This is a genomic window from Brachybacterium timonense, assembly GCF_900258505.1.
GTDB lineage: Bacteria > Actinomycetota > Actinomycetes > Actinomycetales > Dermabacteraceae > Brachybacterium > Brachybacterium timonense.
On record NZ_LT984895.1, the window covers coordinates 230,686 to 288,356 of the forward strand.

A 57,671-nucleotide genomic window follows, 5' to 3' on the forward strand; every position below is an offset into this window, starting at 1 on the left:
CGAACTCAATACCGGCTGGGGCCTTCGCCTTCCCGGCGTCACCCACCGCGAAGGTCAACGACGAGGGCGAGACCCAGGTCGGGGGAGCAGAACGGTCATCCTTGATGGAGCCGACGAGCTTTCCGCCCTGGAGCTGAGCACCGAAGTCGAAGTGGCCATTGCTGATGCCCGACGCACCCGGACCGACCCTGAAGGTCAGTGTCGAGTTCGCGGAAGCGGTGTCGCCGTTCGTGGTCTTCACACTCTGGCGGATGGTCACCCGGTAGGTGCCGGGCGCTGAGAACACCCAGTTCGGGTGGACGTGGGTGGACTTCGGCACGGTGTAGGAGCCGCTCACCTTATGGGCGCCTCCGCCACCGCCGCCGCTCTCGGTGTTTCCACCGTTCAGGGCGGCGGAGAGCTCCTCAGCGCTGGCTGCACGGACCTCCTCGACGGGGCGGCAGACAGCCTCGGAGGGGCCCGGAAGCGAGCCACCCAGGCTCACGGAACCGTCGCCCGAACCGTCGGCGCTACCAGCCAAGTCGGAGCCGTCGGCCCCTGCACCGTTGTCCTCATCCGCGCCACCGGTGCTGTTATCGCCGGAGTCGGACCCGCCGGAGCCCTCGGTGCCTGCGCCAGAACCGTCGGTGGTGTCGTCGGCCTTGCCGCGGAAGGCATCGCCCACGGTGAAGGTGTAGGTCTGCGGCTCGGTAGCCACCTGTGTCCCGTTCTTGGTGCCCGTGGCGCGGGCCGTCACGGTGTACACACCGGGCTTGGTGAACGCCCAGTTCGCGTGGGTGTGCGCCGGGTAGGCCTGACGACGCACCGCACCGGCCGTCAGGTGGGTCGCACCCTTCTCGAGGACGGGCTCCATCGCACCGAAGGAATCGGTGCCGAAGAGGTGGATCTCGCCTGGCCCCTTCACGTCGGTGATCTCGATATCGATCGACGGATCGATGCCGCCGCCACGGGCCTCCAGGGTGTTCCAACCGGGCCAGAGAACATCCGGGTTCTGGCTCTGCGGGAGGTACCAGGCCTCACCGGCGGCCGGCCAGCCCTCCGGGATCTGGGTACGAGCAGCATCCTTGACGTGCAACTCGACATCCTTGGGCTGGTGATGCACGTGCTCACCGGTGACGTCCTCCGTGAGGTCGAGCGTCAGCGCACCGTCCTGCTGGCCGACGTTGAAGACGTCGGTGTGGCCCTGGTCCAGGATCAGACGCTCGCTGGCGGGAGCCTCGCCGTCCGCACCCGGGTTGGGGTTCTCGGGAGCCGGGTCAGCAGGAGCGGGCTGCTCAGGGGCAGGGTCCTCCGGTGTCGCGATCTCGCCCGTCCCGTTGCAGGATGCCTTCGCGGCTTCGTCACCGACAGCGAAGCGCGCCTCGAAGCTGCCGTAGCGGCTGCCGCCGTTCTTGCCCTGTGCATGGAAGGTGAAGGTCACGGTGTACTCGCCGGGCTGGCTGAAGAACATCGCGCGGTGGGTGTGGGTCGGATCCTTCAGGACGATCGACTTCTCTGCGCCATCCTTGCTCGACAGATCCACGGAGAACGCAGAGGAGCGCGAGTCGTAGTGGCCCACGGCCACCTGGCCGTTCTTCGGGCCGACGACGTCGTCCATCGTGATCGCGACGGACTCGAGCTCGGAGTAGTCGAGCTTCTCGGTGGAGAAGCCCGGCCAGGGAAGGTACTCATCCTGAGCCTCGGGCAACTGGTACGCGAGAGCAGAGCCCAGCGCATCGTGCAGCGCCGTGGTCGCGCCGGTGTCAGCGATGTCGGTCCGCGCAGCGTCAGGAACCAGCAGCGTCGGCTGGCCGCTGGTGAGGCGCAGCTTCTCCCCGTCCGGAGAGTCCCAGGTCATGTGGGTGTCCAGCACGCCATTGCTGGCGAGCGCGGCACCGATGTCGAGGTGGCCGGCCGCGATGGGGCGGCACTCGCCGTCCGCAGGAGCGGGCTCTTCAGGAGCGGGCTCTTCAGGAGCGGGTTCTTCAGGGGCCGGCTGCTCAGGGGCCGGCTGCTCGGGAGCGGGCTGCTCAGGAGCCTCATCGCCATTCCAGCCCTCCGGCAGATCCGCCACCGGCTCGGTCATGTTCACGTGCGGGTAGGTGCCGCGGGGCAGACCCACCTGCTCATCGGTGCCCACGAGCCAGGAGACGGTGCGCTCGGGGGAGACCAGCTCCTCGCCGTCGACCGTGGTGGCGTGCACCTTCCACCGGGTGTCGTACGTACCGGCTTCGGTAAAGGCCCACGCGTAGTGGCCATGAGCGCCTGCGTACAGCTCGGTGGTGCGCAGCTTCGGGTCAGTGGAGGACAGCGTGCGCACAACGCCCTCAAGCTCGTTGCGGTAGACCTCCATGTTTCCGGGGCCGTCGACCCCGGTCAGCTCGAGGCGGATCGAATCCTGCTTGATGTTCTTGGGGAACTCGCCGGCGCCGAGTCCGGCCCACACCGGCGGCCATCCCCAGTACAGGTCCTGCGGCGCGCTCCAGACCACCGAGCCGGGCTCACCGATGAAGGAGTGCGCTTCGTCGACGATCATGCGCGAGACCTCGCGGCCTTCGTCGTCGGCATCGGGCGCGAGACGGATCGCGACCTCGTCAGCGGGGCGCGTCTCCTGGCCGTCGACGACGAGCAGATCGGGGTGGCCGTCGACCCACCCCGCATGGGCGGCGTCGACGTGCTTGCGGAAGAGAAGCTCCTTGCTGCCATCGGGTGTGGTGACCGCTGCGGCCGGAGCGATGGGCAGAGCCATGCCGGCCAGGGCGATCACTGCCGCGAGCAGCAGTGGGAGCACCCGTGCGCGGTACGGCGCGCGGGCACGGAGAGAGGACTGCATCGGATCCCTTTCCAGGGTCGAGGGGTGGATGGCACGCAGACTCAGCAACGCGCATGAGAACAACTATCATGAACAGGGGCGAATGAGACCCGTTCCCTGTAACGATCGGATTGCGGATCACATCGCCGCGGAGGTGCCGGGCGCGCTGACCTGGATGTGTCGGCCGCGTTGACGCGGGTGTGCCGGGTGCCTGACGCGGGTGCTCGCGCTCTTGGCCTCAGTGCCCACCGCCCCGTCGGCCCCTCGATATGCTCGAACCGTGCAGCCTCAGCCCAGTGCCCCGCCCATCTCCCTGATTGCCCCCGAGATCGATGACGCCGCCGTGGTGCGTCTCGGATCGCGTGAGGCCACCGCGCCGATCGTGCTTCTGCTGCACGGCCTCGGCTCCCATGAGCGTGACCTCGCTGGCCTCATCCCCTACCTGCCGCCCGGCTTCGCCTACGCCTCGCTGCGAGCGATCCACGCCTGGGTGCAGGGATACGCCTGGCTCGAAGCCGACATCGACCCCGCGCACCCGGAGGCGCTGCAGCGCTCCGCCGCCGCGGTCGAGGCCTGGATCGCTCAGCAGAGCGCTCCCGTGGTGGGCGCCATCGGCTTCTCCCAGGGCGGCATGCTCGGCCTGCAGCTGCTGCGCCGTGATGCGCAGGCGCTCGACTGGCTGGTTCAACTCTCCGGGGCGCCGTTCCCCGCGCCCATGCCCGGAGATGCGCAGCTCGCACAGGTACGTCCGCCAGCCCTCTGGGGCCATGGCGGCCTGGACCCCCTGTTCGATGAGGAACGCGAGACACTGGTGCGCGACTTCATGCGCGAGCACACTGATATGACAGAGGTGCGGCGCGATATGCTGGGCCACGGCATCGACGAGGCAGAGCTCGCCCAGATCGCGTCCTTCGTCCAGCTGCGCTGGGACGAGCACGCCGCGAGCTAGGTCGAGCACGCCGCCGGCTGAGTCGAGGCTGGTCAGGCGATGCGATCACAGTGAGGAGTCAGCGTGCCTTCGAGAAGAATCGCCCTAGCGATTGCCGTCGTGGTTGGCGGGATCGGAATACTGATTGCATCGTTGATGTGGGCGTCTGCACGCTTTGACGCCTTAGATGCAGGCGCACCGGATTCACCCACCGACATCCTCGCCGTCGGCGCGGTTGCCGCTGGGCTCATTGCCGTCACTGTTGGCCTCATTCTTCTGGTGCAAGGAGTCGCTGCGGCGGGATCACGCCGACGTCCCCGCTGACCTCAGGGAGCTCGACGCGCACCCCCGAGCATCCCACCCCACCGGCGCGCCACCCCCAACTCGCATGAACCCCTCGGGCGGCACTCATGAGCAGTGCGTTGCGCGTTCTCGCCCAGGACCCCGGCATCGGCCTATCCTGGACACGAGCACATCGTCGTGTCCGGCTTGCGCCGGGACCCCTGGGAGGTCCTGTGGTCTGTCCGCTACCTATCCCCCCGCCGCTTCCGCGCGCCCAGGCGGCCCCTGAAGCATCACCCGAATCGCCAGCACCCGCCCCGTCGGCCGATGCCCAGGCCGTGCCGGTCTACTTCCTGTCTGACTCCACCGGCATCACCGTCGAGACCATGGGCAGTGCCCTGCTCAGCCAGTTCCACGGCATCCGCTTCGAGCGCCACATGATGCCGTTCCTGCGCACCGCCGAGGACGCCCGTGCTGCCCGCGACCGGCTCGACGCCGCGATGAATACGCCCGTGACCCCGATCGTGTTCCTCACCGTCGTCGACCCCACGGTGCGCGAGATCCTTCTGGGCACCCGCGCCCCCGTGATCGATTTCGTCGGCAGCCACATGGCGCAGATCGAGCGGCAGCTCGGCATCAGTGGCGACCATGCACCGCGACGCATGCACTCGGTGCGCGACCAGAACCGGTACAACCGCCGCATGGCCGCCGTCGAGTTCGCCATCGAACACGATGACGGTCAATCGATCCGCGCCCTCGAAAGAGCCGACGTGATCATCGTGGCGCCCTCCCGATGCGGCAAGACACCCACCAGCATGTACCTGGCGCTGCTGCACGGCGTGTTCGTGGCGAACTACCCGCTGGTCGACGAAGACTTCGACGCCGCCATGCTGCCCATGAGCATCCGCCACCTGGCCGATCGCTGCTTCGGCCTGCTCACCTCGCCGCAGCGACTGGCCGACGTGCGCGAGGAGCGCCGCCCCCGCTCCCGCTACGCATCACTGGATCAGACCCGATGGGAGCTCTCCCGCGCCCGGCGTCTGTACGACACTCACTCGATTCCCTTCGTCGACTCCTCGACGAAATCCGTCGAGGAGATGTCCACCCTCATCCTGCAGGCCATGAAGATCTCTCCCACCACCGCGTGAGCACCCCATCCACCAGCGACCAGCCCCGTGCATCGACCGCAACCCATCCGCCCCTGACTACTCCACCATTTCGCGACCGGCGATGACGCCCGAAGGAGACACCGTGAGCACGAACATCCAGTGGTACTCGAAGCTCGGCATGGCCGACCTGGACCAGGTGGGCGGGAAGAACGCCTCCCTGGGCGAGCTGATCTCCCAGCTCACAGACCTCGGTGTGCGCGTGCCCGACGGCTTCGCCACCACCGCCGACGCCTACCGCCGGTTCCTCGCGGAGACCGGCCTAGCCGAGCGAATCGATGAGCAGCTGCGCGACCTGGACACCGACGACACCGTGGCCCTCGCCCAGGTGGGCACCAGCATCCGCGAACTGGTGACCGCACAGCCCTTCCCGGCCGACCTCGAGGCGGACATCCGCGCCGCCTACGACGAGCTCGCCGCCGGTTCTGGTGAGGAAGCCTCCTTCGCGGTGCGCTCCTCGGCCACCGCCGAGGACCTGCCCGACGCATCCTTCGCCGGCCAACAGGAGACGTTCCTGAACGTGCGCGGCATCGACGCGGTGCTGCAGGCCATTCGCGAAGTGTTCGCCTCCCTGTACAACGACCGTGCCATCGCCTACCGCGTCCACCACGGCTTCGAGCACGCCGACGTCGCCCTATCCGCTGGCGTGCAGAAGATGGTGCGCTCCGACATCGGCTCCTCCGGCGTCATGTTCACCGTCGACACCGAGTCCGGATTCCCTGACGTCGTCTTCATCACCAGCGCCTACGGCCTGGGCGAGGGTGTCGTGCAGGGCGCCGTGAACCCCGATGAGTTCTACGTCCACAAGCCAACGCTGCGTGCAGGACGCCCCGCCATCCTCACGCGCGGCGTCGGCTCCAAGGCCATGAAGATGGAGTACACGAACGACACCGCCGTGGGTCGCACCACCGCGTTCGTCGACGTCGACCCCGGCCAGAGGCGTCGCCTGTCGCTCACTGACGAGCAGGTTGAGCAGCTCGCCCGCCAAGCACTCACCATCGAGGAGCACTACGGGCGGCCGATGGACATCGAGTGGGGACTCGATGGGGCCGACGGCCAGCTGTACATCCTGCAGGCTCGCCCGGAGACCGTGCAGTCCCGTGCCGGCTCCACCGTCGAGAAGCACCATCTGACCCAGCGCGGCACCGTGCGCATCGAAGGCCGCGCGATCGGCGCGAAGATCGGTGCCGGGCCCGTGCGGGTGCTCAGCTCGATCGAGCAGATGCATGACTTCCAGCCCGGTGAGGTGCTGGTGGCGGACATGACCGACCCCGACTGGGAACCGATCATGAAGCGCGCCGCCGCGATCGTCACCAACCGCGGTGGCCGCACCTGCCATGCGGCGATCATCGCCCGCGAGCTCGGTATCCCCGCCGTCGTCGGCACCGGCACCGCAACCACCACACTCGCCGACGGCGAAGAGGTCACCGTCTCCGCTGCCGAAGGCGACACCGGCTACGTGTATGACGGCGTGCTCGACTTCTCCGTGACCGCCTCCGAGGTCGACGCCATGCCCACGATCCCCACGTCGATCATGATGAACGTGGGCAACCCCGATCAGGCTTTCGCCTTCTCCCGCATCCCGAACGCCGGGGTGGGGCTGGCGCGGCTGGAGTTCATCATCAACCGCCAGATCGGCATCCACCCCAAGGCACTGCTCGAGCTTGATGCCCTGGAGGCGGCAGACCCTGAACTCGGTACGCAGATCCGCGAGCGCATCGCCGCCTATGACGGGCCGCGGGAGTTCTTCGTGCAGCGCGTGGCGGAGGGTGTGTCCACCATCGCCGCGGCCTTCGCACCGAACCCGGTGATCGTGCGCATGAGCGACTTCAAGTCCAACGAGTACGCGAACCTGCTGGCCGGTGAACGGTACGAGCCGGAGGAGGAGAACCCGATGCTCGGCTACCGGGGCGCCTCCCGGTACCTCTCGCCGGACTTCGCGGAGTGCTTCGCGATGGAGTGCGAGGCGCTGCGGTACGTGCGCGAGACCATGGGGCTTTCCAACGTGACCATCATGATCCCCTTCGTGCGCACCCCGCAGGAGGGCAAGGCCGTGGTGGATCTGCTGGCCTCGCACGGGCTGGTGCGCGGTGAGAACGGCCTGCAGGTGGTCATGATGTGCGAGGTCCCGTCCAATGCCGTGATCCCCGAGCAGTTCCTCGAGCACTTCGACGGGTTCTCCATCGGCTCCAATGACATGACCCAGCTGACCCTGGGCCTGGACCGTGACTCCTCGCTGGTGGCCGACCGTTTCGACGAACGTGATCCGGCGGTGAAGTTCATGCTCTCCCGGGCGATCGAGGCCTGCCGTCGCGAGGGCAAGTACGTCGGCATCTGCGGCCAGGGCCCCTCAGACCACCCGGACCTGGCGGAATGGCTGGTGGAGCAGGGCATTGCCTCCATGTCGCTGAATCCGGACACGGTGGTGGATACCTGGCTGAGGATCGGCCGCCAGGGTGGGGCGGCCTGAGCCTCTGTCGGCCCCGGTGCAGCACGAACCCGGCAGGTTCGTGACGGAGGTGACGTTCCGACGGGTCGTTGTGACCGCGGGATCGAATCTGGCTCTTGCACGCTACCGGTAGCCCTCGGTCGATGCGGTTCGCGACGGTCGTCGGAGCCCGCTGTGCCGGTCGATGCGCAGAATGACTGTATGACATCGACGCTCCCTGATAATCCGCCAGCGCCGGTGCAGCACGAACCGGGCCCGCCCGTGCCGGGGGTGACGCTTCGACTGGCCGCCGTGACCGCAGGATTGATCCTCGCGGTGACCGTGCTCCTCTTCGGTTCCGTGCTCGTGCTGGGGCTGACCGTGCCGGCAGTGCGTTCTCACATTGTGACTGTCTTGGCCATCACGGCCTTCGTTCACGCGGCGCTCGTTCTCGCGGTGGAAGTCATCGTTCTGGGCAGGCGCCGCGAGCTCTGGCAGGACATAGGCATCACGCGGCCCTCACGGCGACTGTTGCATCTGCTGTGGCAGATCCCGGTGGCAGTCGTGATTCTGCTGGTCGTTCAGGGAGTCGCTCTGCTCCTCATGGGTGACAACGGTTCTGCCACCGATGGGGTAAGCGAATTCGGTTTGGGGCCCGCGCCCGCGATTCTGCTGTTCATCGGCGCGGCAGTGCTCACGCCGCTGTGGGAAGAAATCTTCTTCCGCGGGGTTCTTTTTGCCGCCGTCGGTCGGAAGTGGGGGATGGCCTGGGCGGTTATCGGGTCTGCCGTGATCTTCTGCGCCGTGCACGGGGTTCCCATTCTGCTTCCCTACCTGTTCACGATGGGAGTGATCCTGGCTCTGCTGCGCCTGTTCCACCGCAACATTTGGGGAGGCCTGGCGCTGCACATGACCATCAACGTGATCGCGTCCTCGGCAGTGCTCGTCGCGCTTGTGTGACGAGTTCGGCCGACGGCCGGGACGGGTTTGAGCACGTCCGGTCAGTCTGCTTCGGCGCCTGATCCCTTGCCGTCGTCGGCGACGGGGGTCGAGTCGCCGTCGGCGTCCGTACTCGGTTCTGCTGTGGGCCCGGTGGGGCCGTGATGTGCACTGTGCTGGCGGGCCGCCACAATGCGGGCGGGCTCCAGTGCTTCGCGTTCGGTGATGCCGAGCGCGCTCGCCGCCGCAGCGACGTCGCGGAACTCCGGCTCGCGACGGATAACCTGGCCGGAATCGTCCCGGGAGACCTTCACCCGAACAAGCTGGCCGCCCAGGGTGATCTNGCCGTCGGCGTCCGTACTCGGTTCTGCTGTGGGCCCGGTGGGGCCGTGATGTGCACTGTGCTGGCGGGCCGCCACAATGCGGGCGGTCTCCAGTGCTTCGCGTTCGGTGATGCCGAGCGCGCTCGCCGCCGCAGCGACGTCGCGGAACTCCGGCTCGCGACGGATAACCTGGCCGGAATCGTCCCGGGAGACCTTCACCCGAACAAGCTGGCCGCCCAGGGTGATCTCCTCGAACTCACGGGTGCGGATCGCGCGCTGAACAGGGTGGCGACGAACGCCAAGGCTGCCGGTCAGGCGCATGATCTGCTCCGACAGTGCCTCGGCCTGCTCTGTGCGGACCAATGCATGCACGGTGAGTGCCGGGCGACCGTGTTTCATGATGATCGGCGTCAGCCAGGCATCCAGGGCGCCAGCATCCAGCAGCGCCTGGACCACACCGGGCCACAGCCGCGGGTCCCGGTGCCCGCCCGCGAGGCTGTCTCCAGTCCGGCGTAGCCGTCAGCGCGGTAGCGGGCGTGCCAGCGCTCCAGGATCCGTAGCCCGACGTCGGTCTCGCGAGCTAAGCGCGCGACGGGTACCTGGTCCTCGACGTGGAGCCTGTGGATTCCCCACCGCGCTCGAGCGTCCACGATGCACCTACTGCAAGGCGTTCTCGCGCCCGCGCTCGGCGCGCTGAAGGGCGCGGTAGAGCGTGGAGCGGCCCACGCTGAACAGCCCTGCCAGCTCGCCCACGGTGGGCTCGTCGGCGGCATGTAGCTGGACGAGGTGAGCTTCTTGCCGGGGGTGAGCTTCGGTGACTTCCCGCGCAGCCGGCCCTTGGCGTTGGCGACCTTCATCCCCTCGCGGGTGCGGATACGGATGAGGTCTGCTTCGAACTCGGCGACCATTGCCAGCACGTTGAACAACGGTTTCCCCATCGGGTCGGTCGGGTCATACACCGATCCGGCGATGCTCAGCTTCACTTCCCGCGCCGCGAGGTCGTCGGCGATCTGGTGGGCATCACGGACCGAACGCGCCAGCCGATCGAGCTTGGTGACCACGAACGTATCGCCGTCCCGACAGGCAGCCAGGCGTGCCGTCGTTCCTCTCGATGAGTAACGGTGGTGTCCGGTGAGGGATCCCCGTGCGGGCATGCGGTCTGGCCTGGCGCCTGCGCGAGAGTGTTCAGCGCCTGCTGTATAGTTCAGTCCATGCTGACTATTGCTTCGCGTCTCGACGTGATGAACCGCCTGGGTCGCGCACTGGCCGACCCCACTCGATCCCGGATCATCCTGACCCTGCTCGACCATCCCGCTTACCCGGCGGAACTGGCCCGAGATCTGGACCTGACACGCCCGAACGTGTCCAACCATCTGGCATGCCTGCGCGATTGCGGGATCGTCGTCTCCGAGCCCGAGGGTCGTCGGACACGGTATGAGATCGCCGATTCGCACCTGGCGCAGGCGCTGACGGCACTGGTCGATGCCACCCTGGCAGTGGACGAAGACGCCCCGTGCATCGATCCCGCCTGCTCGCTTCCCGGATGCGACGCAGCTGGGGAGGGCGCATGATCCTCACCTCGGTCGTGCAGGCGATGGGCCTGTTCGCAGCGACCAACATCGACGACATCATCGTGCTCTCCCTCTTCTTCGCTCGAGGGGCCGGCCAGCGCGGCACCACCGCCCGTATTCTGGCCGGGCAGTACCTCGGATTCGCTGGCATCCTCGGTGCCGCGGTCCTGGTGACCATCGGCGCCGGAGCCTTCCTGCCCTCGGCAGCCATCCCGTACTTCGGTCTCATCCCTCTGGGCCTTGGCCTCTGGGCCGCATGGCAGGCCTGGCGCGGAGACGACGACGATGACGACGAGGCCAAGGTTGCCGGCAAGAAGGTCGGCGTGTGGACAGTCGCAGGCGTCACCCTTGCCAACGGCGGCGACAACATCGGCGTCTACACCCCTGTCTTCCTCAGCGTGGAACCTCTCGCAGTAGTCGCCTACTGCATCGTCTTCCTCGCGCTCGTCGCGGCCCTGGTGGCCCTGGCACAGTTCGTCGCCACCCGCCCCCCGATCGCGGAAGTGCTCGAACGCTGGGAGCACATCCTCTTTCCCATCGTTCTCATCGGCCTCGGCATCGTGATCCTCGTCAGCGGCGGAGCCTTCGGGCTCTGACGTAGCGGCAGCGATCCAAACGGCCCCGATCGGGCGCACCCCTCTCGGTTCAGACCCCAACAACTACCCGCAGCCAGTCCTGTGTGATCGCAGCAAAAAGACCGCCACGGAGCGCTGCAAAAATCCCGCCGCCAAGCGAACGACGACACACGTTCGGCTGCTGCCCTCGAGGTGAAGCCGTCACCGGGGGACACCGCCTGCCCCAACGAGGCCCTCCGCTACCGCTCCCGCGACGGTCGAGACGACCGATGCTCACGACCAGGACTCCGCGTCCGTTACGCCCTGGACTCGGAACACGAACCATGACGCTTCAGGTCGAGCTGCCGTCGGCGTCCGTACTCGGTTCTGCTGTGGGCCCGGTGGGGCCGTGATGTGCACTGTGCTGGCGGGCCGCCACAATGCGGGCGGTCTCCAGTGCTTCGCGTTCGGTGATGCCGAGCGCGCTCGCCGCCGCAGCGACGTCGCGGAACTCCGGCTCGCGACGGATAACCTGGCCGGAATCGTCCCGGGAGACCTTCACCCGAACAAGCTGGCCGCCCAGGGTGATCTCCTCGAACTCACGGGTGCGGATCGCGCGCTGAACAGGGTGGCGACGAACGCCAAGGCTGCCGGTCAGGCGCATGATCTGCTCCGACAGTGCCTCGGCCTGCTCTGTGCGGACCAATGCATGCACGGTGAGTGCCGGGCGACCGTGTTTCATGATGATCGGCGTCAGCCAGGCATCCAGGGCGCCAGCATCCAGCAGCGCCTGGACCACACCGGGCCACAGCCGCGGGTCCAGATCATCGACATTCGCGTCGAGCTGCACCGCGTGGCGGGGAGTGTCATGCGCATCAGCGGCCGCGGAGCCGGCCGGGTGAGCGGCGACGCTGCCCTCGTGGCGCGTGGTGGTTGGGGTGGCGTCGGACGCTGGCGCCTCGCGGGGGCTCGCTGCGCTGTTGCTGGGGCCGACGGGTGCTGGGGCGCCGATGAGCACGCGCACCACATTGGGCCTGCCGGGAGTGTCCTTCGTGCCGGCACCGATGCCCATCGCCTGGGTGATGATCGGGGGCTGCGGGCCGGAGGCCTGGCACAGCGCGCGGATCAAGGCCACGCCCGTGGGTGTGGCCAGCTCGCCGATTCCGGGCGCGACCCCAGGCGGGACGGGGCGATCCGGGTGGGCGTGCGGCCCGCCCACCGTGTGTGCAGGCGGGTTCGCCTCGTGATCGTGGGGATCGTGGGGGTGGTCGTGCGAGTCCGTCTGGGGGTGCGCGTCGTGGTGGTTGTGAGCGTGGGGGTGGCTGTGATGCCGGGGGCGGCCATCATCGTGGGAATGCGCGTGCTCGTGCCCGTGGTGGTGCGTGTGGTCGTGACCGTGTCCGTGCGCATGCCCGTGGCCGCGCGGTGGCAGCAGCTCGCCAGAGACCGTCGGCCACCCGATCGCGAGCCGCGCGACCGCCGGAACAGGCACCGGAATATCGCCATGCGCAGCACGGATACGACCAGAGCCGACGGCGATCACGCTGCCGATACCGGACTCAATGCCGAGCTGGCGCCACGCCTCGCAGCAGCCCACCACATCCGCGATCGAGTCAAGCGCCCCGACTTCGTGGAAATGGATCTGCTCGGCCGGGATGCCGTGCGCGGCAGCCTCCGCATCAGCCAGGCGTGAGAACGCGTCCAGGGCCAGCTCGCAGGTGCGCGCCGGCACGGCCCCGCTCTGCTGTGCAGTGGTGAGCATGTCCCGGATCGAGGACCATGTGCGGTGCGGCGGATCCTCGACCAGCACGTCAACATCGACCTTCGTGCTTGCCTGCCCACAGCGGTCCACGCGCTCAGCACGCAGTCGCACCGAGCCGGGGATCAGTGCATCCAGCACCGCCTGCACGCCCTTGAGACTCGCGCCAGCATCCACCAGGGCGCCCAGCAGCATGTCCCCGGCAACCCCGGCGGTCGCGTCGATCCACGCGAGGGCCGGTGCGGCCTCGACCGGGGGTGATGGCGTGGCCGAAGCGGATGACGGGGTCGGAATGGTCGCCGCGCGCGAGGTGCTCTGCATGTACTCGATGCTACGTGGCGGCCCCGCGTAGCGTCTGGCGAAGCCGACGGCACTGCGCAGGGCCGGGGGTCGATGGCGGTGCGCGGTGACGGGCACGCCGAGGGCAGGTGTTGACTCCCGGTGTGCGCCGCCCCGGGCGGGCTGACGCGAGGTGATGGGGAGTTCTGCCCATGTGCAACCCTCTGGCCTGCACATACGCTGCGAAGTGCGACCCGACGGCCGCATCGTTTCGGCCCTGCGGGATGCTCGACGACATTGACGAACCCACCGAGCAGGAGACGCCGTGACCGCCCACCTCGACCAGGCCCCGCGCCTGGCATCACTGCCGGGACCGTCCCGTCTGGTGCGCATCTCCGAGCCCAGCTGGACCTGGCTACGGCAGGCCGCCCTCGGCGTCGACGTCGGCGAGCCGACGCCGCAGCAACGTACCGAGCTGGTCACCGCCGGGCTTCTCATGGCCGGTGACGCACAGGCCGATGAGACGGCGTCGGACCCGACAGACGAGAGCGCCGTCGAACTGGAGCCGCACTGGCAGCACGCCATCGCGACCGGACTCGATAGCCCCGTCGGCGTCGAACTGGTCTGCCTCGATGGCACGGACGCCTGGACGACGCGCCTGCGCGTTACTGGCCGCACCGCACTTCTTGTTGACCAGGTGCACGCGCCCGAGGCTGACGGGGAGACGGTCCGTCTGTCCCATCGCAGCAGTGCCGTGACCCTCGGCATCGCTTCGGTGGACCACATCGCGCAGCTGCTGGAAGCCGTTGTGCCGCAGCGCCCTGCCTTCACTGACGCCGAGCCCGCGCCGGTCCCCGAGCACCTCGTCGACGCGCCGGCGGTTGCCGAGGTGCAGGCACTCGTGGTCGCAAGCCCCACACCCGAGACCACGGTGGCTGGCGGCGGCTCGTTCTACGCCGTCGGCGAGCAGGGCGAGCATCTGATCGTCCTGGAGAAACAGGCCGACGGCGCGCAGGCCACGGCTCTCGCCCCCCGCGCTCTGACCACGATCATCACCCACGACCTCATCGCCGCGATCAACCACGTCGCGGCTGTTGCCGCTCAGGGGAAGGACCAGGCATGAGCTTCTACGGCATGGACACTGCGCAGGTCCAGGATCACGCAAGCACCGTCGACGAGGCGGCACGCCGACTCGAAGACATCCTCGGTCAGCTCAGCAGCACTGTTGGTGGCGTCGGCTGGATCGGTCCGGACGCCGACGCGTTCCAGAACAGCTTCAGCCAGGTGCGCGGCAGGGCTGCGTCGGCAGCGGACGACCTCCGGTCCCGCGCCGACGTGCTGCGCGACGATGTCGACGAGCAGGATCGTGCCTCAGCCGACGGCGGGTTCTTCGACGGCCTCTTGGATTGGCTGGGCGATATGGCGCGCGGCATCACCGATGCCATCGCCCGTGGAATCGAATGGCTCGGGAACACCGTCAGCGACGGTATCGAGTGGGCTGGTGATCGGGTTCGCGATGGCGCCGAAGCGATCGGCGGCGCGATCGAGAGCGGCATCGACTGGGCCGGGGACCGGATCAGCGACGGACTGGGGTGGGTTGGCGACAGGCTCCGCGATGGTGCCAGCTGGGTGGGGGACCGCATCAGTGATGGCCTGGACTGGGTTGGTGACCGGGTCGAGGACGGCAAGCGCCTGCTGGAGAACGCCGTGGAGGCCGTGAAGGACCGCGCGTGGTCCTTGCTTAGGCCGGAGAACATCGACGGCTTGTCCGAGACTGTGCGCGGTATTGGGGACTTCATTGACAGCGAATTCGGTACGGACCTGAATTGGGTCCAGGATGGCGCCGGCTACGCGGATCCGCCGCAGCGCGTGACGGCGGAGGAGTCTGGCTACGTCGCGCCCTCGGACCTCAGTGACATCATCCAGAACACCCAAAACGCCTACGGCGATAAAGAGACGGGGAACGTGTCGATGACCGTGGTCCGCGATGCGCAGGGCAACCCGCAGGGCGTCATCGCGAACATCCCGGGCACCGAGCAGTGGAGCCCGTCGGCCGGAGACAACCCTTTCGACCTCACAGGCAACGCGGAGCTCGCCGGGTCGTCGGGCACCTCCGCGGGTACCCAGGCCACGGCCGATGCCATCCGCCAGCTGTACGAAGACGCTGGCATCCCACCGGGGACCCCGCTGATGCTCAACGGGCATTCGCAGGGCGGCATGGTTGCGGCGAGCCTCGCCGGTGATTCCTCATTCACCAGTGAGTTCAATGTTACTAATGTGATGACCGTCGGATCGCCGGTGGATAACCTGCCAGCCGCCCCGGGTGTCAACCAGATCAATATTCAGCACGATAAGGACGTCGTCCCGCACCTGGATGGTGACGGCAGAGGTGCTGGTGGCAAGCCAGTCAGCAGCGCGACCGGCGAGACCGTCACGCTGGACAGCCCCTACGGGCGCTCGAATCCTCTGGGGAACCATGAGGCGCAGGAGTACCAGAACTCCGTCGCCGAGCAGCTGCAGGACCCGAACTCCGCCTTGTCGAAATACCAGTCGGACTCGAGCATGGACCCGTTCTTGACGAACAACCCCAGTCAGGTCGAGCACTACGAGTCACAGGTGCACAGGCGGCAAACCGACTCATCCCCGCGTAATGAGCGGCTGTGGCCTGATAGCACGGTGTGAACACGGCGCGAGTGGACGGAGCGCCTTCTCTGCCTCTGCACATGTGCTGGTCGCAGTGTGATCACAGCACGAGCAGTGTGATCACAGCACGAGTGAGCCGAGCAGTGGCCGGGATCGGCACGCTTCCCGACAGTGCAGGATGATGTTGTGATGACCAGAGGATGGACCAGGCGAGGAGTCGGCATGGGTGTGATCACGATGCTGCTGGCTGCCTGCACGGGCGGCGGCCGCGCAGACGCCGACGCCGTGCAGCGGGCGCTGCAGGATGCGGCCGAGGACGGCCCGGAACTCGCCGAGGGCACCATCCACTTCCAGGACAGAGCCAAGACCGGTACGTCGATCTCGGGCGTCCTGGCGGTGAACGCCGCCGGGGATGAGGCTCCGGCCGCCTTCGAAGCGATCCTGGAGAGAATCTCGCATGCGTACCGTGAGCAGCCGCGCACCCGCACCGCATCGGTGCTGCTCGAGGCGCATCCCGCCGACGACGTCGATCAGCGCATCCGCATCACCGACATCCTTGCGCCGTCCTCCGGTGCCACGGTGACCAGCGACGATCTGGCCGCACACTTCGGACTCTGAGGCCACGGGCAGGCGCCATCACGGGCGTCAGGCTGGTGACGGCGTTTGTTGGCGGGCTGATGGTGGTGCGCGGTGGTGCGGGTGCCCGGGTGTGGCGGCGCGTGTTGGCGGGCTGATGGTGGTGCGCGATGGTGCGGGAGCCCGGGTGGTGACGGCGTGGATGCCTGGTCGGTGCCGGCGGCTGGCGGTAGGTGAACGGTTCTGGCAGGAGCGGGCGGTGCCCCCAGGCGTACGCGGACACTGCACCGGTGAGCCTCCCCGCGTCAGCCTTCGCTGAAGGTCCCCGGCGGGGTGGCGTGGTCAGCGGTGGCGTTATTCGTGAAGCCATGTCGAATAGGGACTTGGCTCCAGCTATACGTCCACGGATTGACGTTGCATCGCGCGACTCCCGGCCGGTGCGATGGTGGCGGTGCCGCAGGCTGGCCGCCGGTGGTCGCAGGTTAGCTGGCCGGGCCGGGGTGGTGCCTCGCGAGTCCCGGCAGGGACCAGTACCTGTGGTGGCGGTACCACAGGTCAGCCGTCCGCCGCCGCTGGCCAGCCGGTCGCCTCCTGGCCCCGCGCCCCCGCTCGCGTCTACGCGTCGCTGTCCAACCGGTGCCCCGGCGTCCCGGGCCGGGTGCGGATCATCGAGGCACCCACAGCATCAGGGAAGGCGCTGCGGTACCGCTGCTCCCATGCGGCCGCGAAGTCGTCGGCCCCGTCGGCCTGCACGAGCGCCCACACGCTGCCGCCCCAGCCTGCGCCGAATGACGACGACGACACGGCGCCCAGGTCACGGGCCATGTCCACCAGGCCGACCGTCTCCGGAACCTGGTTCTCCAGATGCGTGGCAGCCAGGGCCTGCGAGCGCTCCACCAGCTGGGCGAACGCGTCCAGGTCTCCGCGACCCAGCGCCTCACGGGCCGACGGCACGAGCAGGCATGACTCTTGCAGGAACTGCTCCAGGCGCCGCGCCTCGGCCGCGCCGCTCGCCGCCCGCCGCAGCGGCTCCAGGCGCTCATCGGCCGGGTCGACCGGACGGGTCAGGTCCTCACGGTCCGCGACCAGCAGCGAGCGCACCGCCGCCTGCACCGTGGCGTCTGACCGTCCCGTCTGCGTGTTCCAGCGATCCAGCACCGCCTGCAGCAGCGCAGGTCCACGGTTGTACGCCTCCTGGGCGGCGCCGGTCTTCTCCGCGAGCACGCCACTGACGCCCACGACGAAGCACAGCTCCGGCGGCAGCGCGACGCGGTCGATGATCTGCATCGGGTCGAACTGCGCGTAGGAGACCATGCCCTCCTCGCTGGTGAGCATCCCCGTGTGGTCTAGTGACCCGCCCGAGGTGCCCACACCCGGACGGCCCGGCAGATTGCCGAACGTCTTCCCGTTCTCGATCGACGCCGCGTAGCCCGCCAGAGCCAGCCGGTCCGGCAGCTCGGCGCGCCACAGGTCGCTCTGCGGCAGCCCGCTCAGATCCGCGAGGGCGAGCGCCACCGCACAGATCACCGCCGACGAGCTCGACATCCCCGACGCCGGCGGCAACGTGCTCGTCATGCTGATCCGCGCCGGACGCAGCTCACCGAAATTGCTGGTCAGCCGCTCCATGACGGTCTGAACGTAGCGCGCCCAGTGCCCGGACGGCAGACCCGGGTCCGTGCCCACCTCGAGCCGCACCGTGCCATCGAACGCCTCCGTGGAGGCCTCCACCACGCCGGCGCGGGCCGGCCCCGCCACGGCATCCGGCAGCGCCTGCGCCGTGACGGTGACACCGCGGTCCACAGCACACACAAGCACCCTGCCGCCGCCGTAATCGGTGTGCTTGCCCAGCACCTCGATGCGGCCCGGCATGAACCAGCGGGCCTGGTCAACGCCGCTCACAGGCGCACCTGCACGCTTGCCAGGCGCTGCTCGACCGCGGCCACGTCCTCGCGGCGCGACAGGTCCAGCACGCCGCCGGCGAACGGCACCACGTGCATCTGCTCCAGCTCGCGCACCGCGTCGACGATCTCGTACTCGCCACGGGCCGACGGTTCGATTCGGGCGCACGCCTCGAAGATCTCCGGGGTGAACGCGAAGCAGTTCATGCTCACCAGTGCATGCTCGCCCGCCGCCGCCACCGTGGCCGCATCCGGTTTCTCCAGAATGTCCACGAGCAGCCCGTCGCGCTCATCCACCAGCGCGAACGCGGCGATCCTGTCGGCGGGGATGTTCGACTGCTCGACCAGTGCGGTGCGGTCGAAGCCCAGCAGCGCGTTCCCGTCCTGCTGCAGCAGCGCCGCGATGCCTGCGCCAGGGTAGAGGTTGTCACCGTTGACCATGATGAACGGCTCCTCGCCCACAGCTTCCTTCGCCGACGCGACGGCGTCGGCAGTGCCCTTGGGCTCGGCCTGCACGGCGAAGGCGATCTCCAGCCGCTCGGGAGCGACCGCACGGAAATGCTCGGCGAACTCCTCGTGATCGGGTGCCACGACGAGCACTGCCCGGCGGATACCGGCGTCGGCCAGGGCGCTCAGCGAGTAGTCGATCAGGCGATGCTCGCCGATCGGCATGAGGGCCTTGTGTCCGCTGGCTGCGGCCTTCGCCTGTTCCTCGGTGAGCGTGGAAGCGTCGGCGGCCTTACGCATCCGGGTGCCCAGGCCGCGGGCGAGCAGAACGGCAGTGGTGATCATCAGGTCTCCCAGTCGTCGTGGCACTCATCGCCCGCACCGGCTCCGGCATCCGTGGCGCGTCGAGCAGCGGCCGAGCTCCGGGAAGAATCCTACTGGTCAGCAGGGCCGTGGCAGGGGACCGCCGGAGGTGTGGCCCGCTCGCTGGGCTGTCGGATTCTCACCGCCGCCGCAGTCGATGCAGGACGAGGCCCGCTCCCGCGTAGGCGGCGGTCGTGATGACCCCGACGACGGGCGAGAGCAGCCACTGCCCGGTCGAGGAGTAGCGGATGCCGCTGTCGATCACGGGCGGATTCACGACCGAGTCCTCCACAGCATGCATGGTGACGCACGGCCAGATCGAACGGGTCAAGGCGTAGACCTCGGTGAACAGGACGGTCCAGCCGAGCATCACGCCGACGGCGACGAGCGCGAACACCGGCCGGTCCACATCCAGCACTTGCCGCATCTGCTCGTGCGGCAGGAACAGCAGGTAGTAGGGCGCATGCCAGGCGCCCCAGACCAGCCCCGTGATGAGCGTGAGAGACCGCCGGGTCACACCCTCCTGCAGCAGTTCCTCCGTGAGGTATCCACGCCACGCGGTCTCCTCGAGGATGTTCTTGACCACAGCGGGCACGAGAGCCGCAGCCATGGCGGCGCCGACGCCGGAGAGGTTGGCATTGGATGTATCGGCGAGTCCGAGCGCATGAGCCGCCAGCAGCGTCCCGCCCGTCACCAACGGATATGCGGTCAGAGCGACGCCCCAGGCCAGCGCTCTGTCGATGCCACGTACCGGGCCGTGGCCATCGGCACCGCGGGGCGGAAAGAACGCTCCCCGGCGCACTCTGCGCAGCACGAGACCCGTGATGGCCGGGGCCGCCAGCCACACCAGGGTTCCGGGGCTTTCCATCGAGTTCTCCTGGCCAAGCAGACGATTCACGCCCGCGCCGACCCAGCCCGAGGCCACCGACACCGCGGCGAAGACACACAGATCCTTGCGCACCGCTCTCAGCCCTCTCGTTCCGCGCGCAGCAGGCCGACGAGCCAGTCGGCGTTAAGCACCGGGCGGTCCTGCCGGCGGGCCAGCTCCTCGATCGACCCTTGGATCGCGCCCCAGAACAGTAGGGACAAGCCGAGCGGATCACCAGTGCGGATCTCGCCGCGTGCCTGCCCAGCCTCGATGATCGGAACGCATCGGGCCACAACGTCGACCTCACGCAGCAATGCCGCCGAGGTCTCGGTGACGCCGAGATCGCGCTGGGCCCCCGCCATGAAGACGAACATGCGTGCCGCATCAGGGTGTTCGGTGGCCATCGCGAAGGAGTCCGCAGCTGTCCTCCGGAAGAAGTCGAGCGGATTCGCGAGACCGGCCTCGACGTCCACCGCCAGGTGCTCGCAGCCGATCCGCACGAGTTCGTCGTACAGCGCGTCCTTGCTGGGGAAGTAGTGGAAGAGCAGGCCGGGGCTGGTGCCGCAGGCCTGGCTCACCGAGCGGGTAGAGGTGCCGTGGTAGCCGCGCTCGATGAACTGGCTGAGGGCCTCACGGAGGAACTGGCTGCGGCGGGCGTCGGCGCGGGTCTGTTTCGCCTCGGAGCCGGCGGCCGGGTCCGACGGTGTCGGTGTTGTCGGCGGTGCGGAGTGGCCAGGGGTGACCGGCGAATCGGCGGGCACCGGCAGATCGTTGATCATATGCTCAATCTAGGGCGGGTTGAGCAGGCGATCAATAGCTGCAGGCGCGTCGCGCGGCTCAGTCGGCCTCGAGGCCGTAGTGCGCGCGCACGGTCTGCGCCAGAGCTGCCGCTTCCTCACCGCTCGCGGCTTCGGCGAACACGCGGATCACCGGTTCCGTGCCGGAGAAGCGGATCGTCACCCAGGTGTCGTCGGCGAAATACACCTTGCAGCCGTCCTCCCAGGAGATTCGGTCGATCTCGCGGTCGAAGGCGGGTAGGTCGTGCTGCGTGAAGATCTGCTGCTGCAGTGTCTCGCGTCGCTCCGGGGTGTACCCGTAGGCGGCCTCCTCCATCACCAGCTCGCCGTAGCGTTCGACGATGTCGGCGTAGAGCTCGGAGAGCTTCTTGCCGGAGGCGGCGACGGCTTCCACGAGCAGGCTGCCGGCGTGGATGCCGTCCTTGCCCGGGATGTGGCCGCGCACCGTGAGACCGCCAGAGGACTCGCCGCCGATGATCGCTCCGGTCTCCGCCATCTTCGAGCTGATCCACTTGAAGCCCACCGGCACCTCGTGGCACTCCTGACCGTGGGCCTTCGCCACACGGTCGAGCATGTGCGTGGTGGACAGGTTGCGTACGACGGGGCCCTCCCAGCCCTTGCCGGTGAGCAGGTACTCGTACAACAGCACCAGGATCTGGTTGGGGGAGAGGAAGGCGCCCTCGTCGTCGATGATGCCCAGCCGGTCCGCGTCACCGTCGGTGGCGATGCCGAGGTCAGCGCCGGACTCGAGCACCGCGTGGCGCAGCGGCTCGAGCGACCCCGCCGCCGGAGACGGCATCCGGCCGCCGAACAGCGGATCGTGACGGGCGTTGATGACCTGCAGCTCGCAGCGGGCGGTCACCAGCACCGTCTGCATGGCGGTCTGAGCGACCCCGAACATCGGGTCCAGCACGATGTTCAGATGGGCATGGCGGATCGTCTCCACGTCCAGCTGTTCGAGGATCGCATCGAGGTACCAGTTGATCGACCGCTGCCGAGTGACCAGTGCGCTGGAGCGGACCTCATGGGGGGCCAGGGCGCGGACGTCATCCTCGGTGAGATCGGCGATGCGCGCGGCGATCCGATCGGTGACCTCGACGGTCGCATCGCGACCACCTTCGGTGAACACCTTGATGCCGTTGTAGAGCGCAGGGTTGTGGCTGGCTGTGATCGCCATGCCGTACGGGGTGCCCTGCTGCTTCACCGTCCACATGCACATCGGGGTGGGGACAGGGCGGGTGATGATCCGGACCGGGATGCCGTTGCCGGCCAGCACCTCGACCGCCCACCAGGCGGCGACGTCAGAGAGGAAGCGGCGGTCGTAGGCGATGACCAGGCCGCGCTCGGCGACGCCCTCGGCGTGCATCTGATCCGCGAGGGCCTGCGTGAGCAGGCGGACGTTCGCGCGCGTGAACTCGTCGCCGATGACGGCACGCCAGCCGCCGGTTCCGAACTGCAGCATGCTGACTCCTTCGTCTGTGGTCGCATCTGCCGGTGTCATCGAACGCGGGCCGGGTCCGTGTCGGAAGACAGCTGCCGACCGGGGTGTGTAAATGTATTCACATCACACGCTAGGCAGGCCGACGGCGCAGGTCAAGGGGTGCGGTAGGGGGGAGCGCTGCGCGCGGCGATCTGGAGCGTGCAACGCTGTCGGGCCCGACAGGAGGTGACTAGGCAGGTCAGCGTGTGCGAAGTCCGCGGGAGAACTGGGTCGCCGCCTCGGCGAGCACGGCCCGGAACAGGTCGTCATCGCGGTTCTCAAGCCAGCCCATGGCGGCGCCGAACACAGTGGACTGCATGAGAGCGGCGAGAACCCGCAGGTCAGTGTCCCAGGTGCCGCCGGCCTGCTCGGCAAGATCGGACAGGTAGCGGGTGAGCAGCCCTGCGTACTCCGCATCCGTCTCCTGTACGAGGGCCCGTAACTCGGCGTCCCGGGAAGCCATCAGGGACAGCTCGAGGTAAGCGGTCTCGGTGTCGGGGGCCGCGATGACGTGGTCGGCGTAGGCCATGAACAGGGCGGTCAGCGCTGTGAGGGTGTCGCTGTGTCCAGTTCGGCTGCCGTCGGAATCGGCCAGGTCGTCGCCCGCGTCGGCCCGCGCCGTCTCAGTGAGCGCCGCGAAGCCGTTCAGATCCCGTCGCAGCACCGCGCGCAGCAGCTCGTCCTTCGAGGAGAAGGTGTAGTGCACCGTGCCGTGCGGGACGCTGGCCTCGGCGGCGACGGCGCGTGTGGTCAGCGCCCATGCTCCGTCCCTGGCCATGACCCGTACCGCGGTCTCGGCCAGTTCGGAGCGTCGCTGTTCCAGGGGGACGCGGGGGCGTTTCGCGGGTGCCATCAGATCGTCGTCCTTTCCGCGCGGGCGCCCGGCCCGTCGGCGCCTGCGCTCGCTACGACGGCGTCGGACGGAGCGACCCCGCGCCCCGCCTCGGAACGCAGTCCGCGCCAGGCCAGCAGCAGGGTCAGCGAGGCGATGCCGATGCAGACGAACGCGACGAGGTCCATGCCGGAGGTGAAGGCGCGGTCGGCGAGCTCCCGCAGTGCGACGCCACCGTCGGCCATCTGGTCCGCGACGTCGTGGGCGGCGGCCAGGGTCTGCGAGGCGCGGTCGGCCTCAGCGGTGCCGAGGCCCGGCAGGTCTGTGCTGCGCACCTGCCCCGAGTAGACGGCCATGCCGATCGTGCCGAGCACCGCGGTGCCCATGGCGCCGCCGAACTCGTACCCCGTCTCAGAGATCGCGGCGGCGGCAGAGGCGCGCGCGGGCGGGGCGGCGGTGAGGATCACGTCGTTGGTGAGGGTCTCCGCGAGGCCCACGCCCATTCCGAGCAGCATCGACGCGATCGCGAACACCAGCATCGTGGTCGCAGTCTCCAGGAAGTTCGCGGCGACGAACCCGCCGATCAGCACCACCAGGCCGATCATGATCACGGTGCGGACGCTCGCACGGCGGGCGAGGAACGGCGCGAGCAGGGTGCCGGTCACGGCGGCGGCGGCCAGCGGCAGCAGCCACAGCCCCGCCTCCGCCGAGCCCAGCCCCTCCACGAGCATCAGGTACTGTGGGAAGAAGAACAGCACGCCCATATTGGTGAACACCGAGATCACATTGATCACGACAGCCGAGGTGAAGGCGATGTTCGTGAACAGACCGACGTCGATCATCGGGTCGGGAAGCCGTCGTTGCCGGATCACGAACCAGGTCAGGGCTGCGGCACCGAGCAGGAGGGCCACGCCGGCCGAGAGGTCGACGCCCTTGACGAAGGTCTTCAGCGCGTAGACCACGCCGATCAGACCAACGGTTGACAGCAGCGCCGAAGGGATGTCGAAGGGTCCGGGGGAGGGGTCTTTCGACTCCGGCAGCAGGAACGGCGCGATCGCTAGGAACGTGACGATCACCGGCACGTTCAGCAGGAACACCGAGCCCCACCAGAAGTGCTCCAGCAGGATGCCGCCGAGGATGGGCCCCAAAGCCGCGCCGCCCGCGAAGGCCGTGGCCCACACGGCGATCGCGATCTGGCGCTCCCCGCGATCCGGGAACACCGTGCGGATCAGACCGAGCGTGGACGGCATCAGGGTGGCGCCGCCCAGACCCAGCAGAGCACGGGCAGCGATCAGCATCTCCGGAGACGTCGAGAATGCGGCCACGAGAGAAGCGGCTCCGAACAGCGGGGCACCGATCAGCAGGATCCGCTTACGGCCGATCCGGTCGCCCAGGGAGCCCATCAGGATCAGCAGACCGGCCAACAGGAACGAGTACAGATCGATGATCCACAGCAGCTGCGCCGAGGTGGGCTGCAGATCGGCCGAGAGCGCGGGCACGGCGATACCCAGTACCGACATGTCGATCGAGATGAGCAGCACGGGCAGCACGAGCACGGCCAGGGCAGACCATCGGCGCAGAGTGGACATGGAGACCTCGTGGTTCGGGCGGGACGCGAGCGGTGAGCGGGCGTCGGGATCATCGGCGGCGGCTGGGGCCTGCGGTCAGGGGTCGGAACAGGGTTGGTCAGCGCGCCGGGGGCCAGCCTGGCAGAGAATTGGCCGTGCGGCCAACTGTGGGTGGGAGAGGCCACGTGGATGGCGGAGCGGGCGGTGAGGACTGCGGCAGGATGGCCCCGAGCGGCGCACCGGCGCCGGCCGACGCACTGCCGCGGCGGGGCCCGGAGAGAATCGGTACTGCAGCGTGCGGTCACGGCTCTGGCGGAGGGTGACGCCACGCTCCAGTACCGCGGGGCTCCGGGCCGCAGCCACCGTCGATCCCGGGGGACGCGTCCCCGACGCCGTGGCCTTTCACGAGCGCTTGCACCACATCAACGAGAGCGCGGTGCCGACGATGCCTGAGGCCGAGCCGACCCCTCAACAGCTCAGGCGAACGTGGCCAGCGCAGGTAAACGTGGTCAGCCCAGGCGAACGTGGTGCGAAGCGCATGCCAAACCGCCGCCCGTTTGACCTGCACTACGCACCACATTCGCCGGGTGGGGCAGGTCGAGTGGGCGCGGCGGGGCCGGCAGAGCCGGATGTGGTCCGGGCGCCGCGTGAATGCATTCGCGACCGATCTATGCAGGCTACGCCGACGGGACAAGGGGCCCCGACCGTCGGACGGATCTCGAACGGCCAGTGCCGCGTGGCGCGAGTGCCCGGCGACCCTGGGGACGGTGATGCCTGTCAGGAACGCAGAGTTTGGGAGCGCGACGAACGTCTGCCCGGCTCCTTCAGCGGCCAGTCAGCCTCGTGCGTGAACGGAACCGCGACGACCTGCACGTCATCGTCGTAGACGATCCGACCGGGGCGTTCTGTTCGGAGCTCAACCCAAGGAACGCCGTACCTGTCAAGCAGCGCGGTGTAGCGGTAGGCCATCTGCACAAGGCCAACGGCAGTGTCTTTGAACCAAGACCGTGCACCGGGATTGGGCCTCCCGTCGTAGCAGTCCGCGATAACCGTGCTCGGATCCGTGTAGGAACGGTTTCCAAGCGCGTTCTCACGCTGCACCCACCGCGCATCGTCATCATGGAGCAACCCGGCGTCGCGCAGACCGTTGGCCATCGCGAAAATACCGGGGTAGGTGCCCCGACCATTCGGAACCGCGCTCTGAAACCGGATGAACACGCTGCGAGCCTATACAGGTAGCCGTGGGCCTGGGATTGGGCTCGACGGAGCTCGTGGAGTTGTTGATCCGCGCGGCACGTCACCGCGGTGGAGCGCCTCCCGCCACGAGGTGGCGGATCACGTCGACCAGGCGATCGCCATGGCCGTCGTCGTGAGTCTTCAGCGAAAGGGAGTCGCCGAAACGGGAGTGGACCGTGACCTTGTTCGTCAGCATCCTCTTGGTGAGCTCAGCGCCCGCGACGTCCGCGGCAGCGAACTCCTTGCTCACTTTCCATGCACCCGACAGGCGTGGCTTCGCGAGGATCACCCGCTGGTCCGTGACGAAGAGCGCAGGCTCGTTCTCCACACTCGTAGCGCCGACGACACCGGCAAGGATGCCCTCCTGCGCTGCGAGGATCTCCGTGGCGACACTGAACCAGCTCGATCCCCCGAAGTGGCGGTGGAGCTTCATCTCCTCCATGAGGGTCTGCTGTGCGCGCGTCATGGCCATGCACGAAGCGTACAAGGGCCCCGATCATGACCCCGAAGGCTCGAGACTGTCGCCTACGTCGCGGCGAAGAACGCGAAGCGGCCGCGATCATGCCGACGGAGCGTCGACCCGCGCGCCAACCGATGGGGAGTACTCCCCATCCCGGTTGACCATCATTCCCTTTACCCTGCTGTGTGGTGCCAAGGCTGGCCACCAGACATACCTGCGCGAGAACGATCTGAGGGGTGGAACATGAGCGGCTTCATGGGGGCTGATACCGAGCAGCTGCGCAACCATGCGGAGCTGCTTCGAGACCGAGCGACGGCGATCTCCGATCTGCGGGGGCGCCTTGAGCCGCTCGTGATGAACGCCGAGATCTGGGTGGGGCCAGACGCGGACACCTTCCGCGATACCTGGATGAGCCGGACCGCGGCCGAGCTGCAGGAGAGGGCCGACCGCATCACTCAGTGGGGCGCGGACCTCGATACCCAGGCGGAGGAGCAGGACGACGCATCCGCCGAGGGTGGCTCGATCTTCGGGGGAGTGCAGGGTTCGGGTGAGGGTCAGGCGAAGTCCCCGTGGGACATCCTCAAGGACTTGGCGGGCGGCGCTCTGGGCGTCTACAACAAGCTCCAGGGTCTCTTCAACAAGGGGAAGAAGGCGTGGGACTTCATCAACATGCTCCGCAAGGGGGCGGACATCGGTGATCTCCTCAAGAAGGCCTTTGACCCGGGCAAGGCATTCAGCGGTCTAGCCGGCAAGCTCGCCGGGATGTTGGGAATTCCAACAGGGTTCGGGAACAAGAACTTCTTCGGCTGGGTGGATGACCTCGCCGCCAAGTCCTCCTTCCTGACGAAGGCAGCGCCCATGCTTGGAAAAGCGCTTCCCGTGGTGGATGTGCTCTTCGGTGGACACCAGATGATCGATTCGATCAAGAACGGTGACACGTTCCACGCCATCACGGGTGGTGCGCAGGCCCTCGGCGGAGGCCTCATGATCGCTGGGGGCGCGCTCTCTTCCACCGGAGTCGGAGCTGTGGTGGGCGGCCCGCTCTTGGCAGCGGGAGCCGTTGTCTCCGGTGCGGGCGCTTTGGCTGACGTCGGCAAGATGGCGTACGACAACTGGGACTCGATCAGCTCCACCGCCTCGAACGTCTGGAATGGGGCGGGGGACATGGTCTCCGGTGCCGCCTCGACCGTGGCAGACGTGGCGAGTGACGCAGGCAACGCGATTGCCGACGGCGTCTCTGGGGCATGGGATGCCGTGTTCGGCTGAGGCCGGCAACGTGCATCCTCGCCCCACTGGTCCCTACCCGCCTGATCCGGGAGACTGTGCCCCATGACGACACCGACCACACAGACACCGGAAGCTGAATTCCGCATTACCGAGCGCGACATGCTCGGCGCGATGGAAACCCTGGGAATGGCGGCCTCCGACCCCGATGAGCTGATGGTGCTGACTGACGAGGAGCTTGAGGGGCTCTCCGGCCCGTCGGCTCACGAGATTGTCGGCGACCCGTACCTGTCGCAGGCCGTTGTGGACCGTCCGAGTGCGACGTCAACGGCGTTGCGGTCCCTCGCCGCGCGCCACCTCCTGGCACCCCGTGGGGATGCAACGGAGAACGAGGGCGACACCGTCAGCGGTGACGGCCCCGAGCGGCCTTACCAGCTGGATCGTCGCCTCGCGGGTGTGATCACACTGCGCCGGATCCCCATGGGCATGGTGATGTGCCAGCGCACCCTCGCTGGCGGAACCACCACCCTGGTTCACTACCTGTACCCGGCTGGTGGCGTGCTTGAGGAGTACCTGACCATCGACGGGTTCCACCACTTCTCCGTGCCGCCAGCGGACGAGATCGCCCAGCGGATCGCCCGGTTCGTTGATCCCTTCGAGGACGCGTCCGACGACGGTGACCCGGTGGACTCTTCACGTGAGGAACTCGAGCGGCGGATCGAGGGAGCGCGCGCGGTGACCGTGCTGACCTCGATCGTGGACGGAGAGGGTGCTCAAGCCACATTCTTCGCTGTTCCCGGGCACATGCATCTCGTTGACACTGGCGAGATTGACTCGGGCAGCACGGGTGAGTCCGACCTGGAAAACGCTCTTATCGGTGAGATCGGCCCGGAGTCGCTGGTGACTGTCATCGATGAGCTGGTTCCGGCAACTGTCGATGGCGAGGATAGCGACACCGAGACCGACGACGCGGCGGAGTCATCGGATTCCTGACACGGGGCAGTTGACCCGTCGGGCAGACTGGCGTCATGGCTGAATCCGCAGATCCCCGCGTCGCTGTCTATCTGGACTTCGACAACATCGTCATGTCCTGGTACGACCGCGTGCACGGCCGACAGTCCTATTCGCGTGACCGTCAGAAGATCGCGCAGGATCCGGCCGCCCCGGAGATTGCCGAGAAGCTCGAGACGGCCACTGTCGATGTGGGCGCGATCATCGATTACGCCGCGTCCTTCGGCTCCCTCATGCTCACCCGTGCTTACGCGGACTGGTCCGCGCCGGTGAACGCCGAGTACCGCGACCAGCTCGTGGCGCGCGCAGTCGACCTCGTGCAGCTGTTCCCGGCTGCCGCCTATGCCAAGAACGGCGCGGATATCCGCCTGGCGGTCGACGCCGTGGAGGACATGTTCCGCATCAAGGGCCTCACCCATGTTGTGATCGTCGCTGGTGACTCTGACTATGTGCCGCTCGCGCAGCGCTGCAAACGGCTGGGCTGTCATGTGGTCGGCGTGGGCGTTGCGGGCTCGACAGCGAAGTCCCTGGCAGCGGCCTGTGACGAGTTCGATTCGTACGAGACCCTGCCCGGTGTTGAGCTGCCGCAACGCCCCGGGCGCGGCGGGGGAGCCGGCCGAAAGGGTGCGGCCACGGCCAGTGACCGCGGCGATCGAGCCTCCCGCGCAGGGGCCGACGAATCGTCCGCAGCCGGGCAGAGCAGCGGCGGGAACCCGCCGAAGGCCGCAGCCCCCGACGCCTCAGGGGATCCCGCAGGAACCGTCGGCGTTTCCGCCGCCCCCGGCGTCCTGGGGGAAGCCTCAGGAACCGTTGGCGCCCCCGACGCCCCCGACGCCATTCCCACCGTGGAAGCAGATGACGCCTCCCGCAGCGATGCCGAGAACGCAGCCCGTCGGCTGCTCCAGCGCGCCCTTCAGCTGGGCGATCGTGACGACACCGAATGGCTGCACTCTTCCGCCGTGAAAACGTACATGCGGCGGATGGACCCGTCCTTCAGCGAGAAAGCCCTCGGCTACAAGAACTTCAGCGCCTTCCTCACAGCCCACGAGGACCTCGTGGAGATGTCCGAGGATGGCTATGAGCGAATGGTCCGCGCGGTCGAGGCCGATTGAGTCTCAGACGGTGTCGCCGCTCGTGACTGCTGTGACCAGTTCAGTCGGCGGTGCGCCGACGGCGCGAGGTCGGGCGTCAGCAGGCTGTCAAAGAGACGGCGCGCCGAAGACGCCGGACAGCGTAGTGATGCGGGTACCGCGACGGGCGTCAGCCGCGCTCGAGGGCGCGGCCGAGTCGGTTCCCGGCCCGTTCAAGCGCTGCCTCCGCCGCGGCGCGGTCCAGGCCATGCCGGAGCATCACGGCGGCGACCTTCACCCGGTCACCCGATGCTGTGAGCGCGCGGGCTGCCTGCTCGGCGTCTGCACCGGTGATCGTGCGCACGAGGCGCTCGGCGCGGTCGCGCAGTTTCGCGTTGGTGACGGAGACGTCAACCATGAGGTTGCCGTACACCTTGCCGGTGCGCACCATCACGGCGGTGGACAGCATGTTCAGCACTTGCTTGGTGGCAGAGCCCGCCTTCAGCCGCGTGGAACCGGTCAGTACCTCGGGGCCGACGACGACCTCGATCGGATGATCCGCGGCGGCGGCCACCGGCGATCCGGGATTGCAGGTCACCGAACCTGTGAGTGCCCCGGCCTCCCGCGCCGCGGTGAGCGCACCGAGCACATACGGAGTGCGGCCGCTGGCAGCGATGCCCACCACCACGTCCCGGGGGCCCGGGCCGAGGGCGCGCACGTCGGTAGCGCCCAGATCGGGGTCATCCTCCGCCCCCTCGACAGCTTCGAACATGGCGCCGCGCCCACCAGCCATCACGGCCTGCACCGTCGACGGGTCCGTGTGGAAGGTTGGCGGACACTCGGCCGCATCCAGCACCCCGAGGCGGCCGGAGGTTCCCGCACCCACATAGATCAACCGTCCACCGGCCTCGATCCGCTCGGCCGTCGCATCAACCAGCGCCGCAAGCGCAGGCAACGCTGACGCGACCGCGCGCGGCACCTGGGCTTCGGCGTCATTCATAGCCTCGAGCACACCCAGGGTGGACCGGGTATCGAGGTCCGAGAAACGCTCATCCCGACTCTCGGTAGCCAGCTGCGAAAGATCCTCGGCGGGTGCAGAGTCAGCAGGAGTGCCGTGCGTGGCTGCACCCTGGCTCGTCGCGGCTGTGGCCGGTGCACACTGCGCTGTCGTGCTTGGATTCGGCACAGCTCCCGTTGGTGCGCCCTGGTCGTTGCTCACGCGTCCCCCCGCCTCGTCTGCTCTTCCCGGCGCCGGCGTGGATTCGGGGCCGCCGCCAGGAGGCGCTGTGTGTATTCGTGGCGCGGATCGTCGATGACCTGGGCGCTTGAGCCGCGTTCCACCACCTCGCCGTGGTACATCACCAGCGTGTCATCGGAATAGGTGCGGGCCGAGCCGAGGTCATGCGTGATGTAGAGGACCGCCAGGTTCTCCGATGAGCGCAGGTGATCCATGAGGTCGAGGATCTCCTTGCGGATCGTCACGTCGAGCATGGACACGGGCTCGTCGGCGAGCAGCACCTCCGGCTCCGCGGCGAGGGCCCGGGCGAAGGAGATGCGCTGGCGCTCGCCGCCGGAGAGCTCATGCGGGAACCGGTGCAGATACCGCTCCGGTGGGTTGAGGTTCACCTTCTTGAGCAGCTCGATGGATGCGGCCTCGCACGCCTCGGTGCCTTTCGCCTTCCCATGGATGGTCAGTGCACGGCCCAGGATGTAGGAGACCCGATGCACCGGGTTCAGGGAGGCGAAGGGGTCCTGCAGCGTCATCTGCACACTGTTGGTGTAGCGGCGGAACGCGTTGCCTTTGGCGTTGGTGACGTCCGTGCCGTCCAGCAGCAGGGTGCCTTCGGTGCTCGGGATCAGCTGCGCGAGCATGCGACCAACCGTGGATTTCCCTGAACCGGACTGGCCCACCAGGGCCGTGACGCGGCCCCGGTGCAGGGACAGGTCAACGCCCTTGACGGCACGGAAGGTGCTGTGACGGAGGAAGCCTGTGCGTGGACCGCGGAAGTCTTTGACCAGGCCCCGTGCCTCCAGGGCCGGGGTGCCGAGGCCGTCCGTCGACAAGCCGTGATCGATCATGCCGGTCTCGGTCTCGACGACCCCGTTCTCACCTGCGACCTGGCCGGTGATGTCCTGCTCCGGCGCCCGGGGCTCGCCGGGGGCGCGATGGGTGTTCGGCTCGCTCACAGCAGTGCTCCTAGCTCCTCGAGGGAGGACAGCAGGGTCTTGGTGTACGGGTGACCCGGCTTCGTGTAGACCTCGAGCGCTGGCCCGTACTCCACCAGCGTGCCGCGCTGCATGATCGCGATCGAGTCGGAGATTTCCAGCAGCAACGACAGGTCATGGGTGGTGAAGATGATCGCGAAGCCGTACTCCTCACGCAGTTGCATGATCTGATCCAGCACTTCGCGCTGCACCAGCAGGTCCAGGGCGGTGGTGGGTTCGTCCATGACGATCACCTCGGGCTCCAGCACCAGTGCGATCGCGATGGCGACGCGCTGCTTCATGCCGCCGGAGAGCTCATGCGGGTACGAGCTGATGCGCTCCTTGGGGATTCCCACGCGGACCAGCGCCTCCTGGGCCATCTCCCGCCGACGTGCCGCGGGCAGGTCCGGACGGTGGACCTTCACCACGTCATCGAACTGGGCGCCGACGGAGATCACCGGGTTCAGGGCGTTCATGGCGCTCTGGAACACGATCGCCAGCTCGCTCCAGCGCAGAACGCGCAGCTCCGGCGCCTCGAGGTGGAGCAGATCCACGTCGGTGTCCCCGCCGCGGTCGCGCTCGGATAGGCGCCGATGGTAGGTGATCGAGCCAGCCTTCACCTCGGCGGGGTTGCGCAGAAGGCGGGTGATCGCATTGGTCAGGGTGGACTTGCCGGAACCGGACTCGCCGGCCAGGCCCAGCAGCTCACCGCGGTGCAGCGTGATGGAGACGTCGTCGACGGCACGCACGGTGCCTTCGGCCAACGGATAGTCGACCACCAGGTTCTCCACCGTGATGATCGGATCACCGGAGACTGCCCCGGGGCGGATCGAGGGTGCGACGTTCTCGTCGACGTCGGCCTGATCACTCGCGGCCGCGCTGCCCACTGCGGCGCCGCCCGGGTCCGTGGAAGCGACGCCGGAGACGGCAGCTTCGGCCCCAGCGGTGGACATGGCCATCGCCGACGCGCCGGAGCGTTTGGAGACCTTGGCGCGGGACTTGCCGGTGCGCAGGCGCGGGTTGGCGTACTCGTCGATGCCGAAGTTGATCAGCGCAAGACCGGCACCGATCAGTGAGATCGCCAGGCCCGGCGGAATGAACCACCACCAGGCGCCGATCCGCAGCGCCTGGGCGTTCTGCGCGAAGTACAGCATGGAGCCCCACGAGGTAGTGGTCAGCGAGCCGATGCCCAGGAACGACAGGCCAGCTTCGGAGAGGATCGCGCCGATCACCGAGAAGATGAAGCCCGAGCCTGCGATCGGCAGCGCATTGGGCAGGATCTCCGCGAAGATGATCCGCCACCGTGACTCACCGGTGGCACGGGCCGCCTCCACGAAGTCGCGGTTGCGCAGCGACAGTGTCTGGGCGCGCAGCACACGAGCTGATCCGGCCCATGACGTGATGGTGATGACGATCGCCACCGAGATCATGCCGGTGGTCGGCAGCCACCCGGTGAGCACCACCAGCAGCGGCAGGCCCGGGATGACCAGGAACACCGAGGTGAGGATGTACAGAAGGTCATCGACAGTGCCCCGGAAGTAGCCGCCGATCAGGCCGATCGCAACGGAGACGATCTGCGAGAGAACACCGGCGAAAACGCCGACCAGCAGCGAGACGCGGGCGCCGTGGACGAACTGGCTGAAGACGTCCTGGCCCAGCTGAGTGGTGCCGAACCAGTGCGTGGCCGAGGGGCCCTCGAGGATATGCGGACCAGACTCGCGCGGGCCGTACGGGGCGATCAACGGGCCGAAGATCGCGACCAGCACGAACACGAGGACGATGATCAGGCCCACACGGACCTTGCCGGAGGTGGGAATGAGGCGGGACAGCAGTGTCATCTCAGGCCTCCACTCGGGTGCGCGGATCGAGGAACACGTAGACCACATCCGCCAGCAGGTTCGCGAGGATCACGCAGACGGAGATCAAAAGGAACAGGCCCTGCATGAGGGGGAAGTCCTGCGACTGGACGGCCTGGAACAGGATGTAGCCGATGCCGGGGTAGTTGAAGATGACCTCGGTCAGCATGGAGCCAGAGACCACCGCGCCCAGCGACATGGCGAAGCCGGTGATCGAGGGCAAGATCGCGTTGCGTGCCCCGTACGTGAACAGGATCGTGCTGGGCTTGAGCCCCTTGGCTTCGGCCATCGTCACGTAGTCCTCACCCAGAACGGTGACGGTCATGTTGCGCATGCCGATCACGCTGCCGGCGAAGGAGCTGAGGATGATGGTGATGGCGGGTAGTAGCGAGTGGTAGAGCACCGACAGGATGTACTCGGGATAGAAACCCTGCACCATGAACCGGTCGGCGCCGCCGGCGATCGGGAACCACCCCAGGTTCACCGAGAACACCAGCACGAGCAGCAGCGCCATCCAGAAGTAGGGCACCGCGTTGAGGAAGGTCAGGGCCGGCAGCATGTAGTCGGTGACCTTGCCGCGCCGCCAGGCGAGCACAACTCCGAGTGCCGTGCCGATCAGGAAGGACAGCACCGTGGTGGTTCCTACCAGGCCGAGTGTCCAGGGCAGCGCTTGCAGCGCGAGCTCGGTCACCGGCACGGGGAAGTAGGAGATCGACCGACCGAAGTCTCCGGTGAGGATATTGCCCATGTAGTCGATGTATTGGACGATCATCGGCTCATCGGAGATGCCGTACGCGGCGGTGAGAGCGGCGACGGCGTCGGGGGAGATCTGTCCTTCCATGCGCTCCATGAGCAGCGTCACTGGGTCCCCCGGCATGAGGCGGGGGATGAGGAAGTTCAGGGTGATCGCGGCCCACAGGATGAACCCGTAGAGCATGATCTTCCGCAGCAGGTACTTCATGCGGTGCCTCCGTGGCGTGAGTACGACAAGGCTGGGGGTGGGGGCCGACGGGTGGCCGACCCCCACCGACTCGATCAGTCCTCGGTGGGTGTCAGCTTCTGGACGATGAGCAGACGGTCGGGGGTCTGGAACGGAGCGCCCAGCGCGTAGGGGTCATCCGCGTTGGGGAAGCCGGTCCAGTTGACGGTGTTGTAGTGGAACCAGTTCGGTGCCGGGTACAGCGGCAGGTTCGGCATCTGCTCGACCATGATCTTCTGCAGGTCAACGGTGGCTGCAGCGCGGGCCTCGTCGTCGGCGGCCACCGAGTACGCAGCAAAGGCCTTATCAGCCTCTTCGCGGTAGAAGCGACCGAAGTTCTGGTTCACCGTGCCGGACTCCACCTTGTACTCGGAGCTCATCATGAAGCGGTACATGTCGAACGGGGTGTTGCCAGCGCCGAAAGCGCCCAGGGCAAGCACGAACTGTCCGGTGCCGCGCTTCTCGGTGTACGCCTCCAGGGAGATGCCCTGCGAGGTGAGCTTGACGCCGATCTTTTCGAACTGCTCGCCCAGGAGGGTGGCGACGTCGATCAGGTCCACCCAGTCCGAGGGCAGCTCGATGGTGAAATCGAGCTTCTCGCCACTGGGCGCAACGCGGATGCCGTCCGAACCCTTGGTGTACCCGGCCTCATCGAGGATCCGGTTGGCCTCGTCGACGTCATAGGTGTAGGCGGCGTCCGTGTACTCTTCGGCGATCGCCTTCTCGAACGTGGGCTTCGGCAGCCCGGTGGGGTGAGCCGGCTTCACGTAGCCCTGAATGGCGACGTCACAGATCTGCTGACGGTCGATCGCTGCGGACAGCGCCTTCTTCAGCTCGAGGTCCTTCCACAGCGGGTTCTCGTCGTTCGGGATCAGGCAGACGACACCCGCACCCGGGAGCCAGGTGCCCCGATGCTCGGGATCGGCCTTATGGAAGACGTCCTCGACATTCGCCACGAATCCGCCGGCCCAGTCGAGGTCACCGGAGGCAAGAGTGTTCACGAAGGTCTCGCCGGTGATGGCGGGGAACTGGAGAGACTGGACCTGGAAGCCTTCCTTGTTCCAGTAGTCCTCGCGCTTCTTGAGGGTGTAGAGCTGTTCGCCGAACTGGTCGAGGACGTATGGACCGGTGCCGATGGGCTCCTCGATGACGGCCTCGATGGGGTCGAGGTCCTTCCAGATGTGCTCGGGCAGCATCTGGATGTTTCCGATGGCTTCGATGTAGGCGAGCTGCGGGCCGTCGAAGGTGATCTCGGCGGTGGTGTCGTCGATCTTCTTCGCGTCGGTGATGGGGCGGGCCGTGTAGTTGGCGGCCGGATTGTCCCGCATGAGCAGGAAGGTGAACACAACGTCGTCGGCGTCAAACTTCTCGCCGTCGCTGAAGGTCACATCGTTGCGCAGGCTGATGGTGAGGACGTTGCCTTCCTCGTTGAACTCCATCGACTCCGCCAGCCACGGGATCTGGTTGCCCAGCTGGATGGGGGTGGAGATCATGAGCGGTTCGTACACGAAGGAACGTGAACCGTTGAGCGAGGTCGGGCTGAAGGGGTTGAAGTTCTTCTGGAATGTGTTGGCGCCCACTGGGTAGAGGGTGAGCGGCGGGAGGTTCTTGCCGCCACCGCCGCCACCGGCCCCGTTCGGGCCGCCGGAGCAGGCCGCCAGGGCGCCTGCGGTGAGTCCAGCGGCGCCGGTGCCGAGGACGAATCGTCGTGAGATCTGCATGGTGTTCCTTCCAACGGGGGCGGCGACGGTGTAATCCGTGCCAGGTGTGGGGTGAGAGGGGTAGGTCGTGCAGGTCATGCGGGGGGTTCTGCCGGCTTCACGCCGACGGGAGGCGTGGGTGGGGCCGGGGAGGCGGCGAGGATCTGGTCGAGTCCGGCGCCGTCGTCGATGCCTTCACGCAGGGCGGCGGAGCCCCACAGCAGGTCGACGAAGAAGGGGCGGCCCTCTTCGTGCGGACGCCACAGCGGCTGCTGCGGGTACAGGCGGGCGATCGTGGACAGCAGCGTGTAGGCCAGGGCGGTTGTGTCCAGGGCGGCGGAGTCAGTCAGATGCAGCTGCACGCCATGCACCTGCGTGTCGGCACATTTCGAGAACGTGGGCCGGAAGACTGCTTCGCGCACCGTGAGGCCCGGTAGATCCTGCTCGCGCAGCGCGGCAGCGAGTCGTGCGTCCGTCCAGTCCGCACCGATCAGCTCGAAGGGCCGGGTAGTGCCTCGCCCTTCGGACAGCGTCGTGCCCTCGATGAGACCCGTGGCGGGGTACAGCATCGCCGTGTGCAGCGTGGGCATGTTCGGGGAGGGCATCACCCACGGGTCCTCGAGGGTGGCGGGGGCGCCGTCCCAGTCTGCCGTGTCGATGACGGTGAGCTCGGGGTTGGTGCCGGTCTCGGCGGGCACGTGCTCGGCGGCGAACCAGCGGGCGAGCTCGCCGAGTGTGAGGCCGTGCTGCAGGGGCACGTTGACGCGGCCGACGAAACTGGAGAAGGCGCTGTCCAGGCCGGGGCCGGCAGCCGTGCGGCCCAGAGGGTTCGGACGGTCCAGCACCGTGATCGGCAGTCCGATGCGCGCCGCGGAGCACAGCAGATCGAAGAGCGTCCAGGTGTATGTGTAGAAACGGGTGCCGATGTCCTGCAGGTCCACGACGAGATGGTCCGCACCGCTGCGCTGAAGCAGCGCATCGAGGTCCGGCCCGCTGACCAGATAGGTGTCCAGCACCGGGAGTGACGTGGCGGCGTCCACTCCATCGCCGTCGCTCTCGCCAGCCTGCACGGCGCCCCAGTAGCCGTGCTCGGGGGTGAGCAGACAGGCCAGCGGCACACCGGCAGCGTGCAGGGCATCGACACCGCGCGATAGATCAGCTGTGACAGAGGTGTAGTTCGCGCACAGTGCGATCTTCTGGCCGGGTAGAAGGGAGGGGTCGGCGAGGACGCGCGCCAGCCCCGTGGTGGGGGCGTTGGCTCCGAAGGGAGCGGTCATCGGTGACTCCTTCACGGCGGTGTGGTGGGTCACAGACTAAACATCCGCCGAATCGAGAATGAAAGAAAAATTCGTTCCGTTACCGAAGTGTGACCCCGGATGCGTGGCACTCCAGCGGTCTGATTCGCGGGGTCGACGGGCCGGCGGGATGGGACGTGGGTGGAATACGCACTAGCCAGACGCATGGTCCCGCGGTGGTGGCGAGTGCTGCGGCACGACGGGGCCCCTTGAAACGGACTTTCGTGCATGTGAGGATCGCCTGCATCCATGCCCCGCAGCGCCGCGACTGATCAGCGTCGATCACAGCAGAGGGTCGAGCCCCATCCGCAGGAGATGCCATGAGCACCACGTACCGCCACCTCGCCGCCGGTGACCTGCCCGCGCTGACCGCACTGCTCACCCGTGCCGTGCCGCGTGATGTGATCTCCGTGCGCCGCCTGGCCCAGAACCTGCTGCTGGAACCTCATCACGACCCGCGCGGTCTCGTGGTTGCCGAGGACAGCGAGCACGGTGTCGTCGGCTTCCTCTATGGCACGGTGGCGGATGGCGGCATCCACGAGAATCCCACAACCGGGTACCTCACCATCGGCGCCGTCGACCCTGTCGTGCAGCGGCACGGCATCGGCAGTGAACTGCTCGACCGCGTCATGGCCCACCTGGCCGCGCGCGGGGCGGCCCGCGTGGTCGTCAGCGGATACCCGCAGGCCTATTTCTGGCCCGGCGTGGATCTCGAGGAGAACCCGGGCACCGGTGCATTCCTCACCGCCCACGGCTTCACGTCCGGATCGGTGGCGGCCGCAATGCACCGGGACCTTGACGCCTGGGCAATGGACGATCGCGCCCGGGACCTCGTTGCTACGCGCGAAGCCGAGGGCTATCGCTTCACCCCTGCCACACTCGAGGATCTGCCGGAGACCATCGCTTTCGCGCGCGAGAGGTTCGCACCTGACTGGGGCGAGGCGTTGCGCACCGCCGTGCTGCACCGCCCAGATGCCACAGCCGCCCTGCTCATCGCACGCCATCCGGACGGACACGTGGTCGGCTTCGCCACGTCCGGCGTGTACGGCGATTCACCGGAACGTTTCGGTCCCTTCGGTGTGGATGAGTCTCAGCGAGGCAAGGGGCTCGGGCGCATCCTGCTGAACCTCACGCTGCAGCGCATGCGCTCGGATGCCGCGCACAGCGCATGGTTCCTGTGGACCGGCGAGCAGACCCCGGCCGCCTCCCTGTACCGCTCCACCGGGTTCACGACCGTGCGGCGCTTCACCGCCTTCAGCCGCGAGCTGTGACACCACAGAGCCGTGACACCACAGAGCCGTGAGTGCAAGGAGCAGCGACAGCCGCGGGCGAGGGCGGCCACGACCGCGGACAGGCGAGCCGAGAGCCGTGACAGTCGCGAGCAGCCGGGCGACCACGTGTGGCAGCCCCTTGCCTCGGCGGCGGGAACGGAGAATGCTGGTCGAATGAGCGCCCCGACGGATTCGACACCGACCCCGACGCCCGCCGCCAGCGACAGCACACGCACTCGCGACGACGCCCCCATGATCCTCCCGATCCCGGAGGGCCTTGCTGAGCGTGCCGCCATGATCGGCGGGCCCGGGCAGATCCTCACCCCGCAGCAGGTCGCCGAGTTCGTCACCACGCAGCTCGCTGCCCAGGACCTTGATGGCGCGAGCGTCTGCGTCATCATCCCCGACGGCACCCGCACCGTCCCGCTGCCGCAGATCCTGCGACCGTTGCACGCCGCCCTCCATGGACGTGCCTCGAAGGTCACGGTGCTCATCGCCCTGGGCACCCACGCCGCCATGAGCGAATCCGCGATCGAGACACTCGTCGGCGCCACCGAGAAGGGTCTCGCGGGAACCTATCCCGGCTGGGAGATCCTCAACCACGCCTGGGACGACCCCGAACAGATCGCCGACCTCGGCGAGATCAGCGCCGACCGGATCACCGAGCTGTCTGGCGGTCTGCTCACCGACGTGCCGATGCGCGTGCAGATCAACCGTCACGTGGTCGAGCACGACGTGGCGCTCGTGGTCGGTCCCGTCTTCCCGCACGAAGTCGTCGGCTTCTCTGGCGGCACGAAGTACTTCTTCCCCGGCTGCTCCGTGCACGACGTGATCGATGTGTCCCACTGGGTGGGCGCGCTCATCACCGCGAGCCGGATCATCGGCGCGCTCGGCATCACGCCGGTGCGGCAGCTCATCGATGCCGCCAGCGAGCGTATCCCCGCTCGCCAGCTGTGCTTCACCTGCGATGTTGAAGGGGCCGACGACCTGGGTGCCATCGCCTTCGGTGACCCGCAGTCGGCCTGGGCCGCGATGGCGACCGTGGCCGCACAGACCCACATCACCTACGTGGAGAAGCCCTACCAGCGGATCGTCGCGATCGTCCCGGAGATGTACGAAGACATCTGGACCGGGGCGAAGGGGTTCTATAAGTCCGAACCGGTGTGCGCCGACGGCGGCGAGGTGATCATCTACGCCCCGCACATCACCGAGGTGGCAGCCATGCACCCCGGGCTGAAGGACATCGGCTACCACACCATCGAGTACTTCACGAAGCAGTGGGACCGCTTCAAGGACCACCCCTGGGGGGAGCTCGCCCACTCCACGCACGTCACTGGATTGGGCACCTACGACCCCGAGACCGGGGTGGAGACCCCGAGGGTGCGTCGCAGCTTCGCCACCTCGATCCCGCCGGAAGTGTGCGCCGAATACAACGTGCCCTACGTTGATCCAGAGAGCCTGGACTTCGATGCCCTGCGTGCGGACCCCGACACCCTGGTGATCGATCGGGCCGGTGAGGTGCTGTACCGCCTCGCCTCGGAGCGGCCGACGGCCTGAGACTCGCGTACTGCTCAGTCGGCGTCAGCACGCACGATCACAGACGCCTGTCGGGGATCACGGCGACGGTGCTGTCCGTGCCGACGGGCTCGTGGATGCGTCCGGCGGTGCATCGCCCACGTGACCGCCCAGACGCAGAAGACGGGCAGCTGTCGCGGCGGCGGTGCGCAGATTCGTCGGCCCCTCCCGCAGTGCCTCGTCGAGGGGACAGGCCGACGGCACGATCGGCATGACCACGTCGATGCCGTGGTCATGCAGCACAGCGGCGTCGGCGGTGACACTGCCGGCCAGGGCGATCACCGGTACGCCGTGGCGCCGGGCTGCTTGTGCGACGCCGTAGGGGGTCTTACCGAATCGGGTCTGCTCGTCGATGCTGCCCTCACCGGTGATCACAAGATCCGCTCCAGCAATGGCGCGGTCGAGCCGGGTGTGCTCGATGACGAGGTCGATGCCGCGCTCGAAACGTGCCCCCAAAAACGCCATCAGGCCAGCGCCGAGTCCGCCCGCGGCTCCCGCGCCGGGTTCATGCTCCACATCGCGGCCCAGGTCCTGGCGGATCACAGCCGCGTAGCGGGTGAGCGCCTTCTCGAGCTGCTCGACCTGCTCAGGGGTGGCGCCCTTCTGGGGGCCGAAGATACGGGATGCGCCCGACGGGCCCGTGAGCGGATTCTCCACATCGCTCGCCACCACGATCTCGACGTCATCCAGGCATGCGGGGACGCCGGACAGGTCGATGCGGGACAGCTCGGCAAGGGCGGCGCCGCCGCGAGGAAGATCCTGCCCGTCGGCGTCCAGCAGGCGGCCGCCAAGGGCCTGCAGCATGCCGGCACCGCCGTCGTTCGTGGCACTGCCACCGATCCCGACGATGATCCGCGAAACATTCTGCTCACGGGCCGCCCGGAGCAGCTCGCCTGTGCCGAATGTGCTGGCCCGCAACGGGTCACGCTCCCGGGGCGAGAGCAGGGGCAGGCCGCTTGCCGCCGCCATCTCGATGATCGCTGTGGGGCCATCACCCAGCACACCGAAGGTCGCGGTGATGGGACGACCCAGCGGGTCGGTGACCCGCTGGGAGATCAGACGCCCACCGGTGGCATCCACGAGAGACCGCACGGTGCCCTCGCCGCCGTCGGCCATCGGCACACGCACGCACTCAGCATCGGGCCAGACCTCCTGCACACCCGTGGCGATCTGCTCGGCGGCCTCCTGGGCCGTCATGGAGTCTTTGAAGGAATCGGGTGCGATGACGATGCGCATGCCGTGTGCGTCCCCCGTTCTGAAGCATGTCGCTGCCACGAGCGATAGGTGATGCGCGCAACTATAGGGTTGTTCAGGTGCGACGAACCTCGATGGAGAAGATCACCCCAAACCCGCAGCTGGTCGGGGATGACCTTGCGCTTGCCCAGGCTGTGGCCGCTCAGCTCGACGGCATCGAGCGTTTGGGGGTGGCCTACTCGGGCGGTGTGGACTCCGCGACGCTGCTGGCGCTCGCCGTGCGCGCGCTTGGTGCCGACCGTGTGGTGGCGGTGCTAGGCATCTCGCCGTCGCTCGCGCGCCGCGAACGCCGCCTGGCACATGAGACCGCCCAGGTGATCGGTGCCCGCGTGGAGGAGATCGCGACCCACGAGGGGGAGCGGCCCGAGTACGTGGCCAACGACGTGGACCGCTGCTTCTTCTGCAAGGACGAGCTGTTCACTCGCATCAGCGACGAGCTCGTCGACGAGCTCGGTCTGGATGCGGTGGCCTACGGAGAGAACGCCGACGACGCCGAGCGGCCCGACCGCCCCGGTGCAGGCGCCGCGACCGCGCATCGAGTGCTGCGTCCGCTCGCGCAGGCTGGTGCCACCAAGGAGCAGGTGCGCTCGGTGGCGCGTGCCCTCGCCCTGCCAGTGGCGGACAAGCCCGCCGCCCCCTGCCTGGCATCCCGCATCCCGCATGGCGAAGCGGTCACGCCTGAGAAGCTGCGGCAGGTGGAGGACCTGGAGGACGCCGTGCTCGAGGCCGGTTTCAGTGACTGCCGCGTGCGCCATCACGGCACCATCGCCCGCCTGGAACTGCCCGTCGATGAGCTCACCCGTGCCGTTCAGCCTGAGATGCGCGCTCGGCTGCTCGGTGCAGGGAAGGAGGCTGGCTTCGGTCACGTGGTACTCGACCTCGATGGCATCCGCTCTGGCCAGTTCACCCTGCAGATCCTGCGGAAGCGCCCCCGATGAGCACGCCGGACGTCCCCGGTATGCCGGGCGCGGCAGGCCCCGTCGGCGCCCCGGGAGCGGGCGATGGGCCCGATGCCCCAGGCATCCTCGGCTCCGGCGATCGACCAGATCCCCCCGTTGCTGCCGACGACAGCGTTCACGACGCCCTCGACGGCATCGCCGAGCTCGACCTGGACCGCATGCGCAGACGCGGCATCCCCGAGGCCGTGCTGTGTGACGCCAAGAGCCCCGACCAGGTGGCGGCCATCGCCCGCGAGTACGCGCGCCTTTCTCGGGATGGCCGCGATGACCTGGGCACGGTGCTGTTCACCCGAGCAGACGCCGCACGTGCCGCCGCTGTGCTCGAGGCCCTGCCGTCGGCCCTGCACGATCCGCAGGCCCGCCTGCTGGCCTGGCCCGCGCAGCCACCGGCTCCGAGCGGTGGCCTCGTGGTGGTGGTCTGCGCCGGCACGAGCGACCTGCCGATCGCCCGCGAGGCCGAGCTGACCGCCCGCTACCTGGGCCGCCCCACTCGCCTGATCGCCGATATCGGCATCGCCGGGCTGCACCGGATGAACCGACGCCTGCCCGAGCTGCGCGAGGCGGCCTGTGTGGTGGTCGCTGCCGGCATGGATGGTGCGCTGCCCACCGTTATCGCAGGTCAGATCGCCGCCCCGGTGGTGGCGCTGCCCACCTCGGTGGGCTATGGCGTGGCCGCCGGTGGCTACGCGGCGGCGCTGACCATGCTCGCCGGGTGCGCCCCCGGCATCGGCGTGGTCAACATCGATAATGGCTACGGCGCCGGGCACCTTGCCGCCCAGATCGCCCGCTGGGCTCCGGCGCCGACGGACGAGAGCCATCGGCCCGGCCGGGAGGAGACGCCATGACGAAGAAGCCGGTCACCATCTATGACGTGGCCCGTGAGGTCGGCGTCGCCCCCAGCACTGTCTCGCGTGCCTTCTCCCGCCCGGGCCGCGTCAGCGCCGCGACCCACACGAAGGTGATGGAGGCCGCCGAACGGCTGGGCTACCGCACCCAGGCGCCGGCCGTACAGCGGGCCACAGCCTCCACGCAGCGCATCGGCATCGAGCTGCCGGACATCACCAACCCGTACTTCGCCGAGCTCGTCGCCGGTGTGCAGGAGGCCGCCAACGAGCAGGGCTACATGGTGCTGCTCATGGACACCCGCGAGGACCACGACATGGAACGCGCCGGCCTGCTGCAGGCGGTGGAGATGGTCGACGGGATCCTGTTGACCGGCAGCCGGATGTCCGATGCGTCGGTCACCCACGTGCTCAAGCGTCGACCGGTGGTGGTGCTGAACCGCGCGATCGCCGGGCTGGACAGCGTGATTCCTGACTACGCCGCCGGCATCGAGCAGGCGGTGGCGCACCTGCGTGACTGCGGTGCGCGCATCGTCGCCTACGTGGCGGGGCCGGTGAATTCATGGTCGGACGCTGAACGCTGGCGCTGCCTGCGCGCCTCCGCAAGCAGGCACGGCCTGCAGGCCCGTCGGCTGGGCCCCTTCGCGCCGACGGCCGCGGGCGGCGAAACAGCGTTCGCGCAGCTGCGCGAGAACCTGCCGGATGCGGTGATCGCGTACAACGACCTGATGGCGCTCGGCCTGCTGGCCGGGGCCCTGCGGGCGGGAGTGCGGGTGCCGTCCGAGCTGTCGATCATCGGCCATGACGACATCCCGGTGGCGCGCCTGTTCGCCGGTGGCCTGACCACCATCGCGAGCCCGAAGGCGCAGCAGGGCCGCATCGCGGTAGAGCGACTGATCCGCCGTATCGAACGCCCGGGTGCGGATCATGAGCCACTCACGGGCCGGTTACCGATGACGCTGGTGGTGCGGCGCTCCACCGGCACACGCCAGGAGTGAGGGCAAAATGCTGCAACGAGTGCCGCCCAGGCGCCTCGAGCGGAAGAGTGGGCGCACGGTGAGCAATGAGGCTGTCGTCCCGCACGAGGATCGGCGCCGACGCCAGACGACCCCGCCGAGTCTGCCGACCCCGAACGCGTCACCGTCAGTGCAAGGAGGCCCAGCATGACCACACCCACGCATCGACTCGTCCACATCGGTATTGGCCGTTTCTCGCGCGCCCACACCCTGCCGCTCACGCAGCGCGCCGGCGGCTGGTCCGTGGAGGCCTTCACAGGCCGCAGCCCGGATATGGCCCGCACCCTGGAAGGCCAAGGCTGCAGGTACGGGCTGATCGTGCGCGGCGCCGACGGCGACGAGGTGGAGCTCATCGACGTGCTCGACGCCGTGCACCCCGGCGATGACACCGACGCCCTGAACGCCCTGCTCAGCGATCCAGCAACCGCCGTGGTCACCCTCACAATCACGGAGAAGGGCTACAGCGCCGGCACAGACCCGGCCACCTCAGCCGTGGCCCGCGTGGCCGCCGCACTGCAGGCCCGCCGCGCCGCCGGCGTGGAGGAGCCGATCGCACTGGTCTCCTGCGACAACCTCACCGGCAATGGTGACGTGCTGCGCGCGGCGCTGGTGGAGTGCCTGCAGGAGGATGACCGCGCCTGGTTCGACGCTCACGTGGACGTCGTCTCCACGATGGTGGACCGCATCACCCCGTCGGCCGACGACAGCGCCGCCGCCGTGGTGGCCGAGCACACCGGTTTCACCGACGCCGCCCCGGTGGTCACCGAACCGTTCTGGGAGTGGGTGGTGGAAGACTCCTTCCGCGGTCCCCGCCCGGCATGGGAGACGGTGGGCGTGCAGATCGTCCAGGACGTCACCGCGCATGAGAAGCGCAAGCTGCGCCTGCTCAACGGCGCCCACTCCCTGATGGCCTACGCCGGTCAGGTGGCCGGCTGTGAGCGTGTGGATGAGGCCATCGCGCACCGCGACGTGCGCGCCCTGGTTGAAGCGCTGTGGAGCGAGGCGAAGAGCACCCTCGGACTGCCCGCCGACGAGCTCGACGCCTACACGCGGGCGCTGGAGGAACGCTTCCGCAACCCGCGCCTGGCCGATCAGCTGATCCGCATCGCCGCCGACGGGTCGGAGAAGCTGCGCGTGCGCGCCCTGCCGGTGATCGCCGAGCGCGGTGGCCCGCAGGAGGCACCGGGCGAGGTGGCGGCGCTCGCCGCGTGGACCGCCTGGACTGCGCAGCGGGTACGGGACGGGCTCGAAGTGGCCGATCCGCGCGCCGACGGTATCGCTGAGGCGGCCCGGCTCGAGGACGACGCCCAGCGGGTCGCGGCCCAGCTCGCCCTGCTCGGCGTCGAGGATGACCAGGCCCTGGTCGACGCCGTGCTCGCCCAGGAGGAGAGGCTCGCGAGCATCGCCGCCGCCCGGTGACGGTTGCCCCCGCCTGATGGCTGACGCCCCGCTGGGCGAGCGGCGGCCCGCACGGTGACTGCCGCCGCTGCGCGGTGACGGCCGCCTCGCCGGGCGGGCCCAGTCAGGCTCAGGCCTGACTTGGACCTCTCTGGGGTATTCCCTGGGGTTGCGGGTGTATCGGTGCTGGTGGGCGGCTCGCGCCTGTGTGGAGTGACACACTAAGCGGGTGGTGTTCCTGCGGAAGGTGAGGACGGCGTCGGGGGCGACGGCTGTGCAGATTGCTGAGCGGCGGAACCGTCGGGATGTGGTCCTGGAGCATCTTGGGTCGGCTCATACCGAAGCCGAGCTCGCCGGCCTGATGCAGGCGGGTCGGGAGAAGATCAACGCTGGTCAGGGCGTCCTCGACCTGGGGACAGCAACGTCGACGAGCCCCGCAACGATCACGTCGAAGCAGTCCCGGCTGCTGCTGGAGACGCTGCAGTCCGCGTGGGCGGGGCTGGGGTTCACGGCGATCGGTGATGAAGCATTCTTCCAGCTCGTCGCCGCACGCTTGATCGAGCCGACCTCGATGAGCGACTCCGCCAGAGTGCTGGCGGAGGTCGGGATCGCCCCGGTACATCGCTCGACGATGAAGCGCTGCCTGGCCCGGATCGCCACAAACGACTACCGCGGCCAGATCGCGAGGAGGTGCTTCGAGCATGCCGCGACCAGCGGCGACATCTCGCTGGTGCTCTACGACGTCACGACGCTCTATTTCGAGGCGGAGAACGAGGACGCGCTGAGGAAGGTCGGCTACTCGAAGGAACGCCGCGTGGATCCGCAGATCGTGGTCGGCCTGCTCGTGGACCGGGGCGGGTTCCCGCTGGAGATCGGTTGCTTCGAGGGGAACCATGCTGAAACCCGCACGATCGTCCCGATCATCCGCCAGTTCCAGGCCCGCAACGACCTCGCTGACATGGTCGTGGTCGCGGACGCCGGGATGCTCTCGGCGGCCAACCTGCGCGAGCTCGACGAAGCGGACCTGAAGTTCATCGTCGGCTCACGACAGACGAAAGCCCCGGGTGACCTGGCCAATCACTTCCATTGGAACGGGGACGCATTCACCGACGGACAGCTGATCGATACCATCACGCCCCGCCACGGGAACACGAAACCCTCCACGACGAAGCACCGCAAGGAGCCTGTCTGGGACGCAGAGGAGCATCCCGGGCACTGGCGTTCCATCTGGAGCTACCGCAGCAAGCGTGCCACCCGCGACAATCACACCCTCACCGCGCAGGAGAACCGGGCTCGAGCCGTGATCGACGGGGACGCGTCTGTGAAGTCGACCAGATTCGTGAAGACCACCGCGAGCGGCCGGTCCCTCGATACAGCCTCGCTTAAGCGGGCACGAAGTCTGGTCGGGCTGAAGGGCTACGTCACGAACATTCCTGCCGCCACGATGCCGGCGGCGGAGGTGGTCTCCAGCTATCACGACCTGTGGCATGTTGAGCAGTCATTCCGGATGAGCAAGACAGACCTGCAGGCCAGGCCCATGTTCCATCGCACCCGTGACGCGATCGAAGCCCACCTCACCATCGTGTTCACGGCCCTGGCGATCGCGAGACACCTCCAAGCAGTGACCGGGTTCAGCATCCGCAAGATCATCCGGACACTCCGTCCCCTCCAGGACGTCACTATCAGCATCGCCGGGCAAACGATCACCGCGAGCCCCGAACTCACCGACGACGCCCGACACATCCTGCACCGAGTGACACACTAAAGAGGTCCAAGTCAGGACNTCATCCGGACACTCCGTCCCCTCCAGGACGTCACTATCAGCATCGCCGGGCAAACGATCACCGCGAGCCCCGAACTCACCGACGACGCCCGACACATCCTGCACCGAGTGACACACTAAAGAGGTCCAAGTCAGGTCAGGCGAGGTCGGAGAGTTTCTCGAAGCGCTCCAGGCGTTCGCGGTAGTACTCGGTGTGCGCCGCGACCGGTTCGACGCGGCGCCGCACCGGCACCTCCGCCGGAACCAGGGAAGCATCCGCCTGCTCAAGGGCCAGCACCGCGGAGCCGCGCATCGTGGACCGGGAGATGGCCACGTGGTCGATCGGCTCCCCGATCGCGTCGGCCAGCAGATGCAGCCAGGCGGGGATCGCCTCGGTCATACCGCCGGAGAGCACAATGCGCTGTGGGCTGCCGCCCACGGAGCGGATTTGATCAGCGATGCGCAGGAACGACAGCGCCACGCCCTCCATCGCGCCGCGCAGCATGTCCTCCGAGGTGGTCGCGGCGGACACGTTCGCGAACAGAGCCCGGGCGTGGCCGCGCCACTTCGTGCCGCGCTCGCCGGACAGGAACGGCACCACGAGCGGCGTTCCGGCCGACGGGGCCGCGGAGAACAAGGTCTGGGTGTCCATGGCCGTGATGTCGTCGGGGAGTGCGAGGGTCTGGCGCGCCCAGTCGACCACGCGCCCGCAGTCACTCATGGCCGAACCCACCAGGGTGCGATTGCCATCCATGCGGTATGCCCACAGGCCGCGGGGCAGCTCGGGGATATCGCCGGTGAGCAGCTGCCGGATCGCACCGGATGTCGCGGTGGAGATGCCCCAGATGCCATCGCCGATCGCGCCGATGCCCAGGTTCGCGGCCAGACCATCGCCGATCACCGGCACCCACACGGCATCCGTCAGCTGCGGGTACTCCGCGGCCAGCGGCGTGCCCGCGATCGGCACGGCATCCTGCGGATCGCGCGGCGCCCCCATTGCGTCGGCCTCCACGCCCACGGCATCCAGCAGCTCCGGCACGTACTCACCGGTGCGGCGGTCGATCATGCCGGACCATGCCGCTGACGCGGTGCCGAGCGCAGCCGTGCCCAGCAGTTTGTGTGCCACGTACTCGCCGAGCGCCATGAACCGTTCGGTGCGGTCGAAGATCTCGCCGTGATGCTGGCGCAGCCACGCCAGGCGCGGCGCCGTGTAGGAGGAATGCAGTCGTGACCCGGTGCGCTGATGCAGCTCGTCCACGTCGAACTGCTCGGTGAGCGACTCCACCTGCGGGGTGCAGCGGGTGTCGGCGTAGGTGATGCAGGGGGTCAGCGCGTTGCCGTCGGCGCCCACCGCCACCAGCGAGGAGGCGAAGGTGTCCACGCCGATCGCGGCGATCGGGCCCGGCAGAGGCTCGGCGAGCACGGCACCGAGAGCAGTGCGCAGCTCCTCGACCACCTGATCAGCGTCAATGATGGAGGTACCGTCGTCGCCGACGGTGAAGGCGTGCGGCTCCTTGTGGGTGCGCTTGCCGACCTCCCGGCCCGTCGCGTCATACACGCCGGCGCGTGAACCACCGGAGCCGACGTCCAGACCGATCACGTACGGCGCGTGCGAAGCGTCTACGGGGGTGGCGAAACGAGGCGTCATTGCTGCTCCTCCTGGATGGGCCCGCGTGCAGCGGGTCGTGGAAATGAACGACGGCGGTGAGGCGGGGCGGGTCGGAATGCTCCCACACTAGAGGCCGACGGTTCGGGGTGGCAGGGACGGTCCGTCAGTTGCCGAACAATGCCGTCACCCTCAGCCGAGCAGGCTTTCACCCACGAACTCACCGTCCCGCACACCCGGTGGCACGGCGAACACCGCCGAGCCCACCGGCACCGTCCACTGGTTGAGCAGGTCCAGGCGGTCCAGCCGTTCCTGGATCGGCACGAACTGGGCGTCCACATCCGCTTGGAACGAGGCGAACAGCAGACCGGTGTCGGAAAGCTGCCCCGGCTCGCGGGGCGGATCCTCGTAGTTGTAGGCGCGGCGGAAGATGCGCTGCATCGGGGCGCCGCCGGCCTCCTCACCGCGTGCCGCCCGCAGGTGCGCGAACTCGGGGATCACCGGGAAGCCGTTCTCGCTCACCGCCGCGAAGTCCGGCTCGTCCAGTTCATGCGTGCCGGTCAGCGGTGCCCCGTCCCGTAGGCGGCGGCCCACAGCGAGCTCGCGGCCGGGCGCATCGAGTTCATCCCAGGTGTCCAGGTTCATCGCGATGCGGCGAAGCACCAGCGACGTGCCGCCGGCCCAGGGGCCGTCGGGGATCCACACGGTCTGGTCGAACTCAGCGGTGCCGGGGCGCGGGTTCGATGTTCCGTCGACCTGACCGAACAGGTTCCGCATCGACCCGGATGGCACGGCGGGAGCGGCCGGCTCACGAAAACCGCTCTGCTGCCAGCGCAGCGTGGTGAAGGCGCGGGCGTCCTTCAGCAGCATCCGCGCCGCATGCGACACGGTGGTGGACTCCTCGGCGCTGATCTGCAGGAACAGGTCACCGCCGGAGAACTGCTCCTCGAGACGGTCGATCGAGAAGGCCGGTAGCGGGCGCAGCCACGACGGTGCCTCGATTCCGGCCCGCTCGACGAAGCCCGGGCCGAAGCCGAACGTCACGGTCAACCGTGCGGGTCGCTCGGCAAGCTCCGGCTCGGGATCAGCCACCGGGGCGCGGCCCGTGGCCAGACGAGCCGCATCGTCGGTGAGCAGACGCAGAAGGCGGATAATCGCTTCACGATCCACCTCCGCTTTCAGGTCGAGGGCGACCATGAGCACCCGGGCAGCGGGTGCCGTGGCGATTCCTGCCTGGTGCGCGCCGTGGAAGGGAACGGTGGCCGTGCCGCTGGTCAGGCTCGCCGCGCTGCTATCCGCATGCTCACCGGCGGGACTTGCACCCTCATGCCCGGTACTGGAGGAGTCCGACGGGCCGACGCCGGCACGGCCCGCATCCCCAGAACCACCGTGATCACGCCATCGCGGCAGGGTCGCGCCGACGGACAGGCCAACGGCGGCCCCAGCCCCGGCCGCGACGCCGCCGAGCAGCAGGCCACGGCGGGACCGCCGTCCCGCACCCGCGGGCGGCTGACCGGCGGCAGAAGCGGACGCGTCGGCGCCCGCCCCTGCCGCCGTTGATGAAGCGCCCGACCCACTGGCGGGCGAAGAACCGGTCGCAGCCTGGGCAGGACGTGCGCCGCCCTGGTGCGGCGCCTGCTCCTGCCGGGTCAGTGGATCGCGCTGAGGCGTCATGTCAGTGCCCACCATCCGAGGCGCCGTGGTCGTGGTCGTGCATGTCGTCATGGTCGTGCATGTCGTGACCCTCCGCGCCGCCGCCGTCGGAGCTGTCATGGCCCGGGGCGTAGTCCTCCTGGGCACCCGCGTAGTCCTTCACAACAGCGTCGACGTCGACCCGGCTGCCGTCAGAGAACTCCAGGGTGAGCGGCAGATCCTCACCGGGCTTCAACGCGCCCTGCAGATCCATCAGCATCACGTGATAGCCGCCGGGCTCAAGGCGCAACTCCCCGCCGGCGGGAAGCGGTAGGCCGCCCTCGACAGCGCGCATGGTGCCGTCCGTGACTTCGTGCAGCTCCACCATGCCAGCATGGTCGCAGTGCGCGGCGGTGAGCTCCAGATCGGTTGACCCCGCGTTGTGCAGGATCATGAAAGCGCCGGTCATATCGGAGTCGGCAGCCTTCACCCACGGGTCGGTGACCGTCACGCCCTCCGATCCGGAACCAGCAGCGTCACCACCGCCGTCGGAGGCAGAGGCGGCGGGCTTGTCCTCACCGCTGCACGCGGCCAGACCCACCGCGGGCAGCAGCGCAAGGCTCGAGAACAGGGTGCGACGCGACAGCGGCGACAGGGGACGGGTACGGGTTAGGGCAGATGTCGTACGAGATGTCGGACGGGATGTCGAACGAATAGGAGTCATGGAAGGGTCCTCTCAGGGGGCGCCCGGCCACGGTGGCGCAGACGCCGGGGCTCCCTGGAGCAGGGAGCATCGGATGGGGGAGTGGAGTCACGAGAGCGGCGCACCCCGATGGGTCAGCAGCGCTCAGGCGGTGAGGACCCCCGGAGGAGAGCGACCCGCGTCAGGACCCGCGAGGATGCGGCCCCGCAACGGATGACACACGGGCCACGGGCTGACCGGCCGCGGCGCCGCGGCGGGAACCAGCAGCGGCACACCCATGACCAGAGCCGACGCTGCGCAGGTGAGGCGATCGGACAGTTCCGCGGCGATCACGCCGGCGCGCTGCAGGGCGTTTTCGCCGCGGTGCAGCACCAGCACGGTGAGCGCGGCGGCGAGCAGATGCCCGGCCAGCATCGGCAGATCCAGATGCAGGGCGTGGGACAGGCCGTGCGCATGTGCCCCAGCCTCTACCCCGGCCCCAGCTCCGGCGCCATGTGAGGCCGTAGCGGAGGCCGCAGCGCTCGCATGGCCTGCATGCGTGCCATGGATGGCACCGGCACCGGGCTGGGCGCCCACTGCGGTGGTGGGTCCCGCGCCGTGGCTGTGCGCGGCCCCGGCGCGACCTGCGGCCATGAGACCCGCGGGCGACCCCAGCACGAACAGCAGATGGAACAGCGCCTGGCTGCCCAGGACCCCGAGCCAGAGCCGCGGCAGAGAGAGGGTGCGGCCGCTGAGTGCGGTGCACAGCGTGATCGACAGCCACCACGGCACCAACAGACCGGCGACCCCGGGCGCAGGCCCGTCGGCCAGGAGGTGGCCGAGGAGCGCCACGGCTGTCGCCACGGTGGCGGCGAGCATGCCGCGCAGCAGGCGATCAGGGTGCCGGGACGTCATGCCGGTCATCCTCCCATGCACGGTGGACGCGAGCTGAGAGCGCCTGGGCCAGCCACGGCCGGATGCCGCTACCGCCCTGGCGGTCCCCGCCTGGTCGAGCGCTTTCCTGTGGTCAGTGCGCCGGGGCCGTCGTCCCTCAGCTCCGGCTGAAGCGAGCCGGCGGCAGCGGCGGAGCCACCGACGCGGGGGTCTGCTCCAGCAGGGCGAGCGCCTCCTGCACACCCCGTTCGAGCTGCGGATCGGCGCCGCTCACCCACGCGTTCGGCGGGAACGGCACCTCGATATCGGGGTCGACGCCGTAGTTCTCGATCTCCCAGTCCACGCCCTCGAACCAGCTGGCGTACTTCGGCTGGGTGATCCCAGTGCCGTCCACGAGGTCGTAGCGGCCATCGATGCCGATCACGCCGCCCCATGTCCGGGTGCCGATCACGGGCCCGATTCGCATCGCCTTCGCGACGGCGTTGACGATGTCACCGTCGGAGCCGGCTTCCTGGTTCGTCACGAGTACCACGGCGCCGCGTGGAGCGAACTGCGGGTACGTGCCGGGCTCTTGGTGGCGCGGGTAGTCCCAGCTGAGCACGCGCCGGGCGAGCCGGTCGGTGACCAGCTGCGAGGTGTGGCCGCCGCCGTTGTAGCGCACGTCCACGACGATGCCGTCCTTCGTGGAGGCCTCCCGCAGGTCACGGTGCATCTGCGCCCAGCCGGAGGAGACCATATCCGGGATGTGCAGGTAGCCCAGGCGCCCACCGGAGAGCTCTGCCACCGCCTCACGGCGAGAGGCCACCCAGTCCTGGTACCGCAGCGCGGCGTCGTCGCTGAGCGGCACCACCACCACACGGCGATGCTCGCCGTCACGCTCCAGCACCAGCTCCGTCGGACGATCGCCGGAGCCGAGCAGTAGCGGTGCGATCCCGTCGGCGCCCACCTCACGGCCGTCGATCCGTACGATCGCATCGCCTTCGCGTGCAGCCACGCCGGGAGCGAGCAGCGGGGAGCGGGCATCAGGGTCGGAGGAGTCGCCCGGCAGGATGCGCTCGATCACCCAGCGGCCGTCTTGCTCCACCACATCCGCACCCAGCAGAGCGGCCGGCATCGGCGAGTCCACCGTATGCGGTGCGCCCTGCACGTAGGCATGCGAGGTGCCGAGCTCGCCCACGACCTCCCACATCATGTCCTGGAAATCATCCGCGGTGACCAGACGATCCACCGTGCTGTCGTACCAGGAGGTCATGGCGTGCCAGTCCTGGCCGTCCATGTCCTCACGCCAGTACTGCTGCGCCATGATGCGGTAGTTGTCCCACAGCATGCCGCGGCGCTCCGCCACCGGGTCGACCACGAGGCGCAGGCGCTCCACATCGATCTCCACCCGCGCGGCATCATCCTTCTCGACGGCGCGCGTGGCAGGGATCTGCACCCACGCCTCGCCCTGGCGCACCACCAGCGTCTCGCCATCACCGGAAGCGGCCACAGCGGTGACCCCCTCGGCCAGCACCGTGAGCTTGCGCTGAGGCAGGCTCCAATGCTCCAGACGCGGGGCAGGCGCATCACCCTCCACACCGGCACGCGCTGAGCCGAGCACGCCTATCTGCGGATGCCGCAGCCACACGAACCCGTCCTTCACAGCGGTCAACTGCGAGTACAGACCGGACTCGACCGGGAACGGGATGATCCGTGACTCGATTCCCGCCATGTCCACCACGGTGGCGGCGGGAGCTGTGGCGTCCTTCGCCCCAGCCGGACTGTCGGCACCCACCGGGCGATCCGCCGCAGCTTCCGGGGTGCTCTGCGCAGCGGCCGACGGTGCGGCGGCGCCCTTCTCGGTGCTCGCACCCGAACCTGTGCCACCGGTGCCGCTGTCGGCGCCTGCGTAGTCGGCGCCCCAGCCATCCGGATGCGGGCCGAACGGATCAGCTGTCGTGGCCTCAAGCGGGATCAGGAACGGACGTTCAGCGTTGACGAACCCGAGGTCGAACACCATGTCGTCGTACATCGTCTCGAAGGTGCGCAGCGACAACAGCGCGAGGTGCTTGCCGTCGGCGCTGAACGCCGGGCAGGAGTCCTGGTAGCGGCCCGACGTCAGCTCACGCACCTCAGGCGTGGAGGCGCTGGTGTCACAGATCAGAAGGCGCCCTAGCTGCCAGGAGTTCGGCCTGGCCCACACCAGGTAGCGGCTGTCCGGCGACCACGCCAAATGTTCGACCTCGCCGCCTGTGGAGCGGTCCAGCTGCGTCACCTGCTGCACGCTGGGTGTGCGCTGCGGCAGAGCAGAGTCCTGCCCCCAGGTGTGTGTCGTGGTGGCCGATGCCGCGGCATCGGAGCGCTCAGGGCCGGTTGTCTCCTGGGCCGCGGTCTCCTCGATCGGGCGAGGCTCCCCGGCCGGGTCCTCGATACCGGTGAGCGTCACCAGATGCACGGTGTCGTCGTGCGTTGCAAGCGCCACGCTGCGGCCGTCGGGGGATGGGACGGCGTGGAGGATCCGACCGATCTCACCCACATCCAGCACGGTTGGTTCACCGCAGCCATCCAGCTGCGTGAGGAGCAGCTTGTCAGAGGCGACGCCGCCGCTGGAGCGGTCTGCCGCGTCCTGGTCCGTGACCGCGAGCGCGTATGGGGACCTCCCCAGCGGCCGCACCTCGCGGATCCGCACGCCGTCACGGGCGGCGAGCACCCGGGCAGGGCCACCGCGATGCGTGAGCAGATGCGCACTGCCACGCCACTCCACCACACTCGAGCGCGCATCATGCACAGGCCGCATGGCCAGCAGGTTCTCGGTGGGCTTCGCGGGGCGGGGCCGACGATGCGCACCCACACCCGCAGTGATGACCTCGACCTCGCGAGGTTCGGCATCCAGTGCGTCCATCGCGAACAGGCGACCGCGTGAGGTGAACACGATCGAGGAGCCATCGGTGGCAGGTTCACGCAGGTACCCCTGCTCGCTGGTCAGGTGCGTGTGGACCTGCAGGTCCGTGCCGTCCATCGCCACCGACCACAGGTTGCCGGAGGCTCGATCGGTGCGAGATGCGCCCAGCCCCGGTGTATCGGAGGCGAACAGCAGCCGATCCCCGTACCAGGCGATACGGGTCTTCGAAGCGAGCAGCTCGTCCAGTAGCGGCTCCCAGGACCGCTCTTCATGCGCCTGCTCGTCGGCATCCAGCGGCACATCCTCGCGGGAGATCCACAGCTTCGCCGCGGTACCGCCCTGGTAGTGCTTCCACCCGGCGGGCTCACGGCGCCATGGCGTGGTCACCACCGTGGTGCCCGAGGGGTGGATGGCCACCTCACCCGATCGGCCCAGTGGCAGCAGGGTCGCGGTGCCGTCCAGCGCAATGCCCCACAGCACGGCGTCACGCGCCATCGGCGCACCGTAAGAGCTGGTCACGAGCACACGACCGTCGGGCAGCCAGCCAGCGCTGCGGGTGTTCGCGCGACCCCAGGCGGTCAGGCGGCGCGGCTCATCGGAGCCATCCACCGGCAGCGCCCACACCTCGGCGCCACCGGAGGCGCGAGACGTGTAGGCGATATGCGAGCCATCGGGGGAGAAGAACGGGTAGGAGACCGGATCGCCGTCATCGGTCAGACGCCAAGCGTGACCGCCGGCGAGAGGGGCCATCCACAGGTCATTCGCGGCGGTGAAGACCACCTGCTCGCTGTGGACGTCGGGGTGGCGCAGGTATGCGGTATGGGCTGGCGTCGTTGTCATGCGCAGAATCCTATGCGGACCGTCCGACGAACTATCGCGCGCTGCGGATATCAGTCCGGCCGAATTCTCCCGCCTGTTCGCCCCGGTGTATAGATCGGTGGCGAGAGACGGACACGTCACTCAGCGCGTTGCTCGAGCAGCCCCTGCGCGGAGTGCAGCAGCGAGGCCACCTCGCGGCGCCGGAGCGGCTGATCACCGTCCCAGCGAGAGTGCTGCGCGGCGGCCACAAGTCCGGCGCCCAGCAGCCACAACACGTCCCGGGAATCCTCGGGAACCAAATCCTCGAACGGCACCGTCGTCGGGGCGTCAACCTCGACGCCGAGCCCGCGCAGCCCCGGACGCAGCAGCGCGGTGACCATGCTCGCGGCATCATCGCGCGTGGCCGGATCATCCGGCCGCACCTGCATGTCGTCATCACCCCAGGCGGCGCCGCGGCCGTGCAGCCACAACAGCGCCGAGGCCGTCACCGGGTCCGCGGGAAGGTCAGCGAACAGCTCCGGCACAGGATCCACGCTGATCTTCGGTGACCCGCCGAAGGCATGGAGTGCCCGCGCCAGGTCTGCCCGAGTCATCTCTAAGTCCGGGGAGTAGGAGCCGTTGGCCAGTGCCGGTTGCACGTCATGCTCGTGCGCCCAGGTGATCGCATCGATGTCCGGGTCGTTGGCAGCGACGTCGGCGAAGATGGCCGACGGACGTGCAGTACCGGCAGCACCGTTGCTCGCGGCGCGCTGCGCTCTGGACGATGACGCGTCACCCGCGAGAAAACGACGCGCTGCGAATACCCCCGCTGTGCTGATACCGCCCACGGCGAGCACAGCACCCGCGGCCACGACGATTCGCCGCGAGGCACCGGTGCCATGCGCCGCCGGCGCAGCCTCCGACCCTGGTCCGGGTATCAGACCGGGCGTCGATTCCGACGCCGCTTCCGGCGCTGAGACCGGCATCGGATCGGGCGCCCGGCGAGGCGTTGCCGTGTTCGTGGGCGCCAGCTGAGGCGGCGCCGTCTTCTCGGGCGGCAGCTCCGGGGCCGCGGGTGTCGGGTCGGCGCCGGGCCGACCGGACTGCAGTCGTGGGGCGTGGGGGCGTCTCAGAGCCATCTCAGCTCCTGCATCCGACGCACGAGAGCGGAGCACACCGCAAGGTTGCCCCAGCCGTTGAGGTGGATCTGGTCATCGGCCACCAGCACCGGCGGGACCACGCCACGGTCGAGCGCCTCCGCCGTGGTGGCGTGCTCGAGCACCCGCACGGGGCGTAGCGCCGTCGACGTGAGGCCCTCCGGCGTGGTCAGCTCTGCGTTCACATCGAGGAAAGCGCGGCCGTAGCGGGCAGCGAGCTGTGTGTTGACGTGGTGCAGTGCGGCTGCGGTATCTGAGCCGACGGGGTCGTTCTCGGTGGCCCAGTGTCCCAGGACCAGGTTGTCGTGCTCGGGGTCCTCGGCGGCGTCGTACATCGAGGCGATGTCCGCCAGCACCCCGTCGACGTCCAGGATGTTGTTCTTGCCCATCCACAGCACCTGGCGCGAGCCCTGCGC

At 68.5% G+C, this 57,671-nt stretch carries 46 protein-coding genes and 1 pseudogene (2 of these 47 only partly in view); 20 read left to right on the forward strand and 27 right to left on the reverse strand.

Annotated elements, in window-relative coordinates; translation table 11 throughout:
• Positions 1-2,812: the 5' portion of a choice-of-anchor M domain-containing protein gene (locus C8271_RS01000; RefSeq protein ID WP_106505741.1), read on the reverse strand. The gene continues 518 nt to the left of window position 1, outside the view; only the first 2,812 of its 3,330 coding nucleotides appear in the window; its start codon is at positions 2,810-2,812; its stop codon lies beyond the left edge, outside the window.
• Positions 2,813-3,071: 259 nt separating this feature from the next.
• On the opposite strand from C8271_RS01000, the gene C8271_RS01005 reads away from it, so the two are divergent.
• The 5 genes from C8271_RS01005 (at position 3,072) to C8271_RS01020 (ending at position 8,555) form a co-directional block, all read left to right on the forward strand.
• Positions 3,072-3,740: an alpha/beta hydrolase gene (locus tag C8271_RS01005; RefSeq protein ID WP_106505742.1), complete on the forward strand. Its 669-nt coding sequence runs from the start codon at positions 3,072-3,074 to the stop codon at positions 3,738-3,740.
• Positions 3,741-3,803: 63 nt separating this feature from the next.
• On the forward strand, positions 3,804-4,043 hold the full coding sequence (locus C8271_RS13660) for a hypothetical protein (RefSeq protein ID WP_138774497.1): 240 nt from the start codon (positions 3,804-3,806) through the stop codon (positions 4,041-4,043).
• 296 nt (positions 4,044-4,339) lie between these two features.
• Positions 4,340-5,149: a pyruvate, water dikinase regulatory protein gene (locus C8271_RS01010; protein ID WP_281260349.1), complete on the forward strand. Its 810-nt coding sequence runs from the start codon at positions 4,340-4,342 to the stop codon at positions 5,147-5,149.
• 82 nt (positions 5,150-5,231) lie between these two features.
• Positions 5,232-7,637 (forward strand): phosphoenolpyruvate synthase, encoded by a 2,406-nt coding sequence (gene ppsA / locus C8271_RS01015; protein ID WP_170957754.1) that lies wholly within the window; start codon positions 5,232-5,234, stop codon positions 7,635-7,637.
• 180 nt (positions 7,638-7,817) lie between these two features.
• On the forward strand, positions 7,818-8,555 hold the full coding sequence (locus C8271_RS01020; RefSeq protein ID WP_106505745.1) for a CPBP family intramembrane glutamic endopeptidase: 738 nt from the start codon (positions 7,818-7,820) through the stop codon (positions 8,553-8,555).
• 41 nt (positions 8,556-8,596) lie between these two features.
• Here C8271_RS01020 and larC2 read toward each other — a convergent pair whose 3' ends face one another.
• Both larC2 and C8271_RS14020 read right to left on the reverse strand, forming a co-directional pair.
• Positions 8,597-9,313, reverse strand: coding sequence for a nickel pincer cofactor biosynthesis protein LarC2 (larC2, locus tag C8271_RS14010; protein WP_245920704.1), 717 nt, complete (start codon positions 9,311-9,313; stop codon positions 8,597-8,599).
• Between the two features lie 201 nt (positions 9,314-9,514).
• A pseudogene (locus tag C8271_RS14020) lies at positions 9,515-10,011 on the reverse strand (recombinase family protein).
• Positions 10,012-10,068: 57 nt separating this feature from the next.
• Between C8271_RS14020 and cmtR the strand changes: the two are divergent.
• Positions 10,069-10,428, forward strand: coding sequence for a Cd(II)/Pb(II)-sensing metalloregulatory transcriptional regulator CmtR (gene cmtR, locus C8271_RS01040; RefSeq protein WP_006590980.1), 360 nt, complete (start codon positions 10,069-10,071; stop codon positions 10,426-10,428).
• Positions 10,425-11,024, forward strand: a complete 600-nt coding sequence (locus tag C8271_RS01045; protein ID WP_106505747.1) for a cadmium resistance transporter — start codon at positions 10,425-10,427, stop codon at positions 11,022-11,024. The genes cmtR and C8271_RS01045 overlap by 4 nt, the downstream gene beginning before the upstream one ends.
• A 310-nt stretch (positions 11,025-11,334) precedes the next feature.
• Here C8271_RS01045 and larC read toward each other — a convergent pair whose 3' ends face one another.
• The gene (gene larC / locus C8271_RS14255; RefSeq protein ID WP_106505748.1) at positions 11,335-13,062 is read right to left on the reverse strand and encodes a nickel pincer cofactor biosynthesis protein LarC; all 1,728 of its coding nucleotides are present in this window, start codon (positions 13,060-13,062) and stop codon (positions 11,335-11,337) included.
• A gap of 283 nt (positions 13,063-13,345) precedes the next feature.
• Here larC and C8271_RS01055 point away from each other — a divergent pair, with 283 nt between their 5' ends.
• From C8271_RS01055 to C8271_RS01065, 3 genes are all read left to right on the forward strand, one after another.
• A complete protein-coding gene (locus tag C8271_RS01055; protein ID WP_245920706.1) occupies positions 13,346-14,143 on the forward strand; it encodes a hypothetical protein in 798 nt (265 codons plus the stop codon).
• Positions 14,140-15,702, forward strand: a complete 1,563-nt coding sequence (locus tag C8271_RS01060) for a hypothetical protein (RefSeq protein WP_106505749.1) — start codon at positions 14,140-14,142, stop codon at positions 15,700-15,702. The genes C8271_RS01055 and C8271_RS01060 overlap by 4 nt, the downstream gene beginning before the upstream one ends.
• Positions 15,703-15,885: 183 nt before the next feature.
• A complete protein-coding gene (locus C8271_RS01065) occupies positions 15,886-16,281 on the forward strand; it encodes a hypothetical protein (protein ID WP_106505750.1) in 396 nt (131 codons plus the stop codon).
• Between the two features lie 573 nt (positions 16,282-16,854).
• On the opposite strand, the gene C8271_RS01070 is transcribed toward C8271_RS01065, so the two are convergent.
• From C8271_RS01070 to C8271_RS01110, 9 genes are all read right to left on the reverse strand, one after another.
• A complete protein-coding gene (locus C8271_RS01070) occupies positions 16,855-18,138 on the reverse strand; it encodes a GHMP family kinase ATP-binding protein (protein WP_245920708.1) in 1,284 nt (427 codons plus the stop codon).
• Positions 18,135-18,929 (reverse strand): nucleotidyltransferase family protein, encoded by a 795-nt coding sequence (locus C8271_RS01075; RefSeq protein ID WP_106505751.1) that lies wholly within the window; start codon positions 18,927-18,929, stop codon positions 18,135-18,137. Before C8271_RS01075 ends, C8271_RS01070 begins: the two co-directional genes overlap by 4 nt.
• Before the next feature lie 157 nt (positions 18,930-19,086).
• Positions 19,087-19,908, reverse strand: coding sequence for a CPBP family intramembrane glutamic endopeptidase (locus C8271_RS01080; protein WP_106505752.1), 822 nt, complete (start codon positions 19,906-19,908; stop codon positions 19,087-19,089).
• Between the two features lie 5 nt (positions 19,909-19,913).
• Positions 19,914-20,594 (reverse strand): TetR/AcrR family transcriptional regulator, encoded by a 681-nt coding sequence (locus C8271_RS01085; protein ID WP_106505753.1) that lies wholly within the window; start codon positions 20,592-20,594, stop codon positions 19,914-19,916.
• A 58-nt stretch (positions 20,595-20,652) separates the two neighbouring features.
• Positions 20,653-22,074 carry a phosphoglucomutase/phosphomannomutase family protein gene (locus C8271_RS01090; RefSeq protein WP_106505754.1) on the reverse strand — a complete coding sequence of 474 codons (1,422 nt, stop codon included), beginning with the start codon at positions 22,072-22,074 and terminating at the stop codon, positions 20,653-20,655.
• Positions 22,075-22,291: 217 nt separating this feature from the next.
• Positions 22,292-22,945: a TetR/AcrR family transcriptional regulator gene (locus C8271_RS01095; protein ID WP_106505755.1), complete on the reverse strand. Its 654-nt coding sequence runs from the start codon at positions 22,943-22,945 to the stop codon at positions 22,292-22,294.
• Positions 22,945-24,513, reverse strand: a complete 1,569-nt coding sequence (locus C8271_RS01100; RefSeq protein ID WP_106505756.1) for an MFS transporter — start codon at positions 24,511-24,513, stop codon at positions 22,945-22,947. Before C8271_RS01100 ends, C8271_RS01095 begins: the two co-directional genes overlap by 1 nt.
• A 756-nt stretch (positions 24,514-25,269) precedes the next feature.
• Complete coding sequence (locus C8271_RS01105; protein WP_212591311.1) at positions 25,270-25,710, reverse strand: hypothetical protein; 441 nt, start codon at positions 25,708-25,710, stop codon at positions 25,270-25,272.
• Positions 25,711-25,789: 79 nt separating this feature from the next.
• Entirely contained in the window at positions 25,790-26,200 is a 411-nt protein-coding gene (locus tag C8271_RS01110) for a PH domain-containing protein (protein WP_106505757.1), read from the reverse strand.
• A gap of 231 nt (positions 26,201-26,431) precedes the next feature.
• Here C8271_RS01110 and C8271_RS01115 point away from each other — a divergent pair, with 231 nt between their 5' ends.
• The 3 genes from C8271_RS01115 to C8271_RS01125 all read left to right on the forward strand — a co-directional run bounded on the left by C8271_RS01115 (position 26,432) and on the right by C8271_RS01125 (position 29,535).
• A complete protein-coding gene (locus C8271_RS01115; RefSeq protein ID WP_138774498.1) occupies positions 26,432-27,454 on the forward strand; it encodes a WXG100 family type VII secretion target in 1,023 nt (340 codons plus the stop codon).
• A gap of 63 nt (positions 27,455-27,517) precedes the next feature.
• A complete protein-coding gene (locus tag C8271_RS01120) occupies positions 27,518-28,405 on the forward strand; it encodes a hypothetical protein (protein ID WP_106505759.1) in 888 nt (295 codons plus the stop codon).
• A gap of 35 nt (positions 28,406-28,440) precedes the next feature.
• Positions 28,441-29,535, forward strand: coding sequence for an NYN domain-containing protein (locus tag C8271_RS01125; RefSeq protein ID WP_106505760.1), 1,095 nt, complete (start codon positions 28,441-28,443; stop codon positions 29,533-29,535).
• Between the two features lie 148 nt (positions 29,536-29,683).
• Here C8271_RS01125 and murQ read toward each other — a convergent pair whose 3' ends face one another.
• The 6 genes from murQ to C8271_RS01155 all read right to left on the reverse strand — a co-directional run bounded on the left by murQ (position 29,684) and on the right by C8271_RS01155 (position 37,510).
• Entirely contained in the window at positions 29,684-30,712 is a 1,029-nt protein-coding gene (murQ, locus tag C8271_RS01130; protein WP_245920710.1) for an N-acetylmuramic acid 6-phosphate etherase, read from the reverse strand.
• Positions 30,709-31,680, reverse strand: coding sequence for an ABC transporter ATP-binding protein (locus C8271_RS01135; protein ID WP_245920712.1), 972 nt, complete (start codon positions 31,678-31,680; stop codon positions 30,709-30,711). Before C8271_RS01135 ends, murQ begins: the two co-directional genes overlap by 4 nt.
• Positions 31,677-33,536: a dipeptide/oligopeptide/nickel ABC transporter permease/ATP-binding protein gene (locus C8271_RS01140; RefSeq protein WP_106505761.1), complete on the reverse strand. Its 1,860-nt coding sequence runs from the start codon at positions 33,534-33,536 to the stop codon at positions 31,677-31,679. The genes C8271_RS01135 and C8271_RS01140 overlap by 4 nt, the downstream gene beginning before the upstream one ends.
• A gap of 1 nt (position 33,537) precedes the next feature.
• Positions 33,538-34,515, reverse strand: a complete 978-nt coding sequence (locus tag C8271_RS01145) for an ABC transporter permease (protein ID WP_106505762.1) — start codon at positions 34,513-34,515, stop codon at positions 33,538-33,540.
• Positions 34,516-34,589: 74 nt separating this feature from the next.
• Positions 34,590-36,254: an ABC transporter substrate-binding protein gene (locus C8271_RS01150; protein ID WP_106505763.1), complete on the reverse strand. Its 1,665-nt coding sequence runs from the start codon at positions 36,252-36,254 to the stop codon at positions 34,590-34,592.
• A 74-nt stretch (positions 36,255-36,328) separates the two neighbouring features.
• A complete protein-coding gene (locus C8271_RS01155) occupies positions 36,329-37,510 on the reverse strand; it encodes an exo-beta-N-acetylmuramidase NamZ family protein (RefSeq protein ID WP_106505764.1) in 1,182 nt (393 codons plus the stop codon).
• 338 nt (positions 37,511-37,848) lie between these two features.
• Here C8271_RS01155 and C8271_RS01160 point away from each other — a divergent pair, with 338 nt between their 5' ends.
• Positions 37,849-38,799 (forward strand): GNAT family N-acetyltransferase, encoded by a 951-nt coding sequence (locus C8271_RS01160; RefSeq protein WP_106505765.1) that lies wholly within the window; start codon positions 37,849-37,851, stop codon positions 38,797-38,799.
• Between the two features lie 252 nt (positions 38,800-39,051).
• Positions 39,052-40,356 (forward strand): lactate racemase domain-containing protein, encoded by a 1,305-nt coding sequence (locus tag C8271_RS01165; protein ID WP_425428199.1) that lies wholly within the window; start codon positions 39,052-39,054, stop codon positions 40,354-40,356.
• Between the two features lie 57 nt (positions 40,357-40,413).
• Here C8271_RS01165 and C8271_RS01170 read toward each other — a convergent pair whose 3' ends face one another.
• Positions 40,414-41,610, reverse strand: a complete 1,197-nt coding sequence (locus C8271_RS01170) for a glycerate kinase (protein ID WP_106505767.1) — start codon at positions 41,608-41,610, stop codon at positions 40,414-40,416.
• A gap of 92 nt (positions 41,611-41,702) precedes the next feature.
• Here C8271_RS01170 and larE point away from each other — a divergent pair, with 92 nt between their 5' ends.
• The 5 genes from larE to C8271_RS01195 all read left to right on the forward strand — a co-directional run bounded on the left by larE (position 41,703) and on the right by C8271_RS01195 (position 47,608).
• Positions 41,703-42,566, forward strand: coding sequence for an ATP-dependent sacrificial sulfur transferase LarE (gene larE / locus C8271_RS01175; RefSeq protein WP_106505768.1), 864 nt, complete (start codon positions 41,703-41,705; stop codon positions 42,564-42,566).
• Positions 42,563-43,432: a nickel pincer cofactor biosynthesis protein LarB gene (larB, locus tag C8271_RS01180; RefSeq protein ID WP_281260350.1), complete on the forward strand. Its 870-nt coding sequence runs from the start codon at positions 42,563-42,565 to the stop codon at positions 43,430-43,432. The genes larE and larB overlap by 4 nt, the downstream gene beginning before the upstream one ends.
• Positions 43,429-44,427: a LacI family DNA-binding transcriptional regulator gene (locus tag C8271_RS01185; protein ID WP_106505770.1), complete on the forward strand. Its 999-nt coding sequence runs from the start codon at positions 43,429-43,431 to the stop codon at positions 44,425-44,427. Before larB ends, C8271_RS01185 begins: the two co-directional genes overlap by 4 nt.
• Before the next feature lie 165 nt (positions 44,428-44,592).
• Entirely contained in the window at positions 44,593-45,864 is a 1,272-nt protein-coding gene (locus tag C8271_RS01190) for a mannitol dehydrogenase family protein (RefSeq protein ID WP_106505771.1), read from the forward strand.
• A gap of 208 nt (positions 45,865-46,072) precedes the next feature.
• Positions 46,073-47,608, forward strand: a complete 1,536-nt coding sequence (locus C8271_RS01195; protein WP_106505772.1) for an IS1634 family transposase — start codon at positions 46,073-46,075, stop codon at positions 47,606-47,608.
• A 154-nt stretch (positions 47,609-47,762) separates the two neighbouring features.
• On the opposite strand, the gene C8271_RS01200 is transcribed toward C8271_RS01195, so the two are convergent.
• From C8271_RS01200 to C8271_RS01230, 7 genes are all read right to left on the reverse strand, one after another.
• Positions 47,763-49,253, reverse strand: a complete 1,491-nt coding sequence (locus C8271_RS01200) for a gluconokinase (RefSeq protein ID WP_106505773.1) — start codon at positions 49,251-49,253, stop codon at positions 47,763-47,765.
• Between the two features lie 150 nt (positions 49,254-49,403).
• Complete coding sequence (locus C8271_RS01205; protein ID WP_106507783.1) at positions 49,404-50,885, reverse strand: Dyp-type peroxidase; 1,482 nt, start codon at positions 50,883-50,885, stop codon at positions 49,404-49,406.
• Position 50,886: 1 nt separating this feature from the next.
• Positions 50,887-51,567, reverse strand: a complete 681-nt coding sequence (locus tag C8271_RS01210) for a copper chaperone PCu(A)C (RefSeq protein WP_106505774.1) — start codon at positions 51,565-51,567, stop codon at positions 50,887-50,889.
• Between the two features lie 123 nt (positions 51,568-51,690).
• The gene (locus C8271_RS01215) at positions 51,691-52,440 is read right to left on the reverse strand and encodes a hypothetical protein (RefSeq protein WP_106505775.1); all 750 of its coding nucleotides are present in this window, start codon (positions 52,438-52,440) and stop codon (positions 51,691-51,693) included.
• Between the two features lie 136 nt (positions 52,441-52,576).
• Positions 52,577-56,140, reverse strand: coding sequence for a S41 family peptidase (locus tag C8271_RS01220; protein WP_106505776.1), 3,564 nt, complete (start codon positions 56,138-56,140; stop codon positions 52,577-52,579).
• Positions 56,141-56,256: 116 nt separating this feature from the next.
• On the reverse strand, positions 56,257-57,237 hold the full coding sequence (locus C8271_RS01225; protein WP_106505777.1) for an S-layer homology domain-containing protein: 981 nt from the start codon (positions 57,235-57,237) through the stop codon (positions 56,257-56,259).
• Positions 57,228-57,671, reverse strand: partial view of a hypothetical protein gene (locus C8271_RS01230; RefSeq protein ID WP_106505778.1) — the final stretch only. 453 nt of this gene lie beyond the right edge of the window; 444 of the gene's 897 nt are visible here — the last part of the coding sequence; the start codon falls outside the window, past its right edge — the gene reads right to left on this strand; the stop codon is at positions 57,228-57,230. The genes C8271_RS01225 and C8271_RS01230 overlap by 10 nt, the downstream gene beginning before the upstream one ends.

Coding starts and splice junctions, on each gene's coding strand:
- C8271_RS01110 (WP_106505757.1), bottom strand. CDS start 26,200: ATGGCCATGACGCGCGCACAGCAGACCCTCATGGAGGAGATGAAGCTC.
- C8271_RS01060 (WP_106505749.1), top strand. CDS start 14,140: ATGAGCTTCTACGGCATGGACACTGCGCAGGTCCAGGATCACGCAAGC.
- larB (WP_281260350.1), top strand. CDS start 42,563: ATGAGCACGCCGGACGTCCCCGGTATGCCGGGCGCGGCAGGCCCCGTC.
- C8271_RS01200 (WP_106505773.1), bottom strand. CDS start 49,253: ATGACGCCTCGTTTCGCCACCCCCGTAGACGCTTCGCACGCGCCGTAC.
- larE (WP_106505768.1), top strand. CDS start 41,703: ATGGAGAAGATCACCCCAAACCCGCAGCTGGTCGGGGATGACCTTGCG.
- C8271_RS01065 (WP_106505750.1), top strand. CDS start 15,886: ATGGGTGTGATCACGATGCTGCTGGCTGCCTGCACGGGCGGCGGCCGC.
- C8271_RS01115 (WP_138774498.1), top strand. CDS start 26,432: ATGAGCGGCTTCATGGGGGCTGATACCGAGCAGCTGCGCAACCATGCG.
- cmtR (WP_006590980.1), top strand. CDS start 10,069: ATGCTGACTATTGCTTCGCGTCTCGACGTGATGAACCGCCTGGGTCGC.
- C8271_RS01215 (WP_106505775.1), bottom strand. CDS start 52,440: ATGACGTCCCGGCACCCTGATCGCCTGCTGCGCGGCATGCTCGCCGCC.
- C8271_RS01210 (WP_106505774.1), bottom strand. CDS start 51,567: ATGACTCCTATTCGTTCGACATCCCGTCCGACATCTCGTACGACATCT.
- C8271_RS01160 (WP_106505765.1), top strand. CDS start 37,849: ATGAGCACCACGTACCGCCACCTCGCCGCCGGTGACCTGCCCGCGCTG.
- C8271_RS01095 (WP_106505755.1), bottom strand. CDS start 22,945: ATGGCACCCGCGAAACGCCCCCGCGTCCCCCTGGAACAGCGACGCTCC.
- C8271_RS01185 (WP_106505770.1), top strand. CDS start 43,429: ATGACGAAGAAGCCGGTCACCATCTATGACGTGGCCCGTGAGGTCGGC.
- C8271_RS01220 (WP_106505776.1), bottom strand. CDS start 56,140: ATGACAACGACGCCAGCCCATACCGCATACCTGCGCCACCCCGACGTC.
- C8271_RS01100 (WP_106505756.1), bottom strand. CDS start 24,513: ATGTCCACTCTGCGCCGATGGTCTGCCCTGGCCGTGCTCGTGCTGCCC.
- C8271_RS01190 (WP_106505771.1), top strand. CDS start 44,593: ATGACCACACCCACGCATCGACTCGTCCACATCGGTATTGGCCGTTTC.
- C8271_RS01020 (WP_106505745.1), top strand. CDS start 7,818: ATGACATCGACGCTCCCTGATAATCCGCCAGCGCCGGTGCAGCACGAA.
- C8271_RS01125 (WP_106505760.1), top strand. CDS start 28,441: ATGGCTGAATCCGCAGATCCCCGCGTCGCTGTCTATCTGGACTTCGAC.
- C8271_RS01225 (WP_106505777.1), bottom strand. CDS start 57,237: ATGGCTCTGAGACGCCCCCACGCCCCACGACTGCAGTCCGGTCGGCCC.
- C8271_RS01120 (WP_106505759.1), top strand. CDS start 27,518: ATGACGACACCGACCACACAGACACCGGAAGCTGAATTCCGCATTACC.
- C8271_RS01145 (WP_106505762.1), bottom strand. CDS start 34,515: ATGAAGTACCTGCTGCGGAAGATCATGCTCTACGGGTTCATCCTGTGG.
- C8271_RS01205 (WP_106507783.1), bottom strand. CDS start 50,885: ATGACGCCTCAGCGCGATCCACTGACCCGGCAGGAGCAGGCGCCGCAC.
- ppsA (WP_170957754.1), top strand. CDS start 5,232: ATGACGCCCGAAGGAGACACCGTGAGCACGAACATCCAGTGGTACTCG.
- C8271_RS01170 (WP_106505767.1), bottom strand. CDS start 41,610: ATGCGCATCGTCATCGCACCCGATTCCTTCAAAGACTCCATGACGGCC.
- C8271_RS01140 (WP_106505761.1), bottom strand. CDS start 33,536: ATGACACTGCTGTCCCGCCTCATTCCCACCTCCGGCAAGGTCCGTGTG.
- C8271_RS01150 (WP_106505763.1), bottom strand. CDS start 36,254: ATGCAGATCTCACGACGATTCGTCCTCGGCACCGGCGCCGCTGGACTC.
- C8271_RS01090 (WP_106505754.1), bottom strand. CDS start 22,074: ATGCTGCAGTTCGGAACCGGCGGCTGGCGTGCCGTCATCGGCGACGAG.
- C8271_RS01045 (WP_106505747.1), top strand. CDS start 10,425: ATGATCCTCACCTCGGTCGTGCAGGCGATGGGCCTGTTCGCAGCGACC.
- C8271_RS01155 (WP_106505764.1), bottom strand. CDS start 37,510: ATGACCGCTCCCTTCGGAGCCAACGCCCCCACCACGGGGCTGGCGCGC.
- C8271_RS01075 (WP_106505751.1), bottom strand. CDS start 18,929: ATGATCACCACTGCCGTTCTGCTCGCCCGCGGCCTGGGCACCCGGATG.
- C8271_RS01085 (WP_106505753.1), bottom strand. CDS start 20,594: ATGATCAACGATCTGCCGGTGCCCGCCGATTCGCCGGTCACCCCTGGC.
- larC (WP_106505748.1), bottom strand. CDS start 13,062: ATGCAGAGCACCTCGCGCGCGGCGACCATTCCGACCCCGTCATCCGCT.
- C8271_RS01165 (WP_425428199.1), top strand. CDS start 39,052: ATGATCCTCCCGATCCCGGAGGGCCTTGCTGAGCGTGCCGCCATGATC.